This is a genomic window from Brevibacterium pityocampae (assembly GCF_039541555.1).
Classification (GTDB): Bacteria; Actinomycetota; Actinomycetes; order Actinomycetales; family Brevibacteriaceae; genus Brevibacterium; species Brevibacterium pityocampae.
This window is the reverse complement of record NZ_BAABGL010000002.1, coordinates 400,681-457,089: the sequence shown is the minus strand read 5'-3', so window position 1 is coordinate 457,089 and position 56,409 is coordinate 400,681. Positions and strand designations below refer to the sequence as shown.

Here is a 56,409-nt window from a genome sequence, read left to right as displayed (position 1 = left end):
GTCGTCCAGACCGAACTGCCACGTGTCGTCGAGGGCATCGGCCGGCGATTCGGCCCAACCGTCCGGCACCGCCACTCGGACGTCCTCGAAGCGATGTTCGGTGAAGCCGGATGGGGTGCAGCCGGACAGCGCCAGGAGCACGACGGCCCCGAGCACCGCAGCTGCAGTGTGTAGGTGTCTCATGGGAGTCTCTCCTCACTCGGTGACGTCGGCGCGGACGGCGACGCCCCGGGCCGGAACCCGTCGCCGGGCCGGACCGGGGCGACCTCGCGCGTCACTGCAGGCACGCCTCATTCTGCACGACTTCCCGGTTCCCGGACGGATCCTTCGAGAGGTGGGTAGCTTCGATGAGATCGGCACCGCTGATAGACCTGTCGATGCTGAAGCCGAGCTTGTCGTTGCCGGACCCCTCACTCGCGCCGATCGACGAATCCGCACCGGTCTTCTGATAGGTGTTCGCCCCCAGCTGCCCTTCGTCGTAGGCGAGGTTTGAGAAGTCGGTGACCGTGTCGTTGAGCAGGTGATCGGGTGCGCCGTCGTGCATCATGTCGTAGAGGTTCGGGGCGATGAACCCGGACTGGGTGAAATCCGCCCACTGCTTCATCTTCGCTATCTGCTCCGGGGTCATCCCCTCGGTGTTGAGCGTCATCGTGGTCGTCGTGTATGTGCCGCCGTCGGCACCGATGCTCACGGTCTGACCATCGGCGAGCTTGATCTTCCCGTCGGGACCGACGTTGACCGCCCGCGTCTGGGTGATCCGGATCTCGTAGAGCTCACCGTTCTGGTAGGAGATGCCGACCCGGTCCTTCATGGACGCATCGTATCCGGCGCCGTAGGATCCCTTGTTCCCTTTCACCTCGGCGCTGGCCTCGGCGCGGGCGTTGCCACCGGCTTCGAGCTCGAACTCGTACGAGGTGACGACGCCGCCGTCCTTCGACGTGTCGTTGCGGACGGTGTAGGAGCCTCCGGCGTTCACGGCCGCTTGAGCACTCGCCTCTGCGGAGGGGATACCGGGAATGTCGAGTCCCTCGGGGCTGTCGGTGCCGAGAGGGTTGGAGGCCTCTGCCTCGGCCTCGACCTCGAGACTGCCAGTGGTGTAGGTGACATCCGGGTCCCGCGGCGGGGTCGGGTTGCCGGAGATGAAGCTCGCAGGCCCGCCGAGCCAGCCGCCCGAGGCCCGGTCGGCGATCTGCACGAGAGCGTAGTCCCGGATCTGCTGCTCGAGCGCTGCAGCGTCCTCGGAGTTCGGATCGACGATCCACGTGTCGCCGAGCGAGAGTCCGCCGTTGATCCCGGCAGACGCTTCGGCCCCTTCCGTGGGGGTGGACAGCTTGGCACCGACCTCGCCTTCGCCGACGAGCGTGTACTTGAGCGTGCCGTCGCTCATCTCCTCGATCTTGATCTGGTACCCGCCCTCGATCGTCACGAACTTGACGTCGAGCTTCGCGGAGCTGTTCTCGGTAGTGGTGGAGACGAGACACGTCGGAGGCATGTCGTTGGGGTTCTCGGACTGCTCCGGGACAGCTTCCGGGCCGTCGGATCCGCCGCAGTCCCCGGACCCCCCGTTCTCGGAGAAGATCCGGCACACGGCAGCCTCGAAGTCCTCCGTGACCTGCGGCTGCGTGGCGACCGGCACGACGATCAGAGTCCCAATGATCGCTGAGGCGACGAGAGCGGTCGCGAGGTATTCGACGCTCACCAGCCCGGTGTCGGACATCCGGGTCGTGCGCCGCTTCAAGGAGCGCAACACCCGTTCCCGGATGGTTGCGGGAACGGGCGGGGAATCCGGCGGATGGGGCATGGGGATGCGGGATCGAGGGGATGAGGAATACATGCCCTCAGGATACGCAGGCCCGTTCCGACGGAGGAGAGCACCGAATCCCACTCATGGACCCAAGCACCCTGGGCCCTCAGGCCCGGTTCTCGCTCCAGCGCACGGAGCCTCGGATCACGCTCCCCCGAACGCCCACAGGCACAGCAGAGCGGCACACAGCATCGCAGGCCCGAAGGGGAAGCTCGTCGAACGCCCCTGACGGGTGAGCACCATGACCACGAGACCGTGGACGAGGCCGAGCACGAGCATCCCGAAGACCCCGACGACCGTCACCAGCGGCCCGAACCACCCGAGAGCCGGCCCCAGGCTCAGTGCCAGCTTGACGTCGCCAAACCCGATCGAGGTCGGGGAGATGAGGAAGAGGGTGAAGAAGAACAGACCGACCCCAGCGCCGGCGAGCAGCGCCATGCCGAATCGGGCCCAATCTCCCCCCGCGGCCGCAGGCACCGCGAGAGCGCCGATCACCAGCGGAACGAGAGGCAGCGTGATGACATCGGGCAGCCGGCGTTCGAGCAGATCGACCCAGATCAGAAGGGGCGCGGCGACGCTCACGAGCAGCGCGGCCCACAGCACTCCGGAATCGGGATCCACGCGCCACACCGTCACGAGCACGGTCGCGAGCGTGCCCAGCACCAGGAGGGCCAGCTCCCCTCGACTGACCCGCCGCGGGAATCTCAGCAGCGGAGACATCGTCTCATTCTCCTCTCCGCCGATTCATCGGCGACGTGACCTCGAACGCCGCGCCGGTCGGCGCTGCGGCCGGCGCTCGCGGGGGGCGCGCTCCTCCCGCGGCGTCAACCGCGCGCGCAGGTGGGCGAGGAGGGCGCCGAGGGCCACCGCGGCCAGCCCCACCCCGAGATCGATGCCGGCGGCGAGGACGAGGGACCCGACCGGCACTCCCGCGTCCCCGATGGCCATCAGGAACGCGGGCAGCACGAACGCGAGCACGAACCCGCTCATGACATTGAGCAGACTCGTCGCCACCGACGCTCGGAGGACGATCAGCCGACCGGTGAGCCACCCCGACACGAGTGCGCGGGCCAGGAAGCCCAGCACGCCGAGCAATGTCGCCGCCGTCGTCGGGCCCGCCACGGTGACGAGAGCAGGCCCGCCGATGAGCGCGATCGTGAGCAGGAGAGCTGTGCAGACCACGAACGCGAGAGTCGAGACGAGCAGAGCGGGACCGTAGAACCTCACTCCTCCTCGGTCTCCTCGATCTCGCAATCGACGAGCGGTTCGGGTTCCGTCTCGGGGTTCGCCAGGTCCATCGATTCTGCCGATTCGAGCATGAGCTCACCCACCCCGCGCTGCGGCACCCCTGACACGAGCGACAGCATCGCTGCCGTGCTCAGCGATCCGGAGCCCGCCCGACCGGGAGCATAGCGCGCGCTGACCAGCACCGCGTCGGCTCCGATCCGATCGGCGAGGGCGTCGACGGGATTGCGGTCGTAGTCGCCGTCGACGACCAGGCGGTCGAACTGGCGACGGGGCAGAACCCGGATCTCGGCAGCTCCGTGACGCACGGTCTCGAACACCGCGTCGAAGGCCTCGGCGTTCCGTGCGGTGCGGAGATCGAGGGAATAGGTCCGGATGGCGAACGGCTCGACGTCGTCCGCCGCGGCCGATGACTGGGACCCGACCTGCTGCGACCGCAGCACGTCCATGTTCCAGCGCTCCCGTGCAGTTCCTGACAGAGTCAAACCGACGGGCACACCCCGCGGATCGTGCTCGATCGCATAGGTCAGCATCCCGGTGATGCCCATCCATGCGGCCATCGACGTGATGCGGGGACTCTCCTGCCACGGCAGCTCGGCGACGGCGAAGGTGGTGTACGAGCCGTCCGCACGGGTGCTCACGATCACCGACCGCTCGGTGGCCCCCGGCACGCTCACCGCCGACACCGCAGCATCAGCGGGACGGTTCTGCATCGCGCCGAGGCCGAGCGCCTCCTGCATTCGGAAGTAGCCTGCACCGACCGTGTCATTGGCCGGTCCAGCGCTGGAATCCGCGACTGCGCGATCCCCCGGAGTGCGCCCGACGAGCCAGCGCCGGGCATCGACATGGGAAGTGAATCCGTACTCTTCGAAGGGGCCCACCTCAGCGACCGGGCCGCCCTGCGACGCCTCGGCTGCAACCGGGTGGGGCCCGTCGACCTCGACCACGGTCGCCGTCCCGTCCGCGAACAGGCTCAGCTGCGACCGGCCGTCGTCGACGGGTGCGTGGTAGACCGTCGTGCGGGCCTTGCCGGTGATCGCTCCGCGATCGGGGCGACTGCAGGCGAGTGACATCTCCTCGAGCGTCGTGCATGCGCCGAAACGGCTGCACGCATCCTCCTGGATACGATGCCCCAGCTGCGGGGCCACCGGCAGCAGGACTGCGATCACCACGACAGCGGCGAGTCCTCCCCAGATCCCTGCGCCGAGCTCGAGCCGCGGCCCCCTGCGCTTCATGACCGCCCTCGAGGAGCGGGGCAGGCTCGACGGCCGCCCCCGGCGACCGGAGCACGGAGCTGAGACGTCATCAGCCCTCGGCCCCCGTCGCCTGCTGGCCGAGGTAGGACTCCAGATCGAGCTCCCATTCGCCGCTGTCTGCGAACCGGAGCACCGTGCCGTCCTCCTCGATCGCCGCTGCGGGATAGTAGGCGAACATCGGCGAGCTCAGGGTGAACCCGTGGCCGCGGGTCCCGGCGGCCTCGGTGCACAGACAGCTCACCCCGTCGCCCGTCACCGGCCAGTACTGCTGACCCGAGTCGGTGCCGATCACGGTGACATTGCTGCTCGACGGGTTCTGACCGAGGCCGAAGGAGTTCACCCCGAAGTGCAGGTGGGACTTGACCAGGGCGCTGCCGTAGAAGAGATTGCGCTGGATCGGCCCGCCATCGGCCATCGCGAACGCATAGCCGACCCGGACATGGTCCCCCGCCTCGGCCACCTCGAGCAGGTCTATGCGAAGTGGGGTGTCACCACGGTCGCCGGGCTGTTCGAGGATCGCAGAGGCGAGCACACCGTCGGGTGCCTCGGCCCCCGCCATCACCGGCGCCTCCGGCAGCTCCTCACCCGTCTCGACGCTGAGATCGCCCGAGCCGCTCGGCTGGTACACGAACGAGACCCGGCGATTGAGCGCCCGGTTGTCCTCGTTCGGCTTCCCGTCCGCCGTGAGGTTCGGCGCCAATGGATCCGTCTCTCCGAAGCCCTGCGTCGAGAAGGTGAGCCCGGCATCGGCGAGCTTGGGCTCGACATATTCCCGGACGGTCTCCGCCCGCTTCTCCGACAGCGTCTGGTTGTAGTCCTCCTCGCCCTGATCGTCGGTGTGCCCGGCAATGACGACCTCCTGCCTCTGTGCGGTCGTCCGCAGGGTGTCGACGGCGCCGTCGAGGACCTTCTCCGCCTCGCCGTCGAGCTCGCTCGAGTCGACCTCGAAGAGCACGTCCGCGGGCAGGGAGAGCTCGGTCTCCTCGTCCTCGACGTTGACCGAGGACCCGGTGACGGAGCGTATGCGCGATGCGAACGGCAGCACCGCGCGCTGCGCCGATTCCGCACCGTAGCCCGCCGGGAGCGCCCCGCTGTCGCTGCGGATGTCGAACACGGCAGTCCCCTCTGCGGTGTTCTCGAACTGCTGACCCTCGGACACCGGGATCTCGTCGGTCGGCTCGATGAACTCACCGAACATGACCGAGACCTGCTGCGAGGCAGGAGCGGGGAAGTCGGCGTAGAAGAGCTCGATCTCCTCCGGTACGAAGTCCTCCCCCTGCTCCTTGGAGGTCGTCCGTGAGCACAGGCACTCGTTCTTGCGGTCATTGCTCGCGACATCGGTCTCCGCACCGTAGAGCGGTTCGATGAGATGGCCCGACTGCGCGTCGAGCAGCCGGACCCACGGGACCTGATGGAAGTAGTCCGATCCTCCGGTGAGCTCGTGCGAACCGAGGGAGAGACCCGAGGTCGGCCGCAACCAGGCGCCGACGAGCCGGACGCTGTCTCCCGCCCTGTCGAGGGACAGCACCTGGGCCTTCGCAGTCGCCAGGGCCTCACCGGCCTTGGGTTCGGGCAGCTGCACCTCGACCTCCGCGAGCGGGTCGGGCAGCCGAGCGTCCGACCAGTAGCCGTCGATGTCGACGATGCCCCCCGATGCGTCCGTCGTGTCGGGGGACCGGTCGCGTCCGCCGCCGTCGTCCTGGCCACCCGAGCAGCCGACGGCGCCGAGCAGGGCGCCGATGAGGAACAGGCCGGTCAGCGATCGGCGGAAGGGGATCGAAGTCACGGGAGACCTCCTGGGGAATACGGGGATTCGTCACGGGGTGGGTGCGGGGAGCTGTCCGGTACATCGTACCCGGGCCCCCTCCGCACGACCCCGTCCGTTCCCACCCCGTGCTCGATCCCGCCGTCTGCCGGGCGGGATCCGAACTCCACGCGAACTCCGCCTGAACCACGGGCGACGTCCACATAAGCATTTGGCGGGGTGTCCGGGTCCTCCTATGATGGGAGACGCAGATCCCCGGCCGCCCTGTTGCCCTGCCCGCTCAGAAAGTCCCCGATGAAGTCACACCCCTCTCCGCTCCGCACCGACGCTGTCCGCGCGCTCATCCCGCACGAGGACTTCGACGCGCTGCTCGAGCAGCTCGACGCGCCGGAGGACACGTGGGTCGCCCTTATCGTCTATGCCGAACGCGCCACTGAGATCGAGCGCAGGATCAGCCATGCTCGCGCCCGATCCACCGAGAGCAGGGTGCTCATGTTCGAGTCGAACCTCAGTCCGCTCGGCATCCAGGTGCTCACCGAGATCGCCCAGTCCACCCAGACGGAGCTGGATCCGGGTGCGCTGCTCGAACTCCTCCACCGCGTGTCGGGCGCGATCCGGTGTTTCGCAGTGCTCGAATCCGTGGCACGGCTCACGCAGGCTCAGCCGTCGCTCATGCAGCACGCTCTGAGCCTGCTCCCGAGCTCGCGCTTCATTGCGGAGGCGCACGGCCGCGTCCTCCGTGGAACCCGCGCGGAGGACTTCTCCGCGATCCAGCCCTCCGAATCAGCGTCCGTCGCCTTCACCGTCGAAGGCGACCGCCAGGCCACCGAGGCGATCACCGACGCGCTCCTCGCTCGACTGCAGCCGGTGACCGTGGTCCCCCGCAACCGGCCGGCGGGAGCCGGATCACGCTGGTGGGGCCTGGAGCATCCGACCGAGGTCTGTCTGGCCCCTGCGGATCTCGCCCCTTATATCACCACCGTCCGAGAGCAGTCGACCGCGTGCGACTGGTGCGGATTCTCCCGCATCGCGCCGGTCTGCCTCGTCTGCCACCGTCTCGCACCAGACGACCAGGAGTAAGCACCCATGAATCCACGTCAGCGCCGAGGTGTCATCACCCTCGTCATCGCTGCGATCGGCGCGATCGCGGTCTTCCTCGGCGTCGTGTCGTATGTCGGATCGGTCAGTGCCGAGGTGGGTCCGAAGACCACTGTGTACGCGGCGATCGAGGACATCAGCATCCACCAGACGATCGACCCGGGGACTCACCTCGAGACCCAGGAGGTGCCGGACAAGTACGTCACTCCGCAGATGGTGACCCACCTCGATCAGCTGGCCGGTCAGAAGGCCAGGACGGCGATCACGGCCGGCTCGTACATCCAGTCCGACATGCTGGCACCGGTCTCGTCGCTCGAGGACGGACAGCGTGAAATCTCGGTGAACTTCGAAGGGGACGCAGGGATCAACGGCCGGGTCAATCCGGGCGATCTCGTCGATGTGGTCGCGGCCTTCGCCAAGGACCGCGAGAACGACCAGGACGCGAGCTACCGCCGTGCGGACATCCCGTACAACGTCGCCGGTGTCCTCGTCCGCAACGCCGAGGTCGTCGCGGTCGGCCAGCCGGACCAGCAGCTCGCACCCGACGCCGGCCAGGCAGCGGCGCAGGGCGCGCTCGTCGAGACCGTGCCGGTGACCTTCGCGGTTTCGGTCAACGATGCGAGCAAGCTCGCCTATGCCGAGGCGTTCGCAGTATCCCTGCGGATCACACGGTCGGGCAACAACGAGACGGGTTCGACGATCACCGATGACGATCTGTCCTTCGAGGATCCCGATCTCGCACCGGCGCTCGGCTCTGCCGACGGAGGGGGAAACTGATCATGGCACGTGCTGTCATCCTGTCGACCGATGAGCAGAGGGGCTGGGACATCCGCCAGGCGCTCGGCGCCTCCGATGTCGACACCCTGCAGGTCTACACCACGAGCCACGCGCTGCTCCACGGCCTGTCCGCCAATACCGACATCTCCCCCGACATCCTGGTCGTGGACGAGAACTGCGCGCCGATGCCGATGTGGGACCTCGTACGCGAGGTTGCCTCGCGCACTCCTGCGCTCGCGATCCTCGTCGTCCTCGCCGACCCGGCACCGGAGGACTTCGCCGCAGCACTCGACAACGGTGCGCGCGGCGTGGTCCGGTACCCGCTGAGCTACGAGGAGGTCAGCTCACGGGTCGAGAACGCGGTGGCATGGTCCGCCTCGGTCAAACAGGCGGTGCAGAAGCGGTCCGAGAACGAGACCGCAGTGCTCGGCGGCCGACTCGTCGCCATCGCCTCCTCCAAGGGCGGCGCCGGCAGTTCGAGCGTCGCGCTCCACCTCGGGCTGGAGACTGCGCGATCCCGGCCCGGCGACCGGGTGGTCGTCGTCGACCTCGACCTGCAGAAGCCCGATCTGTCGATCCTCCTCGACATCCCGCGGTACCGCGGCATCACCGACCTTCTGCCCGTCGTGGAGGAACTCACGCCCCGCCACCTCCAGGACGTCGTCCATGAGCACGCTTCCGGGCTGTCGCTGCTGCTCGGCCCCCAGCACGGCGAACGCGGCGAACTCGTCACCGAGTTCGCCGCCCGGCAGATCCTCGGAATGCTCGTCTCGCGCTCGGATGTCGTCATCGTCGATGTCGGATCAGTCATGGGCGAGGCGAACTCGGTCGCCGTGGAAATGGCGGACGAGGTCATCGTCTGCGCCACTCCGGACGTGCTCAGCCTGCGCGGAGTGCAGCGCATCACCGAGCTGTGGAGCCGCCTGTCGATCAGGGACGGCGGCCCTGTCAAGGCACTCCTCAACAAGGTCGACAAGAAGAGCGACCTCCAGCCCGAGACCGCGCGCAGGATCGTCACGGTCCCCACTCTCAGCACCTCCATCCCCTATGAATTCGCTTCCCTGGAACTTGCGGTGAACCGCAGGGACCCCGAACTCGCCGGCGCCGCCTGGTCGAGCAGAATCGAAGATCTAGGAATAGAGATGTCTCTCATCCCCTCGCACTCCCTCGATGACCGAAGCAGCAGACCCCGATTCCGTTCCGCGAGCCGCAGCACCCGGACCGAGACCGCCCCCGATGCTTCAGACGTCGCCGCAGCTGCTCCGGCCCAGCCCGACTCCCGTGCCGCGACGACGGGCCGATCGCGTTTCCGCTCCGACCGAGGTGCCGTGAGCATCGAAGCCGTCGGGATCACTGCGCTGTTCGCCCTCTTCACCGCCATCGCTTTCCAGGTCCTGCTGGTGGGCGTCACCGCGATCTTCGCGAGCAACGCAGCGAACGAGGGCGCCCGCGCGGCCGCTGTCGGCGCGAGCGCCTCACATGCTGCGCACTCCCATACTCCACAGGGATGGCGCGATGGCCTCCAGGTGAGAGAATCGCCCGGACGGGTCTCGGTCGAGCTCAGCACGCCCCTGCTCGTCCCCACCACCGAAGGGTTCGATCTGACCATCCCCGCGAGCGCCGGAGTCGTGAAGGAGCCGTACTGATGATCACCCGCATGCATGCCGCACTCGCACGGCTCCGCGCCGGCCGGCAGGCCGAGCACGGCGCCGTGAGCATCGAGTTCCTCGCCGGCTCCGTCGTCGTGTTCGCCGCTGTCCTCATCGGCCTGCAGGCACTGCTCGCCATGCACTCGCTGTCGCAGGCGAACTCCGCAGCGCGGAACGCCGCCCGCGCCGAATCGATCGTCGCCGGGAGCGGAGTCGCCGCAGGCAACTCCGCCGTCTCGGAATCACTGCGCGCCGGGACCACGACATCCTGCGCGAACGCCGCGGAGATCCGCTGCACCACCACCGTCAGCGTGCCTGTGCTCAACATCAGCTGGCTCGAGGAGCGCGTGCCTCCCATGCAGGTGTCGCGCACCGCTGTATTCCCACGGACGGAACCCTGACCTCGGATGGCACTTCTTCGCAGAGCACAGCAGCAGGCCGATGTCGCCGATGTCGCCGACCCCGGTGGCGAGAAGCTCACGAGCGTGCAGCTCGCCGTGCGCCAATACCGTCGGCTGCTCCTCGAGGAGATCGACCTCGACGAGCTGAGTAAGCTCGACGCCACACAGCGACGGGTCCGGCTCGAGCGCGTGATGAGCCACCTCATCTCCCGCGACGGCCCGGTGCTCTCCGCCCACGACCGACAGGTGATCATCCGACGCGTGGTCGACGAGGCCCTCGGTCTCGGTGTCCTCGAACCCCTGCTCGCCGACCCCACGGTCACGGAGATCATGGTCAACGGGTATCAGAGCATCTACGTCGAGCGCCGGGGCAGGCTCGAGAAGCTCGATGCGACCTTCACCAATTCGGCGCAGCTCATGCAGACGATCGACCGGATCGTCGCCGGGGTCAACAGGCGAGTCGACGAGTCTTCCCCGATGGTCGACGCCCGACTGCCTTCCGGCGAGCGGGTCAACGTCATCGTCCCGCCTCTCGCTCTCGACGGCCCCACCATGACGATCCGTCGATTCCCCACCCCGTTCACGCTCGACGACCTCATCACCAAGGGCTCGCTCGACGCAGCGACGCGCGATCTCCTCACCGCCTGCGTCAGGGCGCGCTTCAACATCGTCGTCTCCGGAGGCACCGGCACCGGCAAGACCACGATGCTCAACGCCCTCTCCGGACTCATCCCTGACGGTGACCGCATCGTCACGGTCGAGGACTCCGCCGAGCTCCAACTCCAACAGCCGCACGTCATCCGGCTCGAATCGCGCCCGGCCAACGTCGAGGGCAAGGGCGCGGTGACGATCCGTGATCTCGTGCGCAACAGCCTCCGCATGCGGCCCGACCGGATCATCGTCGGCGAGGTCCGCGGCGGCGAAACCCTCGACATGCTGCAGGCGATGAACACCGGTCACGACGGCTCCCTGGTAACGGTGCACGCCAACAACGCCACCGACGCGGTGTCGCGACTGGAGACGCTCGCAAGCATGAGCGAGCTCCCGATCCCGTACGAGGCGCTGCGCGATCAGATCAACAGCGCCGTCGATCTCATCGTCCAGCTGTCGCGCGGGGCCGACGGCAGCCGGCGGATCCAGGAGATCGCGGCGGTGACGTCGCGGAGCCGGGCCCAGTTCGAGCTCACTCCCCTCGTGACGTTCCGGGCGAACGCGCTCGGCGCGGACAGAGTGGTCACCGGCGAGTTCGCCGTCCACCCGATGCCGTACCACCTGGCCCATCGCATGTGGCTGTCCGGGTACGAGCTCCCGACGACCTACCCGATCGCCCCTGATCCGGAGACCGGACAAGCGCGCCCGGGCACCCACTCATGAGGGAACTCGTCATTCTCGGCGCCCTCTTCGGAGTGCTCGCTGTCGCCGCGATCGGCTCCTCGGCCTTCATGGTCGGCTCACTCGAGAAGCGCGAGCTGGTGAGGAACCAGACCGAGACCTACCGGCGGAGCTTCCGGGCGCGCTTCGTCACCCCGGTGAATCGTTGGTTCATCGGCACCCGCATCGGCCGACGGCTCGACGACCTCATGCTCCAGGCCAATGTCACGCAGCTCACCCCGGTCGAGTTCGTCCTGATCGGCCTCGTCATCGTCGTCGTGGTCGGCCTGAGCCTCAACACCGTCATGGCGACCTTCTACGCCGTCATGGCCGGGGTGCTCATCGTCGTCGCAATGGTGTACGCGCTCACCATCCTTCGTCACAAGCAGCGGGAGAAGTTCATCGCTCAGCTCCCCGAGTTCGCCCGCATCCTCGCCAACGCGACCGGCGCGGGGCTGTCCATCAACACCGCGCTCCACATCGCCGGCACCGAACTGTCCGACCCGGCCGGGCGCGAGATCCGCCGGATGACGAACGAACTCGACCTCGGAACGCCGATGGACATCGCGTTCGAACGGCTCGAGCGGCGGCTCCCCGGCAAGGATCTCAGCGTGCTCGTGTCCACCCTCGTCATCGCCCACCGCTCCGGAGGATCCCTCATCACAGCACTGCGCGACCTCTCACTCGCGCTCGAGGACCGCAAGGAGACCACCCGAGAGGTCCGCACACTCGTTGCGGAGGCGAGCTACACCGGGTACATGGTCGCCGGCCTCGGAGTGGGTCTGGTCATCATCCTGTCGCTCACGTACAACGACCTGCTGCTCGACCTGACGAGCACGGTCATCGGACAGATCGCGATCGTCATCACCACGGCGTCGTACATCATCGGGATCGTCGCGATCAATCGGCTCACACGGGTGAAGCTCTGATGTGGTCCCTGGCGTTCGGTATCGCAGCACTGCTCATCGCCGGCCTGGCCATGCGCGGCTACGCCCTGGTCAAGACCGACCCGCTGGCTAAGCTCTCGCCCCAGGACCGTGCTCTCATCACCACCTCCGCCAAGCGGAAGCGACGACAGACCGGCCCGCTCGACAGCCTCGCCGCGGCGATCGCGCCCGATGTGGCCAATCTGCTCGGGCCCGCGTACCGACGCTTCGCCAGCGACCGGATCGTCCGGTCCGGCAACGCCGACTATGCGGACTTCCGCCAGTTCATGCAGCAGAAGTGCAAGCTCCTCCTCATCGGTGTCGTGCCGGCAGTGCTCATCAGTGTCCTCGTCCAACCGCTGCTCGGGGTCGGTTTCCTCGTGGCGCTCTTCTTCATCGCCGATATCAGCCTGGCATCGAAGGCATCCGAACGGCAGGAGCAGATCGAGGACGCGCTCCCGGATTTCCTCGACGTCCTCGCAGTGACGGTGTCCGCCGGCCTGTCCTTCCGGGCCGCGCTCGAACGCGTCATAGAAAGGGTCGAAGGGCCGCTGAGCGACGAGCTCCGCCTGACCCTCCGGCAGATGGACGTCGGGCAGTCCCGCAGCGAAGCCTTCGCCGCACTCCGCAGCCGCACCACCTCGGAATCGCTCGAGTCCTTCGTCACCGCTCTCCTCCAGTCCGAGGAGCTCGGCTCCCCGCTGTCCGATGCGCTCGACCAGATCGCCCTCGACATGCGACGCGTCACTGCACAGCGCGCGCGGCAGAAGGCGTCCAAGGCCAATCCGAAGATCTCCGCCGTCGTCACCCTCGTCATGGTCCCCGGCACCATGGTGCTCATCATGGTGAGCATGTACTTCGTCGCCGGTATCGATTTCGGAGAGATCCTCTCCAATCTGCAGGGATGACCGGACATGAGACAGCTGTCGCTACCGGAGACTGATTCCCGCACACACCGTGACATCACGGCTACCAGTCGGCGACCTGGTGCCGTGCTCCTGCAGTCGGGGAAGATCGCCCTGCTCCTCCGCCTGCTCTGCGCGTTCCCCGTGCTGCTGAGCTGGCGCTCCGACCGGGCCCCGGTGGTCGAGGTCGTGCTCGTGCTCGTCACCACGGTGCTGTCCGGTGTGCTCATCATCTGGTGGTCGCGCGTCGTCCCGTTCCTGCTCCGCCACCCCGCAGTCGTCCTCGTCGACATCATCGCCTCCCTGGCGCTGCTCGCACTCCAGGGGCCCGATTCCCCCTTCGTCGCCTACATGTTCAGCTCGGCTCTCCTCATCGGCATGCTGTACGCGTACCCAGGGCGCGAGCTGCTGTCAGCCCTGCTCATCACCGGCCTCACCGCAACGGTGTTCCTCGACCGCCTCGCTGACCCGACGCGCTCGGACGGGCCGGTCGATGTGTCTCTCGTCGGCTCGATCGTCGTCATCGTCATCGCAGTGGTCATCGGGAGCTCGCTGCGCACCCTGCAGTCCCAGGTGGACGCCTCTCTCGTGGTGGCGCAGCAGTCCGCCCGCGACGCCGCGCTCGGGGAAGAACGCTCTCGCCTGGCGCGCGAGCTCCACGACTCGCTTGTCAAGACGCTCGTCGGCATCGGGCTGCAGGCGAAGGCGCTCGCCATGACCCAGCCCGGAGCGCAGCCGACCGCCCGGTCGATCAGCGAAGCCGCCGCCGATGCGGTCGCGGAGTCGCGGAGGATCCTCACGAACCTCCGCACGGATTCGACGCCCTCGCTCAACACACTGCTCCAGCGGACCGCAGAGGAGATCGGCGTGCTCCACGGGGTTCCCGTCGATGTGCGGCTGAGCCACAATCTGCCTTTCGATGAGAAGCACCGGCACAACATCTGCAAGGTCGCCGAGGAGGCGCTGACGAACGCCGCGCTCCACTCCTCCACCGAGCGGATCGATCTCACCACCCACGTTCACAGCGGGGTGTTCGAACTCGTCGTCACCGACCACGGCCGCGGATTCGCCAAACATGATCGCACCCGCCAGGCCGAGGGACATTTCGGCCTCGCAGGCATGGAGGAGCGTGCTGCGCAGATCGGTTCCTCGCTCGCGATCAGGTCGCGACCGCGCCACGGGACCACCATCACCCTTCGTCACCGGATCCCAGAGGAGGTCATCGATGTCTGAAGCACTGCGGGTGCTCATCGCCGACGACAACAGAGTCGTGAGAATGGGCCTGGAGCAGATCATTGATTCGTCCGACGGGCTCGAGCTCGTCGGCTCGGCGTGCGACGGGCAGGAAGCGATCGACCTCGGCGAGCGCCTCCGTCCCGATGTCTGCCTCCTCGACGTCCGGATGCCCCGACGGGACGGCGTGTCGGCGGCCCGTGAGCTGTCGCAGATCACCACCGTCGTCATGCTCACCCACAGCGAGGAGTCGGAGATCATCGAGGGCGCGCTGGAAGCAGGGGCGAAGGGATACGTCGTCTACCACGAGCTCGATGTCGAGGGGCTCTCGCACGCGCTCCGCTCCGTGGTTCGCGGCAGCATGCTCATGTCGTCGACCGCAGCCGATGTCATACTCTCGAACCACACGCGCCGCAAACAGACCGACTCGGACCACATCCCGGAGCACTCGGGCGGATCCGCACCGTTCGGACTGAGCCGGCGTGAGCACGAGGTCATGGAGCTCGCCGCAGACGGACTGACCAACAGACAGATCGCCCAGCGCCTCTTCCTCAGTGAGAAGACCGTGAAGAACCACATCAACCACATCTTCTCGAAGCTCGACGTCGCGAACCGTGCAGAAGCGGTGAGCGTCTGGTTCAAGAAGCTCCGATGAGACAGGGGAAGAGATGCGCTCCTGGACCCGGTCCTGGGCCCCTGTGCCCTCCCGATTCCGCTCTCAGACGTGGACAATGAAGACGTACCCTGCTCGCTCCCCGAGGACAGTATGATCCCCATGCTCCGCTTACGCGCCCTCCGGCCACCCCCGTCCCTCTTCGACCTGCGCCGCCGCGACCCCGAATCCGGCCAGGTCTCGATCGCGCTCGTCCTCGTCTCGGTCGCCGTCATCGGCGCCTCGCTGCTGTTCATGATCTTCGGTGAGGCCGTCGATCGGAAGACCGAGGCGCAGAAGGCGGCGGACTCCTCGGCGCTCGCCGGCGCCGAGGCCGCCCGCGGCAACTGGATCACGGCTTGGTTGGGCGGGCAGTCCATCACTGTCAGCAAGCCCACTCCTCCGCCGCCACCTCCGCCCCCGCCGCCGGCGGACCCCTCGGACCCCGATCCTCCGCCTCCCCCACCTCCACCGCCGGAGGACGAGGAGGAGGAGATCTTGTTCACCTTCGTCGCCCCGGACCCCTTCTGGGCGGCAGCGGGGTGGACGGGATACCCCAGCGCGAGCAGCTTCGCGGCGAAGAACGACTCGGTGATCCTCACCCAGTACCAGGTCGAGTCACCGCGCACCATCGCTGTGGACGTGTCGACCCAGTCCAAGGCCGTCAAGTCTCCGCAGGGCAAGAAGATCCAGGAGACCCTCACGGCGCCGGGCAGCGCAGCCGCCGAGGTCCGTACCCCGCCCGGCCTGACCTGCATGCCCGAGGGAATGCCGAGCCTCGAGGCGTGGACGCTCGTGTGCACGAGCATCTACGGGTCGGCCCGCGCCTATTATGTCGGCCCGACCTATATCTCCCACGACCACGATGCCTTCGAACGGATGTTCAAGATCAAGCTCGTCGAGTGAGCATTCCCCACCTGCCACGAGGGCACCCGGCTCCGCGCCGGGTGCCCTCAGTCCATTCATCCCCCACAGCGCTCCCGTCCACCAGTCGATCGCCCGCACGAGCGCACTGCCCCCCGGGGGCCCATTCGGCTGGGCCCAATCGCTTTGGGTCCACTCCCGGAACCGGAGACCCTTCTGACGCTCACATCGACCCGGCAGACTGAAGTCACAAGCTCGGCAACGAACCGAAAGGACTTCACCATGAACGCTCTCACCAAGATGACCCAGGCCATCCGCACCAACCGCGAGACCGGCGCCGTCTCGATCGAGTACCTCGCGATCGCCCTCGTCGTCGCTGTCGTCGTCGGCATCGTCATCGCAGCCGCCAGCGGCATCGATCTCACCGGCCCCTTCCAGGAAGCCGTTGATTCGATCTTCGCCAACTGACCCCCACCCCTCGAACACCCACCATCCCCGAAAGGCACCCGGTCCCCCGGGTGCCTTTCGCATTCACCTGTGCTTCCTCACCACCCGATCGAGTCGTAAGCGGCACCCGGCTGGTTCTACTCGGAACACCGGACCGCCCGGCTCAGCTGCTGCGGGCGTAGAGCCCGAGCATCTCCCACATCCGGGTGTAGCGGGTGAAGGCCGCTCCCGCGCCCTCGCGGTCGTCGGCGTCGAGGCTGTCTACCCAGTCCGCGACGAGCTCCGCCCCGGTGTCCGGCCACAGCACCTCGCTCATCCCGCCGAGGTCGAGCTCGAGGATCGAATTCATGTCGAACCCGTCGAGCCACTCGGAGAACATCTCCGTCGACTCGACGACGCTGACGAGCTTCGACTTCTCCTTGATGACCTCGAGCGCCCAGTCGACGCGGGAGGAGGCGGTGAGGATCGGCGTGCGGATGCGGATCCGGAAGCCTTCGTCACCCTCGCCGATGTCGTCGCTGATGACCTGGTCGCGCTGCGGGTCGAGGGCGAGCCACCACACGGGCGACACGTCCCACGCCGAGGTGCGGGTGAACACGCGGGTGTCGGGGTCGTCCTGCATCCATTCGACCCGGTGGGCGGCCGCCCGGCGGCGGGCGGCCTTGGGCACGATGAGGTCGAGCTCGCCGCGGGTGCTGTTCTCCGCGAGCGCCTCGAGCGCATGCCACGACCGGATGTCGTCCTGCACCGGGCACACCCGGTCGAACTCGTCGCCGGCGTCGGCGGCGGGCATGAAGATCGGCGTCCCGCGGTAGGAGTCGGCCACCGGGTCCGGCGGGATGCTGATGAGGCGGATGTCGGCGTCGGCGGCGACGAGTCCGGCGATCGCGTCGCGGTTGTCCGACACCGGGAAGTCGGCAAACTCCGGGTGCACCACGCACGGCTCGAACACCCGCAGCCTGATCTCGAAGTCACGCTCGTAGGCCATGGCCCAACCCTATGCGAGAACCGCGCTCAGCGAGCCTTCCACCACCGCAGGTCCCCGTCCGCCGTCTCCTCGACGGCGACCCGGACCGGCTCCGGCAGGTCGAACCGGAAGCCTCCGGACTTCGCAGCCTGGGCCGCCTGCCGCCGCAGCTCACCGGTCGGCAGGTTGAAACGGGGATTGAGGGTGTCGTAGATCGTCGACCCGAACAGCTGTCGGAGCACCACGCTCGGCAGCGCATCCACGACCCTGTTGTCCGCCATCCGCTCACCGACCCGGGTCCGCTCCCGGATCACCGGGGCCGCACTCAGCAGGCTGTCGTCGCCACGCAGTCGCGGGTTGCGCGCGTAGTGCACGATCACCGCGACGATCTCCCCGTCCCAGACGCACAGCGGGCCGGAGCACGGGGAGGAGGAAGCGCCGGCCCGGAGCGAGCAGGGCGGCAAGGGCGAAGATGCCGATGAAGACGATCATTCCCACGTCCAGCGCCATCGCTCAGCCCCACAGCGAGAGCGCACCAAGTGCTCCCAGGCGCAGCAGGACGAGGTATCGCTTCCGGGAATAACAGGTTCGGGGGTGCATGATTCCGCAGTGTAGACCGCTCCGTCGAACCGCCGTGCGCCCTGTGGAAGCCGACCGCACAGGCCACCGCACACTGTCCACAAGGCCGTCCGAGGAATGGCACATCCTATCCCGACCGGGTAGGATTCCGGGGTAGAGATGACAACCAAGATGCCGGGGTTCGCGCACAGTCGCGTCCTGGACCGACGACAGAGGGGGTCGACGCCTGTGGGTCGCGGCCGCGCTAAGGCGAAGCAGATCAAGGTTGCCCGTAAGCTCAAGTACTACAGCCCGGAGACCGACCTGACTGCTCTGCAGAGGGAACTCGGCGGATCGACGTCCGAGGAGGACGGCGACCCCTTCGACGAGGAGCCCGACTACTCCGAGTACGCCGACAAGTACAACGACATCGACGACGACTGAGCATTCGTCCGTCCACCTGACACGCTCCGACTCCGACCCGGCGGTTCCCCGACCGCCACGAGGATGGCCCGCTCCCTCCGAAACCCGTCCGAATCACTCTCCCCTTGAGCGAAAGCATTCCCCGATGCGCAGAATCCCCTCGGTCCGACCCACCACCGCGATCGCGTCCCTCGCACTCGTCCTGAGCCTCGGCGCCTGCTCGCTCGGATCCGACGACACCGTTGCCGACAAGCGTTCACCCGACGACACCTCGGTAGCCGGTGAGTCCCCCTCCGCAGCACCGTCCGGTGAGCCCGGCTCGCCGGAGTCCGCCGGACTGGACCCGAACAACCTTCCCGAGCCGGTAGCGTCCGCGACGGTCCCCGCCCGCGCCGGAGAAGGCGATCAATCCGATGCGACGATGACCGTCGAGCTCCTCGGCCTGTCCCGCGAGGGCAGGACCGTCGTCGGACAGTTCGCCTTCACCATCGATGCCGCCGCCGGCTCCGAACCCAACCATCTCTACCACTATCTCGGCAACAGCGGGTGGGCGCCGTTCTTCATCGACAACACGAACCTCAAGCGCCACCGGGTGCTCAGCGACTCCAGCGGTGTGATCCGCGCCCAGACCGACTACCAGGGCGGGAAGTTCGGCCCAGGGCAGACGTTCTACGCGTTCGCGGTCTTCGCAGCACCACCGGAGGACGTCACCGAGGTCGACGTCGCCATGGTGGACGGGGCGCCGCTCGCTACCGGGATCACCATCCAGTGAGCGCCGCACACGACTTCCGCACCCCGTTCCTCGGCGCTGCCGCGGCTGCACTGCTCGTCCTCACCGGGGCGGGCAGTGCTGCGATGGCCTCCCCGACGACCCTGGCGGATGTGGGGGAACCGAGCCAGACCGAGCTCGACGACAGCATCGACGACCTCGACGAGAACACGACCGACCTCCTCGAGAACACCGCCGAGGTCGAGACCACGGAGACGGACGGGTCGGAGACGACGATCTCGCTCTCGTCCGACATCCTCTTCGACTTCGATTCCTCGACGGTCAAGGACGCCGCGAAGACCAGGATCCGGGAGCTCGTCGCCGACATCCCGGACGGCGCCCGCATCGAGGTCCACGGCCACACCGATTCGAAGGGCGACGACGACTACAACCAGTCGCTGTCCGAGGACCGGGCGCAGGCGGTCGCCGATGTCATCTCCGATGAACGGTCCGACGTCGAGCTCGATGTCGAAGGATACGGCGAGACCCAGCCGGTGGCCCCCAATGAATCCCGCGGCGAGGACGATCCCGACGGTCGGGCTGAGAACCGGCGGGTCGAGATCGCCTACGAGGGCTGAGCGACCGCCCGCACCCAGCGCAACTGATCCCCGTTCCGCGCGGACCTGTGGTCGCGCAGCACGGCAGACCCAGCAGCCGAAGGCGGCGCCTCAGTCGAGGAGGATCGCAGCTCCGCCGTCGACGCCCTTGGCGCCCTGCACGTAGTACTCGTCCCCGGCCAGCGCACGGTCGTCGGCGGTGACCTCACCGAGCACCCAGGCACCGTCCACCGCGGCGAGCACGGCGTCGACGGACTCCCGATCGACCACGAGGACCATGCCGACTCCGAGGTTCCATGTGCGCTCGCGGTCGATGCGCGGCACGGAGCCGAGCTCGCCGAGGACGTCGAACACCGCCGGCACCGTCCAGGTGGAGCGGCACATGGTGGCGAGCAGTCCCTGCGGGAGCACGCGCGCGATGTTCGCCGACAGCCCGCCGCCGGTGACGTGCGACATCGCGTGCACCGCGTCGGGCTGTGCGGCGAGCAGCTCGAGCAGCGGTCCGGAGTAGACGGTCGTCGGGACGAGGATCTCCTCACCCAACGTCCGGCCGAACTCGGGCACCTCACGATCGAGGCCCCACCCGGCGTCGGCGATGATGCGCCGCACCAGGGAGTAGCCGTTGGAGTGCAGGCCCGAGGACGGCAGGCCGACGAGCACGTCACCGGCGCTCACGCGGTGCGCGCCGAGCACGCGAGAGGCCTCGACCACACCGGTCGCCGCACCGGCGACGTCGTACTCGTCGACCCCGAGCAGGCCGGGGTGCTCGGCGGTCTCCCCGCCCACGAGCGCGACCCCGGCCGAGGCGCACGCCTCGGCGATGCCGCGCACGATGTCGGCGATCCGCTCCGGCACCACCCGTCCGCAGGCGATGTAGTCGGTCATGATGAGAGGCGTCGCCCCGCACACGACGATGTCGTCGACGACCATGCCGACGAGGTCGAAGCCGATGGTGTGGTGGATGTCGAGGGCCTGCGCGATCGCGACCTTGGTGCCCACCCCGTCGGTCGAGGCCGCGAGCTGGGGCCGCTCGTAGTCCTTGAGCATGGAGACGTCGAAGAGTCCGGCGAAACCGCCGAAGTCCCCGACGACATTCGGGCCGTGGGTGGCCGACACGGCGGCCTTCATGAGCTCGACGGCCCGGTCGCCGGCCTCGACGTCGACGCCTGCGGAGGCGTAGGTGGTGCCCTGTGCTGCGCTGTCCTCGGTCATGTCAGCAGCTCCTCTCCGGCGCCTGGCTGTCCGGGATCCTGATCGGGTACTCCCCGGAGAAGCAGGCGGTGCACAGCTCGCTGCGCTCCTGCTGGGTCGCGGAGATCATCCCGTCGAGCGAGATGTAGCCGAGCGAGTCTGCGCCGAGCGACTGGCAGATCTCGTCGGTGGTGAGTCCGTTGGCGATGAGCTCGGCACGGGTCGCGAAGTCGATGCCGTAGAAGCACGGCCACTTGACCGGCGGGGAGGAGATGCGGATGTGGATCTCCCGGGCGCCGGCCTCGCGGAGCATCCGCACGAGGGCGCGCTGGGTGTTGCCGCGGACGATCGAGTCGTCGACGACGACGAGCCGCTTGCCCTCGATGTTCTCCCGCAGCGGGTTGAGCTTGAGGCGGATGCCGAGCTGCCGGATCGTCTGCGAGGGCTGGATGAAGGTGCGGCCCACGTAGGCGTTCTTCATCAACCCCTGCCCGAACGGGATCCCCGACTCCTCCGCGTAGCCCACGGCAGCCGGCGTCCCGGATTCCGGGGTGGCGATGACCATGTCCGCGTCGACTGGGTACTCGCGGGCGAGCACCCGGCCCATCTCCGTGCGGGCGGAGTGCACGGTCTTGCCGGCGAGGATGCTGTCCGGGCGGGCGAGGTAGACGTACTCGAACACGCAGCGGGCGAGCTCGGGCTCGGCGAAGGTGTACGAGCGCAGGCCGTCCTCGTCGATCGCGATGAGCTCGCCGGGTTCGACGGCGCGCACGAACGAGGCGCCGACGATGTCGAGCGCGGCGGTCTCGCTCGCGACCACCCAGCCGCGGTCGAGCCGGCCGAGAGCGAGCGGGCGCACGCCGTGGCGGTCGCGGGCGGCGTAGAGCGTGTGCTCGTCCATGAACACGAGGCTGAAGGCGCCCTCGAGCTTGGGGAAGAGCTCGAGCGCGACCTCGGTGAGGTTCTCCCCCGTGCCGGAGGCGAGCAGCTCGGTGATGAGCGAGGTGTCGTTCGAGGAGTCGCGGTGGCCGCGGGTGCGATTGGTCTTCTGCGTCGCCTGCTTGACGGTCTCCTGCCGCACCTCCTGCCGGGTGTCGGCGAGCTCCTGGAGCTCGAGGAAGTTCGTCAGGTTGCCGTTGTGGCCGAGGGCCACCGTGCCGAAGCGGGTGGGCCCGAGCGTCGGCTGCGCGTTCTCCCACGTCGAGGAGCCGGTGGTGGAGTAGCGGGTGTGGCCGACGGCCATGTGCCCGGGCAGCGTCTCGAGGTCGTTCTCGTCGAACACCTGGGACACGAGTCCCATGTCCCGGTAGACGATGATCTGTTCGCCGTTGCTCGCCGCGATCCCGGCCGATTCCTGGCCCCGGTGCTGGAGGGCGTAGAGGCCGTAGTAGACGAGTTTGGACACCTCCTCGCCCGGTGCCCAGACCCCGAACACACCGCATTCGTCCTGCGGCTTCTTGTCCTGGGGGTCGATTTCGTGAGTCAGCTGTCCGTCTGCGCGTGCCACGCCGTCATTGTCCCACAGTGCGCGGGGCCTCGGGGCCGCGACCGGCATCCGGGCCGGGCCCCTCCGCGGGCGCCTCGGGAGCGTTCGGGGCGGCATCCGCGGCCGAGGCGGGTGTCGAGGAGTCCGCGGCACGGCGCCGCTCCGGCTCGTACTCGGCGCCCACGGCGAAGGTGCGGGCGCGCTTGACGCTGCGCCGGTCGACGAGGAGCGCGACGATCGCGCCGAGGAAACCGCCGATGATCCCCACCACGACCATGAGCATCCAGACTGCCGAGCCCTGCGTGACCTGGGTGGTGAGGGCGCTCGTGTCCACGGGCAGGAGGCTGAGGACCAGTCCCACGGTCATGCCGAGGACGACCCCGACGATGATGAATGCCGAATACCGTGGACTCCGTCTCACCGAGACGTCGATGGTGTCCTTCATGAACTCCCCTGGGCTGCCGTCGTGTGCGCCCCCGAGTCTAGTCCACCGGGCTCGGCGAGCTCGTCGGTGCACCGGTCTCCGCGGGCCCGTCGGCACCGCCGGCTCAGAGCTTGATGACGACGGTCTTGGTCTGGGTGTACTCGTCGAAGGCCTCGATCGACTTCTCGCGCCCGTAGCCGGATTTCTTGAAGCCGCCGAAGGGCAGCTCGACTCCGCCGCCGGCGCCGTAGGTGTTGACGAACACCTGGCCGGCCTCGATCGCCGCGGCCATTCGGTGCGCCCGGCCCACGTCCCGCGTCCACACCGCGGACACGAGCCCGTAGTCGGTGCCGTTGGCGAGCGCGATCGCCTGCTCCTCGTCGTCGAACTCGGTGGCGACGACGACGGGGCCGAACACCTCCTCGCGGGCGATCTCCGCGGCCGGGTCGACGTTGTCGACGAGCGTCGGGGAGAAGAACGCGCCCCCGGCCAGGTCCTCGCCGAGGTCGCTCGGCGCGCTGCCGCCGGTAATGATCTCACCGCCGCTGAGCCGGTCGAAGAAGCCGGCCACGCGCTCCTGCTGCTTGACGGACACGAGCGGGCCGAGCATCGGGTCATCGGCCCCGCGGCCGATGCTCACCTTCCCGAACTCCGCGGCCATCTTCTCCACCACCTCGGCGTGCACATCCCGGTGGACGAGCAGGCGCGCGCCGGCCGAGCATGTCTGCCCGGCGTTCTGGAGGATCGACCGCACGAGGCTCGGGATCGCGGCGTCGACGTCGGCGTCGGCGAACACGACGTTCGCAGACTTGCCGCCGAGCTCGAGCACGGTGGGCACCACGCGGTCGGCCGCGGCGTGGGCGATGAGCGAGCCGGTGGCGGTCGAGCCGACGAACCCGAGGTGGGCCACCCCGTCGTGCGCGGCGAGCGCGGCCCCGGCCTCGGAACCGAGCCCGGTGACGACGTTGAAGGCGCCGGCAGGCACCCCGGCGCGGTGGACGAGCTCGGCGAGGCGCACGGTGGTGCGCGGGGTCTCGTCCGCGGGCTTCGCCACCGCGCAGTTGCCGGTGGCGAGCGAGGAGGCGGCGGCCCGGCCGATGAGCTGGAGCGGATAGTTCCACGCGACGATGTGCCCCGTCACGCCGTAGGGCTCGCGGCGGGTGTAGGCGTGCATGCCCGGGTCGAAGGGGATCGTCTGCCCGTAGTACGACTCGATGGTGTGCCCGTAGAACTCGAAGTAGCGGGCGCAGGTGTCGGCGTCCGCGTAGGCCTGGGTGAGCGGCTTGCCGGTGTCCTCGGTCTCGAGGCGGGCCAGTGTGTCGCGGTCCTCGCGGACGAGCCGGGCGATCTCGACGAGGAACCGCGAGCGCTGCTCCGGCGAGGTGTTCCGCCACTCGCGCTGGGCGCGGGCGGCGGCCGTCACGGCCCGGTCGACGTCCTCCGCGGTTCCCCGGGAGACCCCGCCGAGCGCCCGGTTGGTCGCCGGGTCGATGTTGTCGTAGGTGTCCCGGGCGGGCACGGAGCGGCCGTCGATGAACGAGGAGGTCGGAGTCGTCTGCGCAGTCATGGCCTCATTGTCCTCGCGCACCCGGGGCGCGGGCAACGACCCGCCGCATGCTGGACGGGCGGGCCGGGCCGCACGGTTCGGTTCGGTTCGGAGCGAGGCCTCGCGGGCCGGCAGCCGCCCCGGAGCCGCGCTCAGCTCGGGAAGAGCTCGGCGGCGTCGAACAGCGGGGTCACCGCGGTGAGGTCCGCGCGCGTGCCCGAGGCGCTCATGCGTCCGGCGGCGAGCGCGGCGGCGAAGTCCGTCTCCCCCACCGCGACCTCGAGCCAGGCCTCGGGGTCCGCCTCGACGACGTTGGGCGGGGTGCCGCGGGTGTGGCGGGGACCGGCGATGCACTGGGTGACGCCGAAGGGCGGGATCCGCACCTCGACGGAGTTGCCCTCGTTGCGCGCGGCGAGCTCCTCGAGCGTGAACCGCACGGCGGTGGCCAGCGTGGTGCGCGGGGCGGGTGCGGCGCCGGTGCGGCGGGCCTGCACCCAGGCGACGAGCGCCTCGTGCCCGGCGGCCGGGTCGATGCGGCGGCGGATGCTCATCGCCGGCCCAGCTGCTCTGCGGCGGTCAGCACGGCCGAGGAGGAGCGCAGCGCGCCGACGACCGCGGGCTCCCCGTCGCCGCCGATCCCCCCGGTCACCCGGTGGTCGAGCTCGGCGAGCACCGGCACGACCTGCTCGGCGGGCAGGGCGCCGGCGGTGACGAGGAGCTCGAGCGCGACCATCGTCGTCGGCCGGCTCGAGCCGTCGAGGCACTTGACGGCGACCGCGTGGCCGCCCGGGGTGCCCATGACCATGACGCCCTCGGCGCCGAACTTCGCGAGGATGCCGAGCTTCTCGATGACGACGGAGTTCGGTCGGCCGTGCCCCTCGATGGCCCACGGGTGGGCGAGCACGGCATCGCGCAGGGTGCGCGCGTGCTCGGTGGTGCCGGCGGCGAGCCGCCCGATCCCGGCCGCCAGCCGGGTCAGCGGCAGCGCGTGGACCGGGGCCCCGCAGCCGTCGACCCCGACGAAGTCGGACGAGCCCCCGCAGTACTCAGCGACGGTCGCCGCGACCTGCCGCTGCACCGCGGAATCCGGGTCGAGGTAGGCGGCGGTGTCGTGGCCGCCGAGCTGCTGGGCCATGAGGAACGCCGCGTGCTTGCCCGAGCAGTTGAAGTGGAGCGGGGACACCAGGGTGCCGTCCTTGCGCACCCGCATCCGGTCGCCGCGGTCCGCGGGCGCGACGGCCGGGCACTGCAGGTCCTCGGGCCCCAGGCCCACGGAGTCGAGCATCCCGGCGACGACCTCGACATGGCCCTCCTCCGCCCGGTGGGATGCCGTGGCGAGCACGAGGGACTCTCCCGCCAGCGGCACACCCATCTCCAGGCAGGCGAGCGCCTGGAGGGGCTTGAGGCTCGAGCGGGTGAGGACCGGCTCCGCGGGCGCGCCGAGCTCGATGAGCGGGGCGCCGTCGGGGTCGACGACGACGGCGGAGCCGAGGTGGCGCGACTCGACGAAGCCGGAGCGCTCGATGACGGCGAGCTCGACGGCCGCCGCGGCGGAGAAGGTCTCGGAGGTCGGGGGGTGCGTGCTCTGTGGGCTCATGGGTCCACACTATCGGCGGGCGCCGCCGGCCGTCCGACGCCCGGTTCGGGAGCCCGCCGTACTAGTCTGGGGGCGTGAAGGTTCTCGTCATCGGGCCCGGTGCCCGCGAACACGCCCTGGCCGCCGCGCTGTCCCGCGATCCGCAGGTCGACGCCGTCATCGCCGCGCCCGGCAACCCGGGCATCGGGCTGCTGTGCGAGACCCGGCCGCTCGACGCCACCGACCCGCATGCTGCGGTCGCGCTCGCCGAGGAGCTCGACGTCGACCTCGTCGTCGTCGGTCCCGAGGCCCCGCTCGTCGCCGGAGTGGCCGATGCGCTGCGCGCCGCCTCCTTCGCGGTGTTCGGCCCCGGCCAGGAGGCCGCGGCGCTCGAGGGCTCGAAGGCCTACGCCAAGGACGTCATGGAGGCCGCCGGCGTGCCCACCGCCGCCGCCGTCGTCGCCACCACCGTGGACGAGGCCGCCGCCGCACTCGATCGGTTCGGCGCCCCGCACGTCGTCAAGGCCGACGGGCTCGCCGCCGGCAAGGGCGTCGTCGTCACCGAGGACCGCGCCGCCGCGCTCGCCCACGCCGAATCCTGCCTGAGCGTGTCCGACCGGGTCGTCATCGAGGACCACTTGTCCGGGCCGGAGGTGTCCCTGTTCGTGCTGTGCGACGGCACCACCGCCGTCCCGCTCGAGCCCGCCCAGGACTTCAAGCGCATCCATGACGGCGACGCCGGCCCGAACACCGGCGGCATGGGCGCCTACTCGCCGCTGCCGTGGGCCCCGCCCGGGATGGTCGAGGAGATCGTCGCCCGCGTCGCCCAGCCGGTCGTCGACGAGATGGCCCGCCGCGGCGCCCCGTTCGTCGGCCTCCTCTACTGCGGGCTCGCGCTCACCCCGAAGGGCCTCCGGGTCATCGAGTTCAACGTGCGGTTCGGCGACCCGGAGACCCAGTCCGTGCTCGCCCGGCTCGAGACTCCGCTCGCCCAGGCGCTGCTCGCCGCCGCGGAGGGCCGCCTGGCGGTCTTCGGACCACTCTCCTGGTCGCGCGAGGCCGCGGTCACCGTGGTCCTGGCGGCCGCGGGCTACCCCGAGGCGCCGCGCACCGGGGACCCGATCGCAGGGCTCGAGGAGGCCGCCGCGCTGCCCGGCGTCATGGTTCTCCACGCCGGCACCGCCACCTCGCCCGCGGGCGAGGTCGTCACCGCCGGCGGGCGCGTGCTCTCCGTCGTCGCCACCGGGGAGGACCTCGCCGCCGCCCGCGAACGCGCCTACGAGGCCGTGGGCCTGATCTCCTGGGACGGCGAGCAGCACCGCACCGACATCGCGCGTGCGGCCGCGGCCGGAGAGGTCGCCGTCCCGGCCGGGAGTTCCGCACCCGGCGGGGACTCCGACCCCACCTGATACCCCCGCCGCCGGCGCACTCCGGCACCGCATCCGACCCGAAGGAACGCCCATGATCGACACCGAGCACCCCGACATCCCCGACTGGACGCACGTGTACTCGGGCAAGGTGCGCGACATCTACGTCCCGGCCTCCGTCGGCACACTCGAGGGCGCCGACCGGATCCTCATGGTCGCCTCGGACCGGATCTCCGCCTACGACCACGTGCTCGCCTCGGAGATCCCGGACAAGGGCGTCGTCCTCACGGGGCTCACCCTGTGGTGGTTCGACCAGCTCGCCGACGTCATCGGCAACCACGTGACCTCGACCGAGGTGCCTGCCGAGGTGGCCGGGCGCGGCATGGTGTGCCGGCCGCTCGACATGTTCCCCATCGAGTGCGTGGCCCGCGGCTACCTCACCGGGTCCGGCCTCGCCGACTACCGGCGCACCGGCGCGGTGTGCGGGGTCCGCCTGCCCGCCGGGCTCGGGGAGTCCGACAAGCTCGAACCGGCGATCTTCACCCCGGCGACGAAGGCGCAGATCGGCGACCACGACGAGAACATCGGCTTCGACCGGGCCGCGGAGATCGTCGGAGCCGCGGAGGCCGAGGAGCTGCGCGACGTCACCCTGCGGATCTACACCCGCGCGGAGGAGATCGCCCGCGAGCGCGGCATCATCCTCGCCGACACGAAGTTCGAGTTCGGGCGCGGCCCGGGCGGCACGATCCTGCTCGCCGACGAGGTGCTCACCCCGGATTCCTCCCGCTTCTGGGACGCCGCGGCCTACGCGCCCGGCCGGGTCCAGGTGAGCTTCGACAAGCAGTTCGTCCGCGACTGGCTGACCTCCGAGGCCTCCGGCTGGGACAAGGACTCCGGGGACGCCCCGCCGGAGCTGCCCGCGGAGATCATCGAGAAGACGCGCGCCCGCTACGTCGAGGCCTTCGAGCGCATCACCGGCGAGACCTTCCCCCTCTGAGCGGTCCCGGGAGCCGACGATGAGAACGGTGATGTTCGTATGCACCGGCAACACGTGCCGCTCCCCCTTCGCCGAGCGCCTCGCAGCCCTCCTCGACCCCTCCACCCGGTACACGAGCACCGGCACCCACCTGCTCGCCGACCTCGGCATCGACCCCGCGATGGCGGCGTGCCTGACCCGGCTCGGCGCCTCGACGGCGGGTTTCACCCCCACGCAGCTCGACGCGGACCGCGCGGCCGGGGCCGATCTCCTCGTCTGCCTCACCCGCTCCCACCGTGACTTCGTCGTGGACACCTGGCCGGAGGCGGCCGCCCGGACCGTCGTGCTGCGCCCCTACGCGGAGCTCGCCGCCGCCGGAACGGTCGAGGCCTGGGACCCGCCGGGCGCGTGCGTCGAGGTCCCGACGCGCGGATACCTCGACGATATCGCCGACCCCTACCGGCTGGGCCGCGACGAGGCCGAGCGCGCGGCGGCGGAGATCGAAACCGCGCTGCGCACGGTGCTCGGGCTGGGGTGACACAGCAGCTCGGCGACGGAGGTTCTCGTGCTGCCGGCGGGTTCAGACGGTCGGTGGGCACGGCGCACCGCGCGGGATCACGGTGAGGCCAGGTGCGCAACGAGGAACACGGCGAGCACTTCGCGCTTGTCCGGTGCTCGCTCCACCAGCCCATCGAGCCACTGCCGGATGGTGACGTCCGGAATGGTGGGATTCACCGGAAGGGACAGGTCGAGCTTCGGCGATGAGAAGAACGCGGCATAGAGCTGTCGTCTGTCCTCGTCCGCGTCGGCCCGCGTCAGGGCGGCCAGGTGGATGACGAGCCGGCCGCGCCGCCCGCGATAGTTGACGCTCGCCCCGGCATCGACCAGGCGCTGCGCAAGCTCGCCGTCGTGCTCTCCGAGCCTGCGGTGCGCGCCCAGCAGGATCGAGAGCGTCGACTGCCCGGAGGCGACCGGGGAGGCGTCGGCTCCGTCATCGAGGAGCCGGCGGGAGATCTCCCACCGCGCCTCCGCATCGCGATTGCCGAGCGCTTCGACGAGCAGCTCGGACGTCGCGTTCCCGTCGTACTCGGCGGAGAAGGCGGAGAGGTCGCCGTCCTTCGCTGATCGCTTCGCAGTGGGCACGGGGATCTCACCTCCGCCAGAGCACGAGCGGGTGCGGACGACCCGGCTGACCCGGCTGACACGGCCGATACGGTCGCGCAGCTGCGCGTCCTGGTATCGGCCGCTCCAGGGTGCCCGACACCGCGGTCACTGCTCGAGGTAGGTGAGGACGGCGCCGGCGAGTTCTCGCGCCCGCTCCCGTGTGTCGGCGCCCCCGGTCGCTGCGGCGGTGACCACCAGTGTGCCGCTGCGTACGACGACCTGCGACACCTCGCCCTCTTCCGACGAGGCGGCCTGCGTCATCGTGCTGTGGATACCGACGGCGCTGTCGGCACCGTCGACCTCGACGTCGAATCCTTCGATGGTGGATTCGGAGACAGGCTCGCCATCGTGCAGAAGGCGCATCTCAGGACATTCCGCGACCATGCCGGAGAACATCGATTCATGGGACTCCGCATCGGAGCCCGCAGCATGGCTCGAGATATCGACGCGCATTCCGCCTTTGGCGCTGAGACCAGCGACGGTCGGCGCCTCGGTGCCGTCGAGCGAGCTCAGCGCATCGTCGAAGAATGCTGCACACGATTCCGGCTCGATCTCCGGACGCTGTTCCTGACTTCCGAACTGGGCGAATCCGAGCGTGGATTCGGCGAAGGTGAAGTCATCGAACTCATTGAAGGTGAATCCGTTCGCTGCCGCGAGCAGGTCGCTCGTCGACCCGAACTGGTGGGCGCCGGCACCGGAATCGGCACCAGGTGTGGTCATCGCGGTCTCCTCTGCCGATGTGCCCGGGTCGTTCGGTTCGGTCCCGTCGGGACCCCCGGCGGAGCATCCGACGAGCGCCAAGGACAGTGCCGCAACGGCTGCGCCGCACCTTACGATTCTCCGCATCCTGTCGTCTTCTCCTCGGGTTCGACATCATCGGGCTGTCTGCTGTCTCGACTGTATCGGATGCTCCTGCGGCAGGCTCCGAGATCGGAACGGGTTGTGTCCGGCACCGGTGCCGGACACCGCGCTCCCGACGATCCTCGGCGTTGGTAGACTCGCTGGTGTTCGGCGCGCGATCGGGGCGCGCCATCCAGCGGTCCGCCGCACCTGCGAGATTCAAGGAGCACCATGGGACGTGTCGTCGTCGAAGTCATGCCGAAGCCGGAGATCCTCGACCCCCAGGGCAAGGCGATCGGCTCGGGCCTCGACCGCTTGGGGCTCACCGCCTTCACCGATGTCCGCCAGGGCAAGCGGTTCGAGCTCACGGTCGACGGCGAGGTCACCGAGGAGATCCTCGCGCAGGCCCGCGAGGCCGCCTCGACGCTCCTGTCCAACCCGGTGATCGAGGACGTCGTCGCGGTCGAAGCGGCCCCCGACGCCCCCGAGCCCGCCCACCCGGGCACCCCGGTGGGCGCTGCCTCGGACTCCGTCGCGGAGGCGAACGACGATCCGGCCGGTTCCCGGTGAGCGGCGACCGCAGCCGGTACACCGCCGGCGGACCCCTCATCGGTGCCGCCGAGTCCACCACGACGCTGCCCGGCGCCGAGGGCGCTCGCGTGGGCGTGGTGACGTTCCCCGGCACGCTCGACGACCGCGACGCTGCCCGCGCCGTCACCCTGTCCGGTGCTCGTGCCGTGCCCCTGTGGCACGCCGACACCTCGCTCTCCGACGTCGACTCCGTGATCCTGCCCGGCGGCTTCTCCTACGGCGACTACCTGCGCTGCGGGGCGATCGCCCGCTTCGCCCCGATCATGGACGCCGTCATCGACGCCGCGCACGGCGGGATGCCGGTACTCGGCATCTGCAACGGGTTCCAGGTGCTGTGCGAGGCCCACCTGCTGCCCGGTGCGCTCGTCCGCAACGACACCCAGCAGTTCATCTGCCGCGACCAGGTGCTCCGGGTGGAGAACGCCGGCACCGCGTGGACGAACAGCTTCACCGAGGGCCAGGAGATCATCATCCCGCTGAAGAACGGCGAGGGCGGCTTCATGGCCTCCGAGCCCGTGCTCGACGAGCTCGAGGGGACCGGCCGCGTGGTGGTCCGCTACGTGGGCAGCAACCCGAACGGCTCGCGCCGCGACATCGCCGGGATCACCAACGAGCGCGGCAACGTCGTCGGCCTCATGCCCCACCCCGAGCACGCCGTGGAACCCGGCTTCGGGCCGGACACCGCGGACGGTCTGCGCAGCGGGGTGGACGGCCAGGGCTTCTTCACCTCGGTCATCCGCACCCTCGTCAACGCCTGAACCCGGGCCCGGGCCGTGCCCGGACGCGGGACTCCGGGTGCCGAGCTCCGCCCCGGTGAGTCCAGTACCCTGAGATCATGAGCGATTCTCTGCAGAGCCTCGTCAACCGGGCCATCTTCTTCTCCACCGAGATGCAGACGCGATTCGGCCTGCGGATCGCCGACGCCGAGTGGGAGGTCGACTTCTCCGAGAACCCGCGGCTGGCGTTCACCGGCGAGCACCCGCTCACGCTCACCGCGCACCTCATCGGCACCGAGGCGGATTCCCCGCGCACCTGGCACTGGGGCTGGGACAACGTCAACGAGTTCCCCGAGCCCGTCGTCGCGCGCTCGCACGAGGTCCGCAGGCTCGGCGCCGCGCGGGGCATCGGTGAGCTCACCACCGACGAGTTCGACTCCGACGACGAGCTGCCGCTGCGGCTCGTCCTCGCCGCCAAGGAGCTCACCGGAATCTGGGCGCACTACCCGGCGGCCGCCGGCGGGGGCACCGTCGTGTGGATGCTCGTCGAGTCCCCGGAGCTCGCGCTCGACGCACCGGATATCAAGTCCCTCGTCCGGTCGATGGCCCAGGGCCTCACCGAGACCACGGTGACCGACCACGTCGAGGCCCTCCAGGCCTATGCGGAGCACCGCGGATTCCCGCTCGTCATGCGTCCGGACGGCACCCTGCGGGTCCTCGCCGCCGACGGCTGGGCCGACGTCACCGTCGACGAGCAGCGCCGCATCACCAACTGCCAGGTCCACTCCCCGCTCGAGGGCGAGGCCGCCGAGGAGTTCGCCGCCGCACGGTCCGCCGTCTCCGGGGAGCCCGGAGCGACCTCCGAAGGCACTGTCCCGGCACCCGCCCCGACCCCGGCCGAGGCGCCGGCCGAGACCTCCGCCCCGGTCGAGTCCCCTGTCGAGGAATCTGCCGAAGCACCGGCCGCACCCGAACCGGTCGAACCCGCTCCGGCACCCACCGCGCCCGAACCCGTCGAACCGGCACCGGACGTCGAGCAGCCGGCCGAGGACACCGCGCCCGCTCCGGAATCCCCGGCTGCGGAGACCGCCCCGGCGCCCGAGCCGTCCACCGCCGCCGAGGCGCCCGCCCCGGAGCCGCAGCCGGAACCGCGCCCGGCCCCGGTCGAGCCCTCCGCACCGGAACCCGCTCCGGAACCGGCCGACAGCGCACCCCGCCCCGCTCCCGAACCGACCGCGGATCGCCCCGCGGATGCCCCGGCCGAGGACGCGGAGCCGCGCAAGAAGGGCTTCTTCCGCAAGCTGTTCGGCCGCTGAGGCGAGCGTGTCCGCGCGGGTCGTCCAGCACTCCCGGTCGAGCGGCCCGGCCGCGCGTTGCCGCCCCGGACCGGGATCGGTATCCTGAGTCATGGAGCCCGGCACCAGGGCTCGCGGACGAGGGAGCAGTACCCGCACCACGACAAGACTGACTCATAGGAGAGTTCGTCATGGCGTGGTTCGTCCTCATCGTCTCCGGCATGCTCGAGGCCGTCTGGGCCTCCGCGCTGTCGGCCTCGCACGGCTTCAGACGCTGGAAGCCCACTCTCCTCTTCATCGTCTCCGTCACGCTGAGCATGGCCGGCCTCGCCTGGGCGATGACCTCGCTGCCCACCGGGACCGCGTACGCGGTGTGGGTGGGGATCGGCGCCTCGCTCACGGTGCTCTGGGGATTCGTCACCGGGCAGGAGCGCGCGACCGTCGCACGCGTGCTGCTCCTCGTCCTCCTCATCGGTTCCGTCGCCGGCCTCAAGGCGGTGAGCTGAATGCCGTGGCTCGTCCTGCTCCTCAGCGCTGTCTTCGAAGCCGTCTGGGCCACCGCGCTCGGCATGTCCGACGGCTTCCGCGCACTTCTGCCCACCGTCGTGTTCGCCGTCGCCGCCGTCATCAGCATGCTCGGCCTCGGCTGGGCGGCCAAGCACATCCCGATCGGCACCGCCTACGCCGTGTGGACAGGAGTGGGCGCCGCACTCACCGTGGGCTGGGCGATGGCCACCGGCACCGAGGCGATCTCAACCGGGAAGATCGTCTTCATGTGCGGGATCATCGGCGCGGTGATCGGGCTCAAGCTCGTCCCGAGTCCCCGGGCCGCGCCCGCTCCGGGAGCGTCGGACGAGGCACCGACCGCCGACGGTCCGGCGCAGAGCGGCTGAGCCGCTGAACGCGCTGGCCGCTGCGTGACCGAGCCGCTCAGCGTGCGCCGCCGGCACCGATAGACTGTCAAGATGACTTGTCCCGAATCCTCCTGGGCCGAGGTGCAGGGACGCTGGTGGTCGACGGACGTCCTCCGCATCCTCGCGGTCCTCAGCGTGCCGCTGGCCTGGTGGTACGCCGGGGTCGCCTCGGGCGCGTGCCTGTTCCTCGTGCTCGGTGGGGTGACGCTGCTGCGCTTCCTCGTGCTGCCCCGGCTGGTCGATGCCCTGTGCCAGCTGACCTTCCTCGCCGCCGCCTGGGCCGCGGTGACCGGCCTCTACCAGAACTTCTCCTGGCTCGACATCCCGGCGCACGCCCTCGCCACCGCCGCCGCCGTGCTCATCGCGTGGCGGCTCGTCATGCTCCGCGACCCGGCCCACCGGGTGCGCCCCGATCGCTCCGGCGCGCCTGCAGAATCCGCCCCTCCGGCCGCGCATGGGCCGAGAGACGGCGCTGTCCGCCCTCCCCTGCCGTGGTGGTCGCTGCTCTGGCACCTGCTCGCCCTGTCCGCGCTGCTGAGCGTGCTGTGGGAGTTCGGCGAGTGGGCTGGATTCGTCTTCATCTCCGAGGAGATCGGCGTCGGCTACCACGACACGATCGGCGACCTCGCCGCCGGGACGCTCGGCGGCGGGCTCCTCGCACTGCCCCTCGCCCTCGGGCTCGAGCGCGAGGCCGCCTCGCACGCGGGGGCCGACGAATGAGCCCGTCCGACCCGCCGCGCGGCACCGCCCCGCCGTCGCCCCGTGGCGGCGCCGCTCCGGCGCCGAGCACAGACGACTCCGGGGTCTCCGTCGTCATCCCGGTGCTCGACGACGCCGAGACGCTCGCCGGCTGCCTCGCCGCCCTCACCTCCCAGACGCGGCCGCCGCTCGAGATCATCGTCGTCGACAACTCCCCGCCCGGGCCCGCGGATCCCGCGATATCGGCGGTGGCCCGGAGCGTCGGCGCGCGCGTGGTGCGGGAGGTCAGGCCGGGGGTCGCGGCCGCCTCGGCAGCCGGCTACGACGCTGCGCACGGGACGATCCTCGCCCGCCTCGACGCCGATTCCCGTCCTGCCCCGGACTGGGTGGCGACGGTCGTCGCGGAGATCGAGGGGCGCAACCTCCACGCGGTGACGGGCCCCGGCTGCTTCTACGACATCCCCGGGCTGCGCGGGCGGATCGCCTCGGCGGCGTACCACTCCTCGCTCCAGCTCGGGGTCGGCGCGGCGATGGGCAACGTCCCGCTGTGGGGTTCGACGATGGCGGTGCGCCGCGGGGTGTGGCTGCACGTCCGCCACCGGACCCATTCGACGGATCCCGCGGTGCACGACGACCTCGATCTCGCGTTCGCGCTCGGCCCGCTCGCGCGGATCGGCTGGAGCCGGGGCATGGCGGTCGGGGTCGAGGGCCGGACCTTCGGCTCGGCCCGGGCGCTCGCCTCGCGCGTGCGGCGGACCCTCTACACGTGCCGGCTGCACTGGGACCGGCAGAGCGCGGGCGAGCGCCTGCTCTGCGGTCTCACCCGCGGGCGCCTCTTCCGGAAGCCGGAGATCGCCCTCCTGTCATGAGTCTGCGCCCCGTGCGGTGAGTGCGCCTGCCGGGGATCGAACACTGCCAGCACCCCGGTCCTCTCTGCCGAACCGCGCGATATCCGAATCCGAGCGCGCAATTGCGCGCCGCCCCTCGGATACCCCGCAGTACGGCGAGGTGCGTCCGGCCGCTCAGCGCGAGGGCGCCTCGGCGCCGGTGATCGCCGATCCCGCGGCACCGGCGGGCACGCACTCTCCGCAGTGCGGGTGAAGTCCCGACTCCGTACACGCGGCGCAGCGGAGGAAGAGCTTCCGGCACTCCTCGTTCGCGCAGTTGACGAACAGCGGCGTGGGCTTCGCGCATTCGGCGCAGCGCCCCAGCGACTCCGCGCCCTCGCCGAACTCCATGTGCATGCGCTTGTCGAATACGTAGAGCGATCCGTCCCACAGGCCGGAGTTGCCGAACGATTCGCCGTAGCGGACGATCCCGCCCTCGAGCTGGTACACCTCGGAGAAGCCCCGGTTCTTCATGAGCACGCTGAGCACCTCACACCGGATCCCGCCGGTGCAGTAGGTCACCACGGGCCGGTCCTTGAGCTCGGCGTACCGGCCGGACTCGATCTCCGCGATGAAATCGCGGGTGGTGTCCGTGTCGGGCACGATCGCACCCTTGAACCGTCCGATCTGCGCTTCCATCGCATTGCGTCCGTCGAAGAACACGACCTCGTCGCCGCGCTCCTCGATGAGACGGTGCAGCCGTCCGGGCGTCAGGTGCTCGCCGCCGCCCTGCACCCCGTCTGCGGTGACGGTGATCTCGTCCGGGGCGTGGAAGGTCACGAGCTCGGGGCGCACCTTGACGCTGAGCCGGGGGAAGTCGTCGCCGGTCCCGGTAGACCACTTGATGTCGGCGTCCCGGAAGGGTGCGTAGCTGCGGGTGGACCGCACATAGCGCTTGACGTCGTCGATCTCGCCGCCGAGCGTGGCGTTGATGCCCTGGTGGGAGACGATGACCCGCCCCTTGAGCCCGCAGCCCTCGGCGAGCGCGTGCTGCCACAGGCGGACCGCCTCCGGGTCGGACAGCGGGGTGAAGACGTAGAAGAGCACGATCTTGGTCAGCGACATAGGCTCATTCTAGGGAGGGTGCGCGGATCGGATCCCCCGGCTCCCGCCTGCCCCTCAGCTCCGAGCGGCGGCCATGCGCTCCCGAGCGATCTCCTCGGCCACCTCCGCACTCGACCGGTCCTCGCGCTCGGCCTGCTCGAGCACGGCTCGCACCCGGTCGAAGAGCGTGAGGACGGTCTCCCGCGAGGACTCGAGCGTGGGATCGGAGTAGATCATCGTCGCCGCCGCCATCACCCCGCCGGCGTTGGCGAGGAAGTCCGGCACGAAGGTGATGCCGTGCTCCCGCAGGATCCGGCCGTGCTCCGGGGCGGCGAGCTGGTTGTTCGCGATCCCGCTGACGAGCCGGGCGGAGATCTCCCCCACCGTCGCGTCGTTGATCACCGCGCCGAGCGCGCAGGGAGCGAACACATCGACGTCCTGGGAGTGGATGACGTCCGGGTCGACCGCCATGGCGCCGTAGGCCTCGACCACGGCGGCGACGGCGTCCGGGGAGACGTCGGCGACGACGAGCTCCGCCCCGGCCTCGTAGAGCAGCCGGGAGAGCTCCCGGCCGGTGCCGCCGAGCCCCTGCACCGCGACCCGCAGCCCCACGAGGTCGGTCCGGTCCCACACGTGGGCGACCCCGGCGCGCAGCGCGGTGAACGCCCCGAGCGCGGTGAACTGGGAGGCGGTGACGCCGGTGGGGAACTGGCTGGCCCGGGCGAAGATGTAGTCGCACTCCTCGGCGAGGACATCGGCGTCCTCCGGCCCGACACCGACGTCGATCGCGGTCCAGAAGCGCCCGCCGAGCGTCTGCACGTGCCGGGAGAAGGCGCGCAGCACCTCGGCCTTGTCGGGCCGGCGCGGGTCGGCGATGATCACGCACTTGCCGCCGCCGAGCGGGAGGCCGGCGATCGCGTTCTTGTAGCTCATCCCGCGCGACAGGCGCAGGACGTCGGTGAGAGCATCCTCCTCCGTGGCGTAGGGGTGCATCCGGCAGCCGCCGGCGGCCGGGCCGAGCGCGGTGTCGTGGATGGCGATGATCGCGCGGAGGTCGGTGGCCGGGTCGTGGCAGAACACGACCTGCTCGTGGTGGTCGAACTCGGGGTGGGTGAAGATGTTCACGGCGGCTCCTTCGCAGCGGGCGGGACGGCGGCCGGATCGACGTCCCGGGCCGCAGGCGGGCGATGCGTCCGACGTTACCGCCCACCGGCGCGTGCCACGATCCCGCGCGCCTGGGTCGTCGGGCCCACGACGGCCGGGTACCGGGGCGCTCCGACGGGCGATGTCCGAGGCGCGGTCGACCGGCGCCCCCGCGCCCGGCGGCGGTACGATGGACACGGCGCTGTCTTCACGAAAGGACCACCCCAGGATCATGACGAACACGCACTCGGCACCGGCGGACAAGAAGGTCAGGGAGACGGTCGACTTCGCCGCCGCGAACCCCGATGTCGAGCAGCCGTTCGCGGAGCTCGGGCTCAAGGAGAACGAGTACGCGAGCATCAGGGAGATCCTCGGCCGGCGCCCCACCTCGGCGGAGCTCGCGATGTACTCCGTCATGTGGTCCGAGCACTGCTCCTACAAGTCCTCCAAGGTCCACCTGCGCAAGTTCGGCGACTACGTCACCGACGACATGAAGAAGAACCTGCTCGTGGGCATCGGCGAGAACGCCGGCGTCGTCGACATCGGCGACGACTGGGCGGTGACCTTCAAGGTCGAGAGCCACAACCACCCCTCCTACGTCGAGCCCTACCAGGGCGCGGCCACCGGCGTGGGCGGCATCGTGCGCGACATCATCTCCATGGGGGCGCGCCCCGTCGCGGTCATGGACCAGCTGCGCTTCGGCGCGATCGACCACCCGGACACCGCCCGCGTGGTCCACGGCGTCGTCGCCGGGGTGGGCGGCTACGGCAACTGCCTGGGCCTGCCGAACATCGGCGGCGAGGTCGTCTTCGACTCCGTCTACCAGGGCAACCCGCTCGTCAACGCGCTCGCCGTGGGAGTGCTGCGCCACGACGACATCCGGCTGGCCAACGCCTCGGGCGTGGGCAACAAGGTCGTGCTGTTCGGGGCGCGCACCGGTGGCGACGGGATCGGCGGCGCCTCGATCCTCGCCTCGGAGTCCTTCGATGACACCAAGCCGTCCAAGCGCCCGGCCGTGCAGGTGGGCGACCCGTTCGCGGAGAAGGTCCTCATCGAGTGCTGCCTCGAGCTGTTCGCCGCCGAGGTCGTCGAGGGCATCCAGGACCTCGGCGCCGCCGGCATCTCCTGCGCCACCTCCGAGCTCGCCTCCAACGGCGAGGGCGGCATGCACATCGCGCTCGACGACGTGCTGCTGCGCGACCCCTCGCTCACGCCGGAGGAGATCCTCATGAGCGAATCCCAGGAGCGGATGATGGCGGTCGTCACCCCCGAGAAGCTCGAGGAGTTCCTCGCGATCACCACCAAGTGGGACGTCGAGACGAGCGTGCTCGGCGAGGTCACCGACACCGGCCGGCTCGTCATCGAATGGCACGGCGACATCATCGTCGACGTGCCGCCGCGCTCCGTGGCCCACGACGGCCCGGTCTACGAGCGCCCCTACCACGAGCCCTCGTGGACGGAGGCCACCCGCGCGGACTCCGTCGCCGCCGCCGGCCTCACCCGCCCGGAGTCGGACGAGGAGCTGCGCGCCACGCTGCTGAGACTCCTCGGCTCCCCCAACCTCGCCTCGAAGTCCTGGGTGACGAACCAGTACGACCGCTATGTGCAGGGCAACACCGCACTCGCGTTCCCCGACGACGCCGGCGTCATCCGGGTCGACGAGGAGACCGGGCTCGGCGTGGCGATCGCGACCGACGCCAACGGCCGCTACTGCTACCTCGACCCCGCACGCGGGGCGCAGCTCGCGCTCGCCGAGGCACACCGCAACGTCGCCACCTCCGGCGCCCGGCCGCTCGCCGTCACCGACTGCCTCAACTTCGGCTCGCCGGAGGACCCGGAGATCATGTGGCAGTTCGCGCAGGCCGTCGAGGGTCTGGCCGCCGGCTGCCAGGAGCTCGGCATCCCCGTCACCGGCGGCAACGTGTCGCTGTACAACCAGACCGGCGGCGTCGCCATCCACCCGACCCCGGTGGTCGGCGTGCTCGGCGTGTTCGACGACGTCACCCGCGCCACCCCGGCGGGCTGGAAGGACGCCGGCCAGACGATCTACCTGCTCGGCACCACCGCCGAGGAGCTCGACGGCTCGGCGTGGGCCGATGTCGTCCACGGCCACCTCGGCGGCGTGCCCCCGGAGTTCCGGCCGGACACGGAGAAGGAGCTCGCCGACATCCTCATCAACGCCTCGCGCGACGGCATGATCGACGCCGCGCACGACCTCTCCGAGGGCGGGCTCGCACAGGCCCTGGCCGAGGCGTGCCTGCGCCGCGGCACGGGTGCGCGGGTATGGCTCGACGAGGTCGCCCAGCGCGACGGCGTCGACCTCTTCACGCTCCTGTTCTCAGAGTCGACGGCACGTGCGATCGTCGCCGTCCCCCGCTCCGAGGAGGTCCGCTTCAAGGACATGTGCACCGCACGCGCCTTCCCGTTCGCGCGGATCGGCATGACCGACGCCGGTGAGGGCAACACCGGTGCGGTGCTCGAGCTCGTCGACCGCTTCACCATCCCGGTCACCGAGCTCCGCACCGCCCACGAGGCGACGCTGCCGCAGCACTTCGGCTGAGAGGCGGGCGCGGCGGAGGCTGCTGCTCTCGAGCTCGAAACGCCCATCGACCTGCCGCTTTTGCTCGGAACGCCCATCGACCTGCCACTCGTGCTCGAATCCGGACGTGGATATCGAGCACGAGTGACAGGTCGATGCAGGTGCAGCGCCGTTGAACTGAGCTGCGCTGCGACTCGGCCGTAGGCTCAGTCCTCAGCGCGGCCGTAGGTGATCTTGGCGCTGCCGGTCCGGGACGAGATGGTGCCCTCGGGCAGCCGGCGCCTCCGCCCCGGGCTGTCGTCGGCAGCGCTCGCGTCCACCTCGTCGACGTAGGGGTCGGCCATGACCGGCACTTCGTCGGCAGCCTCGGGATCGACCACCGTGTCCGAGGTGTCGTGCTCGTCCTCGTCCTGCCGGCGCGCGTACTCCTCGGGCGGGAGGACCTTCTTCCAGTGCCGGGTGCGCATGGGCGGCAGCTCGCCGGCGTCCTCACGCAGCGCGCGGTACAGGGCGTACATCTGGAAGTAGCCCATGATGAAGAACGGGAGCCCGACGAGGATGATCGTCTTCTCGAGCGCCTCGAGCCCGCCGGTGCCGGAGAACACGAGCAGGGTGGCGGTGATGATGCCGATCGACAGGGCCCAGAAGATGCGCTGACCGAGCGGGTTGAAGTCCTCGTGGCCGTTGGCCATGGTGTCGGTGATGAGCGCTGCGGAGTCGACCGAGGTGACGAAGAAGACGACGACGAGCACGATCGCGACGATGGATACGAAGAACGGCAACGGGTAGTGCTCGAGGAACGCGAACAGGGCTCCCGGGATGTCGCCGTCGGTGACCACGCGGTCGACGAGGCCGCCCTCGCCGTTGAGCTCGATGTCGAACGACGCGAAGCCGAAGATCCCGAACCAGATCACCGAGAAGCCGGCGGGCACCGCGAGCACACCGGACACGAACTGGCGGATGGTGCGGCCCTTGGAGATCCGGGCGATGAAGATCCCGACGAACGGCGACCAGGTGATGGTCCACGCCCAGTAGAAGACGGTCCAGCCGCTCTGCCAGCCGGTGTCGGCGAAGGTGTCGTTCCACAGGGCGAGCTCGGGCAGGTTGACGAGGTAGCTGCCGAACGCCTCGATCGTGCCCTTGAGGAGGAACAGGGTGGGGCCGGCGATGACGATGAAGATCAGCAGGCAGATGGCGACGATGATGTTCGCGTTCGACAGCACCTTGATGCCCTTGTCGAGACCGAGCGACACGGAGATCAGCGCGACGCCCGTGACGACGCCGATGATGATGAGCTGCCAGCCGGCGTTCTCCGGGATGCCGAACAGCTGCGACAGACCGCCGTTGATCTGCAGGGTGCCCAGGCCGATCGACACGGCGATGCCGAACACCGTGCCGACGATCGCGACGATGTCGATGGTCTTGCCGATCGGGCCGTGAATGCGCTCGCCGAGGATGGGCTGGAAGATCGAGCTCACGCGCGGCGGCAGGTTGCGCTTGTGGATGAAGTAGGCGAAGCACAGGGCCGGCAGCGTGAAGATCGTCCAGGTGTGGAGCGTGAAGTGGTAGAGCGTGAAGTTCATCGCGTCGACGGCCGCGGCCGGGGTGCCGGCCTCAATCCCGAGCGAGGCTCCGCGCGGCGGCTCCCCGAAGTGGCTGATCGGCTCGGCGACACCCCAGAACATGAGGATCGTGCCGATGCCGGCGGCGAACAGCATCGAGAACCAGGCGAGGCCGCTGTGCTCGGGCGGCTCATCGTCGGGCCCGAGCTTGACCCGCCCGAACCGGCCGACGGCGATGAAGATCAGGAAGGCGAGGAAGATCGTGACCCCGAGGATGTAGAACCACCCGAACTGCGCGAGCAGCCAGTCGGAGGCGGAGGTGACCGCGGCGTCGAGCGGTTCGGTGAAGGCGATCGTCGCGATGACGAAGAGGACGATCACCCCCGCGGCACCGAAGAAGATCGCCGGCGAGGTGCGCAGGCGCAGGGTGTCGTGCAGTCGGGTCAGCATCGGGCTCGTCTCCTTGAGTCTGGTGCGGGGACTGCCGAGGCGTGCTGCGACGCCCACCCCGGGGACGGCCCGGGCCCCGGACCGCGCATTCAAGGCTACTGAATGGTCACGGCGATGCAAGCGCACAAGGGCACCTGCCGAACCCAGCGGGCGGAACCCGCGCCGCGCCGCCGACCCGGTGTAGCACGGCAGTTCTCCAATGCAGCTCTTTCTGCCCAGAGCCATGGATTCTCACCTGGTTCCCCTTCGTTGCGAGTGAATTCAGCTGTTGATCCGCGAAACTGCTGCATCCCGTCATGAGGCCATCCGCAGAGCAGGGGGTGCGCGGGAGAGTCCCGGTCGATACGGAGTGCGGTTGTCATCTGCGCCGATGTCCGGGATGCGCGCCCGGTCACAGGAGAGCGCACTTCGGGTCACAGGGCGCACGCACCGGGCGGCCTCGTCCACAGGACGCCGCGCAGGATTCCCGGGCATGGCATCCGACGCCACCCTCGACCCATGACTCTCATCGCCTCCACCCGCTGGCTCCGCTCGATCGGGATCCGTGACGCCGCGCTCGGATCCGCGCGGAAGTGCTGCTTCTCGGTCGTCCTCACCGGTGTCGGAATCATCACCCGTGACTGCCCCGCTCACCCCTCGATCTCCCGGCTCCTCACCGCCGCGGACCGCGAGGTGCACCGCGTCCTGCGCACCATTCCCGCCTATGAGGTCGAAGCGCTCAAGCGCCGGATCCTCCTCGAGGCCTTCGACCTCACCGCGCACGGGCTCGCAGCCTCGTCCTCCGGAGTGCCGGTGCTGTCGCACACCTCGGCGGCGCAGGTGCTCGGCCTCGCGTTCGCGGTGCCCGCGGAGCCGGTCGTCGAAGCACAGCGGGAGGGCCGACGATTCACCAATCGTCGCCTCCGGCTCCATCCGCTCGCCGCACCGGAGCTCCATCGGGTCCGCGCACCCGCCCGTGGACTGCTCCGCCCCGGCGCGCTCTCCGGAGCAGAGCCGGACGAACCGGATGTCCATCTGCCCGAGGGGTTCATCCCGCTTCCCGGTTCGGCTCCCGGCACCGTGCGGCCGGCGCGGTCCCGAGCGGTGACGAGCGTCCCGTGGACAGTGCTCGACGTCGCGCTCGAGCACGGACTCGACCTCGGATTCCCGATGGCCGAGGACGCGCTCCACCGTGGCCTGCTCACCCCGGCCGAGCTGCGGGAGGCGCAGGTACTGCATCCCCACGGTCACCGACGACGCGCGCTGCGCCTCCTCGTCGAGCTCGCCTCTGCAGTCTCGGAGAGCGCCGGCGAATCACTGACGAAGCTGCGGCTCCACCAGATCGGGCACCTGGCCCGCTTCGAGCAGCAGGTCGAGGTGTACGACGAGGAGGGGTTCATCGCCCGTCTCGACTTCGCCGACTCCGCGTCACGGACGGCCGTCGAGTTCGACGGACACGAGAAGTACCACCTCGCCGGGGACCCGCACGCAGCGCTGAGGCGTCAGTGGCGCAAGGAGCAGCGGCTGCGGAAGCTCCGGTGGTCGGTGCACCGCGTCGAATGGGCCGAGCTGTTCGACCTCGACCGCTTCATCGCCGCAGTCCTCTGAGCGCCGGCACCCCGCCCCGCACATTCCGCCTCGATGCAGCTCATCCTGCAAGCGACAATCGAGTATCCGCCCGCAGAGGCCGGCCGGGCGGATATTCGGTCGGCTCCCGCAGAAACAATCGCATCCACCCGGAGGTCCCCGGGTGGGCCGGCGTTCGTCAGCGGGCGGCGATGTGGGCGAAGATGCGCGCCATCGCGATGATGAAGACCTCGATGGCGAGGCCGACGAGGCCGACCGCGAAGCCGACCATCGCACCGCCCCAGAGCGTGCCGGCGATCCCGCCGAGCACGGCGAGCACCATGACGGCCGGCATCGCGCGGACATAGATCATCGCCGCCTGGTGCCCGAGCTGCCAGGCCTCCGGCGAGCGCAGGGTCGCCGAGGTGCGGATCCCGCCGCTGCCCTCAGGCCCGAGGCGACCGTCGGCGGCGGCCTTGATCGGCCGATGGACCACGACGCCCAGGGCCACCACGGCAACGAACAGCACGAGGAGCCCGGCCAGCGCCCCGAGCCCGAGCCCCGGGGCCTCGGGGACACCGAGGGCGAGCGGTGCGGCTGCGGCGCTCACTGCGGACGCACTCGCGACGGGTGGCCCGGTCACCGCTCACCCTCCGCATTTCCGGCAGGAGACGAACCACCCTCGGCGAGTCCGAGCACGTCGAGTGTCCAGGCGAAGTCGAAGGCGGTCTCGCGCCACGCGTCGTAGCGGCCCGAGGCGCCGCCGTGCCCGGCGGCCATTTCCGTCTTGAGGAGGGCGTCCGCCCCGACCTCGCGCAGCCGGGCCACCCACTTGGCCGGCTCGACGTAGAGCACGCGGGTGTCGTTGAGCGAGGTGATCGCGAGGATCCGCGGGTACTTCTGCTCGGTGACGTTCTCGTACGGCGAGTAGTCCCGCATGTACGCGTAGACCTCCGGATCGTGGAGCGGGTCGCCCCATTCGTCCCACTCGATGACGGTGAGCGGCAGCTCCGGCATGAGGATCGAGGTCAGCGCGTCGACGAAGGGGACGTGCGCGCTGATCCCGGCGAACCGGTCCGGGGCCATGTTCGCGACCGCACCCATGAGCAGCCCGCCGGCGGAGCCGCCCATCGCGACCATCCGCTCCGGCACCGCACGGCCGGCGGCGATGAGGTGGTCGGCGGCGGCGATGAAGTCGGTGAAGGTGTTCGTCTTCGTCAGCGTCCGCCCCTCCTCATACCAGTGGCGACCCATCTCGCCGCCGCCGCGCACGTGGGCGATCGCGTAGACGACGCCCCGGTCGAGCAGCGAGAGCCGGGCGACGGAGAAGTACGGGTCCATGCTCGCCTCGTAGGAGCCGTAGCCGTAGAGCAGGGTCGGCGCAGGCCCTTCGGCCGGAACTGCATCGGTGCGCCACACCAGCGACACCGGGATCTCCGTGCCGTCGGCGGCGCGCGCCCACACGAGGTCCTGCTCGTAGACGGCGACATCGACACCGCCGAGCACCGGCTGCCGCTTGAGGACTGTGCGCTCCCCGCTCGCGACGTCGTACTCGAACACCACCGAGGGCGTCACCATAGAGGTGTAGCCCAGGCGCAGGCGCGGCTGCGTCCATTCCGGGTTCGCGCCGACACCCATGGTGCCGATCGGTTCGTCCGCGGCCACCTCGACCATCTCCGAGTACGGGGAGTGCGGCAGGCCCTCGAGCGAGCGCCCGGTGTGAGCGTCGGGCACGGGCTCGGATTCCGGGCGCGGCGGGACCGGGCTCCCTGCGGCGAGCGCGACGCCCGCGGCAGAGCCGTCCCGCGCCTGCCCCGCATCCGTCGCCGAGGCGCCCCGCGCCTCGGCTCCGGCCGCGTCGACACGCCGCCCGGCACCCACCTCGGCCCCGGTCTGCTCGTCCCCGCGCTGGGACTCGGCGCCGAGCCCCGAGTCCCCGCGGTCGGCGACGAGCTCCTCCGGGCTCTCGTCGCGCACGGCGATGACCCCGACCCGGGCAAAGCCGCCCTCGCGGTAGGACACGGCGAGGAACGAACGGAACGCGTCGATCTCCTCGATCCTCCTGCCCTCGATCTCCGTGAGCACGGCGCGGCCCTCGGACTCGGGGTCGCTGACGGGGACGTCGGTGATCTCGAAGTCCGCCCGGTCGCGGTTGTGGACGATGAGGAACCGGTCCTCGCCGCTGATGATCGCGTGCTCGACGGAGTACTCGACACCTTCCCGGCGCGGCCACACCGGGCGCGGGGTGCCGGTGGGGTCGAGCGCGTCGAGGTACCAGTACCCGGTGGTGATCTTCGAGGCGGTGACGAAGAAGAGGTAGCGCTCCGAACGGCTCACGCCCATCCCGACGAAGTACTTCTCGTCCTCCTCGGCGAACACGCAGACGTCGTCAGCGGCAGGCGAGCCCACGCGGTGGCGCCACACCCGGTCCGGGCGCCAGGCGTCGTCGACGGTGGTGTAGAAGACGTACTCGCCGCTGACGTCGAAGCATGCCCCGGCGAAGGTGTTCGGGATCTCGTCGGGCAGGTCCTCCCCGGTGGTGAGGTCGCGGATGCGCAGGGTGTAGCGCTCGTCGCCGGCGGTGTCCGCCGCCCAGGCCAGGCGGGTGCCGTCCGGGGACACCGAGTAGGAGCCGAGGGAGAAGAAGTCGCAGCCGTCGGCTTCGACATTCGAGTCGAGCACGACCTGCTCACCGGGCAGCTCCCCGCCCCCGCTGATGTCCGGCGGGGTCCAGTCGTCGGGACCTGACACCGGGACCCGGCAGCGCGCCGCGTAGTCCTTGCCCGCGGTGGTCCGGGAGAAGTACCACCAGTCGCCGCGGCGCACGGGCACGGAGAGGTCGCTCTCCTTCACCCGGGCGCGGATCTCTTCGAAGATGTCCTCGCGCAGACCGGCGAGGTGGTCGGTGCGGGCGGCGGTGTAGGCGTTCTCCGCCTCGAGGTGGGCGATGACCTGCGCGGACTCCTTGTCCCGCAGCCATTCGTAGTGGTCGACGAAGGTGTCGCCGTGGTGGGTGCGCTCGTGCGGCACGCGCGCGGCGACCGGCGGCGCGGGGACGGAGGCGGCAGGGGACGGGGAGTGCTGCGGTGCTGTCATACCCTCACCCTATCGAGCACCGCGGACAGCACCCGAGTTCAGACAACTCACATTGTGGCGTGGAAGAGTCGGTGGCCCGACGACGAAAGGTGAGTGCCATGGGAATCCTCAGCCGCATCCTCAACGGAGCCACGAACACCCGCGGAGGCCGCCGAGGCGGTCGCCCGATGGGCCGCAGCGGAGGGACCGGTGGCGGTCTGCTCGGCATGCTGCGCCGTGGCGCCTCCGACCCGAACACCCGCCGCAAGGCGAAGCAGGCCGTGCGCGGGCTCCGCAACCGCCGCCGCTGAGCCGCAGCGCTCCAGCGCACGCCCAGCGCCCCCCGCGCCGGGGCCGGACACCGTCCGGTCCCGGCGCGCTCGCGTTCGCGGCGCGCGCTCCTGGGCCCGAAGCGCTCGGTCCCTCACCCCAGTGCTCGTCCTTCCCCGTGTCCGTGACGCGGCGTACGGTGGATCAATGGATTGGACGGAGTAGCTCGTCGACCAGATCGACCTCCACTGGAGGACGCAGGCCCGCCAGCGGTTGACCGGGTTGAGCGACGCCGAATACTTCTGGGAGCCGGTGCCCGACGTGTGGACGCTGCGCCCACGGGCCGAGGCCCGCCCGTTCCCCACCCCTGAAGGGGACCGGATGGCCGGGGCGGGTGCGCTCGTCATCGATTTCGCCCATCCGCCGCCGGAGCCCGAACCGGTGACGACGATCGCGTGGCGGCTCGGCCACATCGTCGTCGGGGTCCTGCTCGCCCGCGTCGCCGGCCACTTCGGCGGTCGGCCCGTCGACTACTTCACCCACACCTACGCGGAGACCGCGGACAGCGCACTCGCCCAGCTCGACGATGCCTATGCGCAGTGGCTCGCCGGCATCCGCGCGCTCGACGCGAAGGCGCTCGCCGCCCCGTGCGGACCGGCCGAGGGCCCCTGGGCGGAGCGTTCGATGGCCACCCTCGTGCTCCACATCAATCGGGAGCTCATCCACCACCTGGCCGAGATCGCGCTGCTCCGCGATCTTCATCTCCGCACCACCTGACCCACGTGAGATCGCGCGGGCCCGTTCCACTGATCGGAGGTGCCGCTCGGACGAGTGGCCTCGGCACGCCGACACCGGCTCAGAGACTCTCCCGCACCCGCTGCTCGAAGCTGCGGACGTGCTCGGCGGCGATCCGCGCGGCGGCCTCCTCGTCACCGGCCGCGATCGCCCGAAGCAGGTCCTCGTGCTCGTGGACGTGGCCGGCGAGGTGCGGCAGCCGGTCGAGCACGAGGCTCCAGATCCGGGTCGCCAGGTTGTCGAGCCGCACGAGGACGTCGGCGAGGTGGGCGCTGCCGGAGGCCCGGTACACGAAGCGGTGGATGTCGAGGTCGGCGGCGAGGAGCTCGCGCCGTGTGCTGTCTGCGCCGAGCGAATCCAGCCGCTCGAGCAGGTGCTCGGCACCCGAGCGCACCTCGGCGGCGGTGTTCCGCGCAGCCCGCCGGGCGGCGACCGGTTCGAGGTGGATGCGCACCTCGGCGATCTCTGCGAGGTCAGTGATGTCGACACCGGTGGCGAAAGTGCCGCGACGCGGATAGCTCACGACGAGGTGCTCGGCCTCGAGCCGCTTGAGCGCCTCGCGCACGGGGGTCCGGCCGACGCCCAGCTCCTCGGCGATCGCCGCCTCGTTCACCGGGTCGCCGGGCCGGATGTCGAGCATGATGAGCCGATCGCGCAGCACCGCGTAGCTGTGCTCGGCGAGCGAGCGATGGCCGTTCGCCTCCGCTGTCGTCATCCCACTCCCCTTCCTCCCGGATCCCCCACCGGGAACCTTCCCGGGAACCGTTGACACCCGCCTGATCCCGATCCTATGCTGATCGCACTCTGATATATCAGTAGTCGACGCTACCTCAGCCGATCGGAGCCTGCAATGGCCGACGCTCTCCCCCAGCATCCCGATTTCCTGTGGCGCAATCCCGAACCGCGCGCCTCCTACGACGCGGTGATCGTCGGCGGCGGCGGACACGGTCTCGCCACCGCCTACTACCTCGCGGTGAATCACGGCATCACGAACACCGCAGTGCTCGAGAAGGGGTGGCTGGCCGGGGGAAACATGGCCCGCAACACCGCGATCATCCGCTCGAACTACCTGTGGGACGAATCCGCCGCGATCTACGAGCACTCGCTCAAGCTCTGGGAGGAGCTGCCTGCCGCCCTCGACTACGACTTCCTCTTCTCCCAGCGCGGGGTGATGAACCTCGCGCACACCCTGGGCGACGTCCGCGAGGGCACCCGCCGGGTGGGCGCCAACGTCCTCAACGGCGTCGACGCCGAATGGCTCGACCCGCAGCAGGTCAAAGAGCTGTGCCCGATCATCAACATCGCCGACGACCTCCGCTACCCCGTCATGGGGGCGACCTACCAGCCGCGCGGCGGCATCGCCAAGCACGACCACGTCGCCTGGGCGCTCGCCCGGCAGTGCGATGCGATGGGCGTCGACATCATCCAGAACTGCGAGGTCGAGGGGTTCCTCACCGCAGGAGACCGCGTCACCGGGGTGGAGACGAACCGTGGAAGGATCGCCACCGGCACCGTCGGCATGGCCGTCGCCGGGGACAGCTGGGACCTCGCACAGCGCGCGGGCATCCGCCTGCCGATCCAGTCCCACCCGCTCCAGGCGCTCGTGTCCGAGCTGTTCGAACCCGTCCACCCCACGGTCGTCATGTCCAACCACGTGCACGTCTACGTCTCGCAGGCGCACAAGGGGGAGCTCGTCATGGGTGCCGGGGTGGACGGCTACACCGGGTTCGGGCGGCGTGGGAGCTTCCACATCATCGAGGAGCAGCTCGCCGCGGCCGTCGAGCTGTTCCCGATCTTCGCCCGCGCGCACGTGCTCCGCACCTGGGGCGGGATCGTCGACGTCACCCTCGACGCCTCGCCGATCATCAGCCCCACCCCGCTCGAGGGGTTCTACGTCAACGCCGGCTGGGGCACCGGCGGGTTCAAGGGCACCCCGGCCTCCGGGTACACCTTCGCCCACACCATCGCCACCGGCAGCCCGCACCCGCTCAACGCGCCCTTCACGCTCGACCGCTTCGAGACCGGGCACCTCATCGACGAGCACGGCGCCGCCGGCGTCGCGCACTGACCCCACCGCCGCCCCAGCCACCTGGAGACTGCATGCTGCTCATCGAATGCCCGTACTGCGGGCCGCGCGACGAGACCGAATACCGTCACGGCGGGCAGGCCCACGTCCCCTACCCCGCCGACCCGGAGGCGCTGAGCGACCGGGAGTGGGCGGAGTACCTCTTCTACCGCGACAACCCGCGCGGCATGCTCGCCGAGCGCTGGCTCCACACCGCCGGCTGCCGCCGTTGGTTCAATACCATCCGCGACACCGAGACCTACGAGATCTCCGCCGTCTACCCGATCGGCGCCCCGCGCCCGGACACCGCGGCCGAGGCGCCACCCGGGTCCGCGGCCGCACTCTCCCCGGCGCACCACGCCAAGGGCGACCCCGCGGCCCGCGCGATCGCCTCCTCCGGCTCCCACGCCCGGACCGCCACCGCCCACACGGCTCCCGCCTCAGCGGGCTCGCCGGCCGGCGGGTCCGCCGCGGGAGACCCGGCCGCGCCCGGGGGATCCCCCGCATCCCACCCGACCTCCGAGGGAGACGAGCGATGACCCCCGCACCCGCGAACAGCCCCGCCCGCGGCCCGCACCGGCTCCCGGCCGCCGCCGTCCCGCACGCCCGGATCGACCGGGACACCGCGTTGACCTTCGAGCTCGCCGGCCGCACGCTCACCGGCCACCCCGGGGACACGCTCGCCTCCGCAGCACTCGGCGCCGGCCTCATCCGCTGCGGCGACTCCCTCTACCGGAACCGCCCGCGCGGCATCATGGCCGCCGGGGTCGAGGAACCCAACGCCCTCGTCACCGTGGCCGCCCGCCGCCCCGGCGAGGTCGACGAGTCGATGCTCACCGCCACCACGGTCGAGCTCATCGAGGGCCTACGGGCCGACTGGGTCTCCGGACAGGGCGTGCTCGACCCACGGACGGACGAGGCGGAGTACGACCACGTGCACATCCATACCGACGTCCTCGTCGTCGGCGCCGGGCCCGCCGGGCTGGCCGCGGCCCTGGCGGCCGCCCGCACCGGGGCGCGCGTCGTCCTCGCAGACGACCAGCCCGAGCCCGGTGGCGCACTGCTGTCCACCCGGGAGGAGCGGGTCGCGGGACGGCCGGCGGCGGACTGGATCTCCGCGACCGTCGACGAGTTCGACGCCGCCCCGGAATCGACCCGCCTGCAGCGCACCTCCGCCGTCGGCAGCTACGACTCGAACCATGTCGTCGCCGTGGAGAGGCGCACCGACCACCTCGCGGGCCCGGTGCCCGCCGGCGTCTCCCGCGAGCGCGTGCATCACATCCGCGCCCGGCAGGTGGTGCTCGCCACCGGTGCGCACGAGCGGCCGATCGTGTTCCGCGGCAACGACCGGCCGGGCATCGTGCTCGCCGGTGCCGCCCGCGCCTATCTCAACCGCTGGGGCGTTGCCGTCGGGCACCGCGTCGTCGTCGCGACGACGAACGACTCCGCCTACGCGGCCGCCGCGGACCTCCACGCCGCCGGGGTCGAGGTCGTCGCGCTCGTCGACTCCCGGCCCACCGCGGGCCCCGCCGCCGCCCGGGTGAGCGCCGCGCTCGGCCTCCCGGTGCACCTCGGCTCCGCGGTGACGGAGACGGCAGGCGACGCCGACGGCCACCTGTCCGGCGTCATCGTCCATGCGCTCGACGACGCGGGCGACCTGGTGGGTGAGCCGCTCGGGTTCGACGCCGATGCGCTCGCGGTGTCCGGCGGGTGGAGCCCGGCCGTGCACCTCCACAGCCAACGCGGCCCGGTCGTGTGGGACCCGAGGCTCGCGGCGTTCGTCCCGAGCACGCCGGTCCGCGACCAGCACCTCGCCGGGGCGCTCCGCGGCACCCTCGACACCGAAGCGGCGGTGGCCGAGGGGGCGAAGGCGGGTGCTCGCGCGGCCGCAGCTGCCGGATTCGCCGCCGAGGCGACGGTGGGCAGCGACGTCGGTGCGCCGCAATCGGACACCGCAGCCGCAGCAGACGCGCCGGAGTCCGATGCAACCGGCACACCGGACCAGGACACCGCCCCCGTCCGCCCGCTGTGGCTCGTCCCCGCCGGGCCGGCGAACCCCGCCGGGCCGTTCAATCCCACCGCCGGCGGTGACTTCGACCCGGCGGACCTCGACGAGCACTTCGTCGATCTCCAGCGCGACCAGACCGTCGCGGACATCCTGCGCGCCACCGGGGCCGGCATGCGCAGCGTCGAGCACATCAAGCGCTACACCTCGATCGGCACCGCGCACGACCAGGGCCGTACGAGCGGCCTCGCCGCGATCGGCGTCATCGCGCAGATCATCGGGGTGGACGGCCCGGGAGAGATCGGCACCACCCGGTTCCGAGCCCCGGCCACCCCGGTGTCCTTCGCCGCGCTCGCCGGCCGGCGCCGCGGCGAGCTGTTCGAACCCGCCCGGGTCACCTCGATCCACCCCTGGCACGTGGCCCACGGCGCGGAGTTCGAGGACGTCGGCCAGTGGAAGCGCCCCCGGTACTTCCCGCGCCCCGGGGAGGACATGGATGCCGCGGTGCTGCGCGAGTGCGCCGCCGTCCGGGAGTCCGTGGGCTTCATGGACGCCTCGACGCTCGGCACGATCGACGTGCGCGGGACCGATGCCGCGGAGTTCCTCAACCGGATCTACACGAACGGCTACACGAAGCTCGGCATCGGCAGGGCCCGCTACGGGGTGATGTGCACCCCGGACGGGATGATCTTCGACGACGGCACGGTGTTCCGGATCGCCGCTGACCACTTCGTGCTCACCACGACCACCGGCGGGGCCGCGGCCGTGCTCGACTGGCTCGAGGAATGGCTGCAGACCGAATGGCCGGAGCTCGACGTCGTGTGCACCTCGGTGACCGAACAGCTCGCCACCGTCGCGGTCGTCGGCCCGCAGTCGCGTGCGGTCGTCGGCGCGCTGGCTCCGGACCTCGACGTGTCCCGGGAGGCGTTCCCCTTCATGGCCATCGCGGACACGGTGCTCGCCGGCGGCATTCCGGCGCGGGTGTGTCGGATCTCGTTCTCCGGCGAGCTGGCCTTCGAGCTCAATGTCGAGGCGTGGCACGGCCTGGCCCTGTGGGATGCCGTCGCCCAGGCGGGCGCCGAGTTCGACATCACCCCCTACGGCACGGAGACCATGCACGTGCTCCGCGCGGAGAAGGGCTTCATCATCGTCGGGCAGGACACCGACGGCACGGTCACCCCGCAGGACGCCGGGATGGAGTGGATCGTGTCCACGAAGAAGGACTTCATCGGCAAGCGCTCGTACTCCCGCGCCGACAATCTGCGCGAGGACCGCAAGCAGCTGGTCGCCGTGCTTCCGGTCGACCGGTCCCTGGAACTGACCGAGGGCGCGCAGCTGATCGCAGCGGGCAGGGAGATTCCACCAGGGGTGCGCTCAGGGGCTGGGACGGTGTCCCCGGAAGCCCACCCGGTGCCGATGGAGGGTCACGTCACCTCCGCCTACCGCAGCGCAGCACTCGAGCGCACCTTCGGTCTGGCGCTGGTGAAGAACGGCCGGGCGCGAATCGGCGAGACGCTGCAGGCCTACCACGACGGTCGGCTCGCCGAGGTGGTCGTCGCCGAACCCGTGCTCTACGACCCTGCGGGCAGCCGGCGCGATGGGGAGGAGCAGCCGGGGAGCGGCCGGAGTGACCGGCGCGACAGTGTCCTCGACCTGGACCGGCGTCCCCGCAACGTGCGCCGGAGTCCGCTCGCCCACCTCGCCGACGTGCTCGCGCAGACCGAAGCGGCGGCCGGAGGCGCGGCCGGCGTGCGGCTCCGCGAGGTGCCGTTCCTGACGATGGTCGGGATCCGAGTGCGCCCGGGATCAGCCGGGGCACGCGCCATCGAAACGGCCGCGGGCCTCCCCCTTCCCGCGACGGTCGGTCGGGTGACCGGCACCGCTCCCGAGGCGGCGGGCGTCTCACTCACGTCCGGCACGTCAGGGGCCGGTTCCGCTCCCGAGGCGGCGGGCGTCTCACTCACCTCCGGCACGTCAGAGGCCGGTTCCATTCCCGAGGCGGCGGGCGCCGTGGCGGGTTCCGGTCCGGCCGGAACGGCGCGGGGCGCAGAGCACTGGGCTCGCGCCTCGGGAATGGCGATGATCTGGCTGGCGCCCGACGAGTTCCTCGCGGTCGCCGGCCCGGACCAGCCGGTGGCCGAGGTGCTGCGCACCGCGCTCGGCGAAGCGCCTGGCTCGGTGGTCGAGCTGTCGGCCAATCGCACGGTCATCGAGCTGGTGGGGCCGCAGGCGCGGCAGGTGCTGCAGAAGGGCTGTCACGTCGACCTGCATCCGCGGGCCTTCCCCGTGGGCGCGGCGGTGTCGACGCTGCTGGGACCGGTCCAGCTCATCGTGTGGCGGACGGGCGAGGACAGGTACTGGCTGATGCCGCGGTCGTCCTTCGCGGACTATCTGGCGGGCTGGCTCCTCGACGCCGTGCGAGAATTCAATCCGACGCCGGAAGGAGCTTGACCATGTCGGACCACACTGAGCACATTCTGACCTTCGCCTGCCCGGAGAAGCTGGGCATCGTCCACTCGATCACCGAGGTGCTCGTCCAGCAGCGCCAGGAGATCATCGACCTCAAGCAGTTCGGCGACCGGAATTCCCAGCGCTTCTTCCTGCGCGTGCACTTCGCCTGCGAGGGTGGTTCGGCGGTGTCGACACAGGCGCCGCGGGAGGCATTCGCGCCCCTGGCGGAGCAGTACCGGGCGTAGCTCACGGTGGAGCCGAAGGGCCGGAAGCGGCGCGTGCTGCTCATGGTGTCGAAGTCCGAGCACTGCCTCAATGACCTGATGTTCCGCGCCCGCGTGGGCGAGCTGCCGATCGAGGTCGTGGCCGTGGTGTCCAATCACGACGATCACCGCGACCTCGTCGAATGGCATGGGATCCCCTACCACCACATCCCCGTCACTCCGGCCACCAAGCCGCAGGCCGAGGCGGAGCTGCTGAAGCTGCGGGAGCGGTACGACGTGGAGCTCGTGGTGCTGGCCCGGTACATGCAGGTGCTCAGCAGCCGGCTCGTCGAGGACATGGCGGGCGAGGTCATCAACATCCATCACTCGTTCCTGCCGAGCTTCAAGGGCGCCCGTCCCTACCACCAGGCGTACGAGAAGGGTGTGAAGACCGTCGGCGCCACCGCCCACTACGTCAACGCCGAGCTCGACGAGGGCCCGATCATCGCTCAGCAGGTGGTGGAGGTCGACCACACCTTCGACGCCGCCGACCTCGCCGCCGCCGGCCGCGACACCGAGCGCAAGGCGCTGGCGAACGCGGTCAAATGGCACTGCGAGGGGCGTGTCTTCCTCAACGGCAACCGGACTGTGGTGCTGAAGCAGGCCCGGCGCTCAGCACCCGGTCGTGCTGAGCGCCCGAATCAGGCGTCGATGACGACGGCAGTGATCAGCGGCGCCCTGCGGTAGGCGCGCTCCAGGTGGCGGCTCACGGTGTCGACGATGAGCTTCTCGAGCTCGTCGATGTCGTCGATCTTCGACGCGTCAGGCGAGGCGAGGGCCTTCTTGACCTTCTCCGCGGCGCCCTTGAAGATCTGCGGGTCCTGGATGAAGCCCTTGGTCATGAACTCGAGCGGTTCGGTGAGCGTGTTCGTGTCGGGATCGACGATCGCCACGATCGTCACCGCGCCGCCCTCCTGGAGCAGCCTGCGCTCGACGAGCGTCTCCTCGGTGACCTTGCCGACCATGTGGCCGTCCACGTAGACCAGCCCGGCCTCGACCTTGCCCGAGACCTTGGCCTGGCCCTTGACGAGATCGACGGTGGTGCCGTCGCCGACGACGAGCACGCGCTCACGCGGCGCCCCGGTCCTCGCGGCGAGCTCGGCGTTGGCGTGGAGGTGCTTCGACTCCCCGTGCACCGGCATCACATGCTTGGGTCGCACGATGTTGTAGCAGTAGACGAGCTCTCCGGCCGAGGCGTGACCGGACACGTGGACCTGGGCGTTGCCCTTGTGCACGACCTTGACTCCGAGGTCGGTGAACTTGTTGATGATTCCGTAGATGGCGTTCTCATTGCCGGGGACCATCGAGCTGGCCATCAGGACGGTGTCGTCCCGATCGAGCTTGATCTGGTGGGTCCCGGACGCCATGCGCGACAGCGCCGCCATCGGCTCACCCTGCGAGCCGGTGCACACCAGCGCGATCTTGTTGTCGGGCATCGACTGCAGCTTCTTGAAGTTCACGATCAGGCCGCGCGGGATCTTCAGATATCCCAGCTCACGGGCGATGCCCATGTTCCTGACCATCGAGCGGCCCACGAACGCGACCTTCCGACCACTGGCATGGGCGGCGTCGAGGACCTGCTGGATCCGGTGGACGTGGCTGGCGAAGCTGGAGACGATGATCCGCTTGGGAGCGGTGGCGAACACCTTCTCGATCGCGGGGTTGAGCTCGCGCTCGGAGACGGTGAAGCCGGGCACCTCGGCGTTGGTGGAGTCGGTGAGGAAGAGGTCGACACCCTCCTCGCCCAACCGAGCGAAATGCCGCAGGTCGGTGATCCGGTTGTCCAGCGGGAACTGGTCCATCTTGAAGTCGCCGGTGTGCAGCACGAGCCCGGCACGAGTGCGGATGGCCACAGCAAGGCTG

General features: G+C 70.2%; 54 protein-coding genes, 2 pseudogenes and 1 riboswitch (2 of these 57 cut by a window edge). Of the genes and pseudogenes, 33 read left to right on the top strand and 23 right to left on the bottom strand.

The features are described 5' to 3' along the window. The 6 genes from ABD883_RS02400 to ABD883_RS02375 form a co-directional block, all read right to left on the bottom strand. A protein-coding gene (locus ABD883_RS02400) for a hypothetical protein (protein WP_137318820.1) crosses the window boundary here: on the bottom strand, window positions 1-156 show its 5' end (the start). The gene continues 381 nt to the left of window position 1, outside the view; the window shows 156 of its 537 coding nt (coding positions 1-156); it begins with the start codon at window positions 154-156; its stop codon lies off the left edge, out of view. Window positions 157-274: 118 nt separating this feature from the next. After that, on the bottom strand, window positions 275-1,699 hold the full coding sequence (locus tag ABD883_RS02395; RefSeq protein ID WP_247423496.1) for a hypothetical protein: 1,425 nt from the start codon (window positions 1,697-1,699) through the stop codon (window positions 275-277). 249 nt (window positions 1,700-1,948) lie between these two features. After that, window positions 1,949-2,524, bottom strand: coding sequence for a prepilin peptidase (locus tag ABD883_RS02390; protein WP_137318818.1), 576 nt, complete (start codon window positions 2,522-2,524; stop codon window positions 1,949-1,951). A 24-nt stretch (window positions 2,525-2,548) separates the two neighbouring features. Continuing rightward, window positions 2,549-3,031: a hypothetical protein gene (locus tag ABD883_RS02385; protein ID WP_345029541.1), complete on the bottom strand. Its 483-nt coding sequence runs from the start codon at window positions 3,029-3,031 to the stop codon at window positions 2,549-2,551. Then, entirely contained in the window at window positions 3,028-4,284 is a 1,257-nt protein-coding gene (locus ABD883_RS02380) for a hypothetical protein (protein ID WP_247423501.1), read from the bottom strand. The genes ABD883_RS02385 and ABD883_RS02380 overlap by 4 nt, the downstream gene beginning before the upstream one ends. Window positions 4,285-4,354: 70 nt before the next feature. After that, window positions 4,355-6,091 (bottom strand): OmpA family protein, encoded by a 1,737-nt coding sequence (locus tag ABD883_RS02375; RefSeq protein ID WP_345029536.1) that lies wholly within the window; start codon window positions 6,089-6,091, stop codon window positions 4,355-4,357. A gap of 273 nt (window positions 6,092-6,364) precedes the next feature. Here ABD883_RS02375 and ABD883_RS02370 point away from each other — a divergent pair, with 273 nt between their 5' ends. The 11 genes from ABD883_RS02370 (at window position 6,365) to ABD883_RS02320 (ending at window position 16,414) form a co-directional block, all read left to right on the top strand. Beyond that, complete coding sequence (locus ABD883_RS02370) at window positions 6,365-7,150, top strand: hypothetical protein (RefSeq protein WP_345029534.1); 786 nt, start codon at window positions 6,365-6,367, stop codon at window positions 7,148-7,150. Between the two features lie 6 nt (window positions 7,151-7,156). Next, window positions 7,157-7,945, top strand: coding sequence for a Flp pilus assembly protein CpaB (cpaB, locus tag ABD883_RS02365; RefSeq protein WP_137318813.1), 789 nt, complete (start codon window positions 7,157-7,159; stop codon window positions 7,943-7,945). 2 nt (window positions 7,946-7,947) lie between these two features. After that, window positions 7,948-9,591 carry a CpaE/TadZ family protein gene (locus ABD883_RS02360; protein WP_345029531.1) on the top strand — a complete coding sequence of 548 codons (1,644 nt, stop codon included), beginning with the start codon at window positions 7,948-7,950 and terminating at the stop codon, window positions 9,589-9,591. Beyond that, on the top strand, window positions 9,591-9,995 hold the full coding sequence (locus ABD883_RS02355; protein WP_345029529.1) for a hypothetical protein: 405 nt from the start codon (window positions 9,591-9,593) through the stop codon (window positions 9,993-9,995). Before ABD883_RS02360 ends, ABD883_RS02355 begins: the two co-directional genes overlap by 1 nt. Window positions 9,996-10,001: 6 nt before the next feature. Next, entirely contained in the window at window positions 10,002-11,369 is a 1,368-nt protein-coding gene (locus ABD883_RS02350; protein WP_345029527.1) for a TadA family conjugal transfer-associated ATPase, read from the top strand. Then, window positions 11,366-12,295, top strand: coding sequence for a type II secretion system F family protein (locus ABD883_RS02345; protein ID WP_345029525.1), 930 nt, complete (start codon window positions 11,366-11,368; stop codon window positions 12,293-12,295). The genes ABD883_RS02350 and ABD883_RS02345 overlap by 4 nt, the downstream gene beginning before the upstream one ends. After that, complete coding sequence (locus ABD883_RS02340; RefSeq protein WP_247423515.1) at window positions 12,295-13,200, top strand: type II secretion system F family protein; 906 nt, start codon at window positions 12,295-12,297, stop codon at window positions 13,198-13,200. The genes ABD883_RS02345 and ABD883_RS02340 overlap by 1 nt, the downstream gene beginning before the upstream one ends. An 84-nt stretch (window positions 13,201-13,284) precedes the next feature. After that, entirely contained in the window at window positions 13,285-14,430 is a 1,146-nt protein-coding gene (locus ABD883_RS02335) for a sensor histidine kinase (RefSeq protein ID WP_345029520.1), read from the top strand. Continuing rightward, window positions 14,423-15,085: a LuxR C-terminal-related transcriptional regulator gene (locus ABD883_RS02330; protein ID WP_137318807.1), complete on the top strand. Its 663-nt coding sequence runs from the start codon at window positions 14,423-14,425 to the stop codon at window positions 15,083-15,085. Before ABD883_RS02335 ends, ABD883_RS02330 begins: the two co-directional genes overlap by 8 nt. Before the next feature lie 120 nt (window positions 15,086-15,205). After that, a complete protein-coding gene (locus ABD883_RS02325) occupies window positions 15,206-15,988 on the top strand; it encodes a Tad domain-containing protein (RefSeq protein ID WP_345029515.1) in 783 nt (260 codons plus the stop codon). A gap of 240 nt (window positions 15,989-16,228) precedes the next feature. Continuing rightward, window positions 16,229-16,414, top strand: a complete 186-nt coding sequence (locus tag ABD883_RS02320) for a hypothetical protein (RefSeq protein WP_265809628.1) — start codon at window positions 16,229-16,231, stop codon at window positions 16,412-16,414. A 142-nt stretch (window positions 16,415-16,556) separates the two neighbouring features. Here the strand turns inward: ABD883_RS02320 and ABD883_RS02315 are convergent, their stop codons facing one another. Both ABD883_RS02315 and ABD883_RS02310 read right to left on the bottom strand, forming a co-directional pair. Next, on the bottom strand, window positions 16,557-17,381 hold the full coding sequence (locus tag ABD883_RS02315) for a DUF8083 family protein (RefSeq protein ID WP_345029511.1): 825 nt from the start codon (window positions 17,379-17,381) through the stop codon (window positions 16,557-16,559). A gap of 26 nt (window positions 17,382-17,407) precedes the next feature. After that, entirely contained in the window at window positions 17,408-17,740 is a 333-nt protein-coding gene (locus ABD883_RS02310; RefSeq protein ID WP_345029507.1) for a hypothetical protein, read from the bottom strand. A 358-nt stretch (window positions 17,741-18,098) separates the two neighbouring features. Between ABD883_RS02310 and ABD883_RS02305 the strand changes: the two genes are divergently transcribed. From ABD883_RS02305 to ABD883_RS02295, 3 genes are all read left to right on the top strand, one after another. Then, complete coding sequence (locus ABD883_RS02305; protein ID WP_425548410.1) at window positions 18,099-18,362, top strand: DUF3073 domain-containing protein; 264 nt, start codon at window positions 18,099-18,101, stop codon at window positions 18,360-18,362. A gap of 124 nt (window positions 18,363-18,486) precedes the next feature. Continuing rightward, the gene (locus tag ABD883_RS02300) at window positions 18,487-19,113 is read left to right on the top strand and encodes a hypothetical protein (protein ID WP_345029504.1); all 627 of its coding nucleotides are present in this window, start codon (window positions 18,487-18,489) and stop codon (window positions 19,111-19,113) included. Further along, complete coding sequence (locus tag ABD883_RS02295; RefSeq protein WP_345029502.1) at window positions 19,110-19,688, top strand: OmpA family protein; 579 nt, start codon at window positions 19,110-19,112, stop codon at window positions 19,686-19,688. The genes ABD883_RS02300 and ABD883_RS02295 overlap by 4 nt, the downstream gene beginning before the upstream one ends. Window positions 19,689-19,778: 90 nt before the next feature. On the opposite strand, the gene purM is transcribed toward ABD883_RS02295, so the two are convergent. From purM to ABD883_RS02265, 6 genes are all read right to left on the bottom strand, one after another. Beyond that, on the bottom strand, window positions 19,779-20,879 hold the full coding sequence (purM, locus tag ABD883_RS02290) for a phosphoribosylformylglycinamidine cyclo-ligase (RefSeq protein WP_345029500.1): 1,101 nt from the start codon (window positions 20,877-20,879) through the stop codon (window positions 19,779-19,781). A gap of 1 nt (window position 20,880) precedes the next feature. After that, the gene (gene purF / locus ABD883_RS02285) at window positions 20,881-22,413 is read right to left on the bottom strand and encodes an amidophosphoribosyltransferase (protein WP_345029498.1); all 1,533 of its coding nucleotides are present in this window, start codon (window positions 22,411-22,413) and stop codon (window positions 20,881-20,883) included. Further along, window positions 22,370-22,789, bottom strand: a complete 420-nt coding sequence (locus ABD883_RS02280) for a hypothetical protein (RefSeq protein ID WP_345029496.1) — start codon at window positions 22,787-22,789, stop codon at window positions 22,370-22,372. Before ABD883_RS02280 ends, purF begins: the two co-directional genes overlap by 44 nt. A gap of 103 nt (window positions 22,790-22,892) precedes the next feature. Continuing rightward, on the bottom strand, window positions 22,893-24,335 hold the full coding sequence (locus tag ABD883_RS02275) for an aldehyde dehydrogenase family protein (RefSeq protein ID WP_345029493.1): 1,443 nt from the start codon (window positions 24,333-24,335) through the stop codon (window positions 22,893-22,895). 131 nt (window positions 24,336-24,466) lie between these two features. Further along, on the bottom strand, window positions 24,467-24,865 hold the full coding sequence (locus ABD883_RS02270; RefSeq protein WP_137318795.1) for a sterol carrier family protein: 399 nt from the start codon (window positions 24,863-24,865) through the stop codon (window positions 24,467-24,469). Beyond that, window positions 24,862-25,911 (bottom strand): asparaginase, encoded by a 1,050-nt coding sequence (locus ABD883_RS02265; RefSeq protein WP_345029491.1) that lies wholly within the window; start codon window positions 25,909-25,911, stop codon window positions 24,862-24,864. The genes ABD883_RS02270 and ABD883_RS02265 overlap by 4 nt, the downstream gene beginning before the upstream one ends. 74 nt (window positions 25,912-25,985) lie before the next feature. Between ABD883_RS02265 and purD the strand changes: the two genes are divergently transcribed. The 3 genes from purD to ABD883_RS02250 are packed head-to-tail and all read left to right on the top strand — an operon-like array spanning window position 25,986 to window position 28,771. After that, window positions 25,986-27,299 (top strand): phosphoribosylamine--glycine ligase, encoded by a 1,314-nt coding sequence (gene purD / locus ABD883_RS02260; RefSeq protein ID WP_345029488.1) that lies wholly within the window; start codon window positions 25,986-25,988, stop codon window positions 27,297-27,299. A gap of 52 nt (window positions 27,300-27,351) precedes the next feature. Beyond that, window positions 27,352-28,254, top strand: coding sequence for a phosphoribosylaminoimidazolesuccinocarboxamide synthase (locus tag ABD883_RS02255; protein WP_345029485.1), 903 nt, complete (start codon window positions 27,352-27,354; stop codon window positions 28,252-28,254). A 31-nt stretch (window positions 28,255-28,285) separates the two neighbouring features. Continuing rightward, window positions 28,286-28,771, top strand: coding sequence for an arsenate-mycothiol transferase ArsC (locus tag ABD883_RS02250; protein ID WP_345029482.1), 486 nt, complete (start codon window positions 28,286-28,288; stop codon window positions 28,769-28,771). A 77-nt stretch (window positions 28,772-28,848) separates the two neighbouring features. On the opposite strand, the gene ABD883_RS02245 is transcribed toward ABD883_RS02250, so the two are convergent. Further along, window positions 28,849-29,376 (bottom strand): hypothetical protein, encoded by a 528-nt coding sequence (locus ABD883_RS02245; RefSeq protein ID WP_345029480.1) that lies wholly within the window; start codon window positions 29,374-29,376, stop codon window positions 28,849-28,851. 126 nt (window positions 29,377-29,502) lie between these two features. After that, entirely contained in the window at window positions 29,503-30,117 is a 615-nt protein-coding gene (locus ABD883_RS02240) for a hypothetical protein (RefSeq protein WP_345029478.1), read from the bottom strand. Between the two features lie 351 nt (window positions 30,118-30,468). Between ABD883_RS02240 and purS the strand changes: the two genes are divergently transcribed. From purS to ABD883_RS02205, 7 genes are all read left to right on the top strand, one after another. Next, the gene (gene purS / locus ABD883_RS02235; RefSeq protein ID WP_345029476.1) at window positions 30,469-30,807 is read left to right on the top strand and encodes a phosphoribosylformylglycinamidine synthase subunit PurS; all 339 of its coding nucleotides are present in this window, start codon (window positions 30,469-30,471) and stop codon (window positions 30,805-30,807) included. 65 nt (window positions 30,808-30,872) lie between these two features. Continuing rightward, window positions 30,873-31,586 (top strand): phosphoribosylformylglycinamidine synthase subunit PurQ, encoded by a 714-nt coding sequence (gene purQ, locus ABD883_RS02230; RefSeq protein WP_425548413.1) that lies wholly within the window; start codon window positions 30,873-30,875, stop codon window positions 31,584-31,586. A 77-nt stretch (window positions 31,587-31,663) separates the two neighbouring features. Further along, window positions 31,664-32,860, top strand: coding sequence for a DUF6882 domain-containing protein (locus ABD883_RS02225; RefSeq protein ID WP_345029474.1), 1,197 nt, complete (start codon window positions 31,664-31,666; stop codon window positions 32,858-32,860). 91 nt (window positions 32,861-32,951) lie between these two features. Beyond that, a riboswitch (guanidine-III (ykkC-III) riboswitch) is annotated at window positions 32,952-33,018 on the top strand. A gap of 12 nt (window positions 33,019-33,030) precedes the next feature. After that, the gene (locus tag ABD883_RS02220) at window positions 33,031-33,345 is read left to right on the top strand and encodes a DMT family transporter (RefSeq protein ID WP_137318788.1); all 315 of its coding nucleotides are present in this window, start codon (window positions 33,031-33,033) and stop codon (window positions 33,343-33,345) included. Continuing rightward, complete coding sequence (locus tag ABD883_RS02215) at window positions 33,346-33,732, top strand: DMT family transporter (RefSeq protein ID WP_137318787.1); 387 nt, start codon at window positions 33,346-33,348, stop codon at window positions 33,730-33,732. 72 nt (window positions 33,733-33,804) lie between these two features. Next, entirely contained in the window at window positions 33,805-34,473 is a 669-nt protein-coding gene (locus ABD883_RS02210; RefSeq protein WP_247423557.1) for a hypothetical protein, read from the top strand. Beyond that, window positions 34,470-35,321 carry a glycosyltransferase family 2 protein gene (locus ABD883_RS02205; protein WP_247423558.1) on the top strand — a complete coding sequence of 284 codons (852 nt, stop codon included), beginning with the start codon at window positions 34,470-34,472 and terminating at the stop codon, window positions 35,319-35,321. Before ABD883_RS02210 ends, ABD883_RS02205 begins: the two co-directional genes overlap by 4 nt. Window positions 35,322-35,474: 153 nt before the next feature. On the opposite strand, the gene trhO is transcribed toward ABD883_RS02205, so the two are convergent. After that, window positions 35,475-36,404: an oxygen-dependent tRNA uridine(34) hydroxylase TrhO gene (gene trhO, locus ABD883_RS02200; RefSeq protein ID WP_345029469.1), complete on the bottom strand. Its 930-nt coding sequence runs from the start codon at window positions 36,402-36,404 to the stop codon at window positions 35,475-35,477. A 54-nt stretch (window positions 36,405-36,458) separates the two neighbouring features. Further along, window positions 36,459-37,508, bottom strand: a complete 1,050-nt coding sequence (locus ABD883_RS02195) for a Glu/Leu/Phe/Val dehydrogenase dimerization domain-containing protein (RefSeq protein ID WP_345029465.1) — start codon at window positions 37,506-37,508, stop codon at window positions 36,459-36,461. Window positions 37,509-37,758: 250 nt separating this feature from the next. Between ABD883_RS02195 and purL the strand changes: the two genes are divergently transcribed. Then, the gene (purL, locus tag ABD883_RS02190; protein WP_137318784.1) at window positions 37,759-40,086 is read left to right on the top strand and encodes a phosphoribosylformylglycinamidine synthase subunit PurL; all 2,328 of its coding nucleotides are present in this window, start codon (window positions 37,759-37,761) and stop codon (window positions 40,084-40,086) included. A 185-nt stretch (window positions 40,087-40,271) separates the two neighbouring features. Here purL and ABD883_RS02185 read toward each other — a convergent pair whose 3' ends face one another. Further along, a complete protein-coding gene (locus ABD883_RS02185; RefSeq protein WP_345029463.1) occupies window positions 40,272-42,077 on the bottom strand; it encodes a BCCT family transporter in 1,806 nt (601 codons plus the stop codon). 498 nt (window positions 42,078-42,575) lie between these two features. Between ABD883_RS02185 and ABD883_RS02180 the strand changes: the two genes are divergently transcribed. Beyond that, the gene (locus ABD883_RS02180) at window positions 42,576-43,664 is read left to right on the top strand and encodes a hypothetical protein (RefSeq protein WP_345029461.1); all 1,089 of its coding nucleotides are present in this window, start codon (window positions 42,576-42,578) and stop codon (window positions 43,662-43,664) included. A gap of 157 nt (window positions 43,665-43,821) precedes the next feature. Here ABD883_RS02180 and ABD883_RS02175 read toward each other — a convergent pair whose 3' ends face one another. Together ABD883_RS02175 and ABD883_RS02170 are read right to left on the bottom strand one after the other, a co-directional pair. Beyond that, window positions 43,822-44,232: an SdpI family protein gene (locus ABD883_RS02175; RefSeq protein ID WP_345029459.1), complete on the bottom strand. Its 411-nt coding sequence runs from the start codon at window positions 44,230-44,232 to the stop codon at window positions 43,822-43,824. A gap of 29 nt (window positions 44,233-44,261) precedes the next feature. Continuing rightward, a complete protein-coding gene (locus tag ABD883_RS02170) occupies window positions 44,262-46,718 on the bottom strand; it encodes a S9 family peptidase (RefSeq protein WP_345029457.1) in 2,457 nt (818 codons plus the stop codon). A 98-nt stretch (window positions 46,719-46,816) separates the two neighbouring features. Here ABD883_RS02170 and ABD883_RS02165 point away from each other — a divergent pair, with 98 nt between their 5' ends. Both ABD883_RS02165 and ABD883_RS02160 read left to right on the top strand, forming a co-directional pair. Then, a complete protein-coding gene (locus ABD883_RS02165; RefSeq protein WP_345029455.1) occupies window positions 46,817-47,008 on the top strand; it encodes a hypothetical protein in 192 nt (63 codons plus the stop codon). Between the two features lie 241 nt (window positions 47,009-47,249). Beyond that, entirely contained in the window at window positions 47,250-47,744 is a 495-nt protein-coding gene (locus ABD883_RS02160; RefSeq protein ID WP_425548409.1) for a DinB family protein, read from the top strand. Window positions 47,745-47,823: 79 nt separating this feature from the next. Here the strand turns inward: ABD883_RS02160 and ABD883_RS02155 are convergent, their stop codons facing one another. After that, entirely contained in the window at window positions 47,824-48,477 is a 654-nt protein-coding gene (locus ABD883_RS02155) for a GntR family transcriptional regulator (RefSeq protein ID WP_345029453.1), read from the bottom strand. Window positions 48,478-48,612: 135 nt separating this feature from the next. Here ABD883_RS02155 and ABD883_RS02150 point away from each other — a divergent pair, with 135 nt between their 5' ends. The 5 genes and pseudogenes from ABD883_RS02150 to purU form a co-directional block, all read left to right on the top strand. Continuing rightward, window positions 48,613-49,830: a sarcosine oxidase subunit beta family protein gene (locus ABD883_RS02150; RefSeq protein WP_345029451.1), complete on the top strand. Its 1,218-nt coding sequence runs from the start codon at window positions 48,613-48,615 to the stop codon at window positions 49,828-49,830. 32 nt (window positions 49,831-49,862) lie between these two features. Further along, window positions 49,863-50,366 (top strand): sarcosine oxidase subunit delta, encoded by a 504-nt coding sequence (locus ABD883_RS02145; RefSeq protein WP_345029449.1) that lies wholly within the window; start codon window positions 49,863-49,865, stop codon window positions 50,364-50,366. Beyond that, window positions 50,363-53,434 (top strand): annotated as a pseudogene (locus tag ABD883_RS02140) (FAD-dependent oxidoreductase); the annotation flags it as partial. The gene ABD883_RS02145 and the pseudogene ABD883_RS02140, both read left to right, overlap by 4 nt. A gap of 177 nt (window positions 53,435-53,611) precedes the next feature. After that, a complete protein-coding gene (locus ABD883_RS02135) occupies window positions 53,612-54,283 on the top strand; it encodes a sarcosine oxidase subunit gamma (protein ID WP_345029793.1) in 672 nt (223 codons plus the stop codon). A gap of 2 nt (window positions 54,284-54,285) precedes the next feature. Further along, window positions 54,286-55,146, top strand: a pseudogene (gene purU / locus ABD883_RS02130) (formyltetrahydrofolate deformylase); the annotation flags it as partial. A 41-nt stretch (window positions 55,147-55,187) separates the two neighbouring features. On the opposite strand, the gene ABD883_RS02125 reads toward purU, so the two are convergent. Further along, on the bottom strand, window positions 55,188-56,409 hold the 3' portion of the coding sequence (locus ABD883_RS02125; RefSeq protein ID WP_254668923.1) for a ribonuclease J. The gene runs 365 nt beyond the window's last position; 1,222 of the gene's 1,587 nt are visible here — the last part of the coding sequence; the start codon falls outside the window, past its right edge; its stop codon occupies window positions 55,188-55,190.

Excerpts from the sequence above, each read along its gene's own strand:
- ABD883_RS02215 (WP_137318787.1), top strand. The coding sequence starts at position 33,346 with ATGCCGTGGCTCGTCCTGCTCCTCAGCGCTGTCTTCGAAGCCGTCTGG.
- purM (WP_345029500.1), bottom strand. The coding sequence starts at position 20,879 with ATGACCGAGGACAGCGCAGCACAGGGCACCACCTACGCCTCCGCAGGC.
- ABD883_RS02350 (WP_345029527.1), top strand. The coding sequence starts at position 10,002 with ATGGCACTTCTTCGCAGAGCACAGCAGCAGGCCGATGTCGCCGATGTC.
- ABD883_RS02330 (WP_137318807.1), top strand. The coding sequence starts at position 14,423 with ATGTCTGAAGCACTGCGGGTGCTCATCGCCGACGACAACAGAGTCGTG.
- ABD883_RS02205 (WP_247423558.1), top strand. The coding sequence starts at position 34,470 with ATGAGCCCGTCCGACCCGCCGCGCGGCACCGCCCCGCCGTCGCCCCGT.
- ABD883_RS02250 (WP_345029482.1), top strand. The coding sequence starts at position 28,286 with ATGTTCGTATGCACCGGCAACACGTGCCGCTCCCCCTTCGCCGAGCGC.
- ABD883_RS02320 (WP_265809628.1), top strand. The coding sequence starts at position 16,229 with ATGAACGCTCTCACCAAGATGACCCAGGCCATCCGCACCAACCGCGAG.
- ABD883_RS02255 (WP_345029485.1), top strand. The coding sequence starts at position 27,352 with ATGATCGACACCGAGCACCCCGACATCCCCGACTGGACGCACGTGTAC.
- ABD883_RS02270 (WP_137318795.1), bottom strand. The coding sequence starts at position 24,865 with ATGAGCATCCGCCGCCGCATCGACCCGGCCGCCGGGCACGAGGCGCTC.
- ABD883_RS02135 (WP_345029793.1), top strand. The coding sequence starts at position 53,612 with ATGGTCGGGATCCGAGTGCGCCCGGGATCAGCCGGGGCACGCGCCATC.
- ABD883_RS02325 (WP_345029515.1), top strand. The coding sequence starts at position 15,206 with ATGCTCCGCTTACGCGCCCTCCGGCCACCCCCGTCCCTCTTCGACCTG.
- ABD883_RS02355 (WP_345029529.1), top strand. The coding sequence starts at position 9,591 with ATGATCACCCGCATGCATGCCGCACTCGCACGGCTCCGCGCCGGCCGG.
- ABD883_RS02360 (WP_345029531.1), top strand. The coding sequence starts at position 7,948 with ATGGCACGTGCTGTCATCCTGTCGACCGATGAGCAGAGGGGCTGGGAC.
- ABD883_RS02165 (WP_345029455.1), top strand. The coding sequence starts at position 46,817 with ATGGGAATCCTCAGCCGCATCCTCAACGGAGCCACGAACACCCGCGGA.
- cpaB (WP_137318813.1), top strand. The coding sequence starts at position 7,157 with ATGAATCCACGTCAGCGCCGAGGTGTCATCACCCTCGTCATCGCTGCG.
- ABD883_RS02345 (WP_345029525.1), top strand. The coding sequence starts at position 11,366 with ATGAGGGAACTCGTCATTCTCGGCGCCCTCTTCGGAGTGCTCGCTGTC.
- ABD883_RS02145 (WP_345029449.1), top strand. The coding sequence starts at position 49,863 with ATGCTGCTCATCGAATGCCCGTACTGCGGGCCGCGCGACGAGACCGAA.
- trhO (WP_345029469.1), bottom strand. The coding sequence starts at position 36,404 with ATGTCGCTGACCAAGATCGTGCTCTTCTACGTCTTCACCCCGCTGTCC.
- ABD883_RS02340 (WP_247423515.1), top strand. The coding sequence starts at position 12,295 with ATGTGGTCCCTGGCGTTCGGTATCGCAGCACTGCTCATCGCCGGCCTG.
- purF (WP_345029498.1), bottom strand. The coding sequence starts at position 22,413 with ATGCCGGTCGCGGCCCCGAGGCCCCGCGCACTGTGGGACAATGACGGC.
- ABD883_RS02210 (WP_247423557.1), top strand. The coding sequence starts at position 33,805 with ATGACTTGTCCCGAATCCTCCTGGGCCGAGGTGCAGGGACGCTGGTGG.
- ABD883_RS02315 (WP_345029511.1), bottom strand. The coding sequence starts at position 17,381 with ATGGCCTACGAGCGTGACTTCGAGATCAGGCTGCGGGTGTTCGAGCCG.
- ABD883_RS02155 (WP_345029453.1), bottom strand. The coding sequence starts at position 48,477 with ATGACGACAGCGGAGGCGAACGGCCATCGCTCGCTCGCCGAGCACAGC.
- purL (WP_137318784.1), top strand. The coding sequence starts at position 37,759 with ATGACGAACACGCACTCGGCACCGGCGGACAAGAAGGTCAGGGAGACG.
- ABD883_RS02180 (WP_345029461.1), top strand. The coding sequence starts at position 42,576 with ATGACTCTCATCGCCTCCACCCGCTGGCTCCGCTCGATCGGGATCCGT.
- ABD883_RS02150 (WP_345029451.1), top strand. The coding sequence starts at position 48,613 with ATGGCCGACGCTCTCCCCCAGCATCCCGATTTCCTGTGGCGCAATCCC.
- ABD883_RS02220 (WP_137318788.1), top strand. The coding sequence starts at position 33,031 with ATGGCGTGGTTCGTCCTCATCGTCTCCGGCATGCTCGAGGCCGTCTGG.
- ABD883_RS02225 (WP_345029474.1), top strand. The coding sequence starts at position 31,664 with ATGAGCGATTCTCTGCAGAGCCTCGTCAACCGGGCCATCTTCTTCTCC.
- ABD883_RS02185 (WP_345029463.1), bottom strand. The coding sequence starts at position 42,077 with ATGCTGACCCGACTGCACGACACCCTGCGCCTGCGCACCTCGCCGGCG.
- ABD883_RS02265 (WP_345029491.1), bottom strand. The coding sequence starts at position 25,911 with ATGAGCCCACAGAGCACGCACCCCCCGACCTCCGAGACCTTCTCCGCC.
- ABD883_RS02305 (WP_425548410.1), top strand. The coding sequence starts at position 18,099 with ATGACAACCAAGATGCCGGGGTTCGCGCACAGTCGCGTCCTGGACCGA.
- ABD883_RS02390 (WP_137318818.1), bottom strand. The coding sequence starts at position 2,524 with ATGTCTCCGCTGCTGAGATTCCCGCGGCGGGTCAGTCGAGGGGAGCTG.
- ABD883_RS02370 (WP_345029534.1), top strand. The coding sequence starts at position 6,365 with ATGAAGTCACACCCCTCTCCGCTCCGCACCGACGCTGTCCGCGCGCTC.
- ABD883_RS02280 (WP_345029496.1), bottom strand. The coding sequence starts at position 22,789 with ATGAAGGACACCATCGACGTCTCGGTGAGACGGAGTCCACGGTATTCG.
- ABD883_RS02240 (WP_345029478.1), bottom strand. The coding sequence starts at position 30,117 with ATGACCACACCTGGTGCCGATTCCGGTGCCGGCGCCCACCAGTTCGGG.
- purS (WP_345029476.1), top strand. The coding sequence starts at position 30,469 with ATGGGACGTGTCGTCGTCGAAGTCATGCCGAAGCCGGAGATCCTCGAC.
- ABD883_RS02275 (WP_345029493.1), bottom strand. The coding sequence starts at position 24,335 with ATGACTGCGCAGACGACTCCGACCTCCTCGTTCATCGACGGCCGCTCC.
- ABD883_RS02300 (WP_345029504.1), top strand. The coding sequence starts at position 18,487 with ATGCGCAGAATCCCCTCGGTCCGACCCACCACCGCGATCGCGTCCCTC.
- ABD883_RS02170 (WP_345029457.1), bottom strand. The coding sequence starts at position 46,718 with ATGACAGCACCGCAGCACTCCCCGTCCCCTGCCGCCTCCGTCCCCGCG.
- ABD883_RS02380 (WP_247423501.1), bottom strand. The coding sequence starts at position 4,284 with ATGAAGCGCAGGGGGCCGCGGCTCGAGCTCGGCGCAGGGATCTGGGGA.